The sequence below is a fragment of the Buchnera aphidicola (Eriosoma lanigerum) genome (assembly GCF_964059125.1).
Classification (GTDB): Bacteria; Pseudomonadota; Gammaproteobacteria; order Enterobacterales; family Enterobacteriaceae; genus Buchnera_D; species Buchnera_D aphidicola_C.
Genome location: NZ_OZ060395.1, coordinates 175,080 through 232,750, shown reverse-complemented (window position 1 = coordinate 232,750; position 57,671 = coordinate 175,080). Strand labels below are relative to the sequence as shown.

Genomic DNA, 57,671 nt, shown 5'->3' with positions numbered 1-57,671 from the left:
AGGAGCTGTACAAGGAATCGCTGAACTTATAACTCGTCCTGGATTAATGAACGTAGATTTTGCTGATGTTCGAACTGTTATGTCTGAAATGGGATATGCTATGATGGGATCAGGTATTTCATCAGGAGATAACCGAGCTGAAGAAGCATCTGCTATAGCTATTTCTAGCCCATTGCTAGAAGACATTGATTTATCAGGAGCAAGAGGTGTATTAGTTAATATTACAGCAGGATTTGATTTAAGACTAGATGAATTTGAATCGGTTGGTAATACCATTAGATCATTTTCTTCTGATGATGCAACTGTAGTTATAGGAACATCATTAGATCCTGAAATGAATGAAGATCTTCGTGTTACTGTAGTAGCTACAGGAATATCTATACAACATAATGAAGATATTAATCTTGTAAATAATAAAAATAACAAAGATATATTTACAAATTATCGATTTAATACTATTCATAATAAAGAAAAAAGAAATAATGAACAAAAAAATACTCATAATAAATCATCTGATTATTTAGACATTCCAACTTTTCTTCGAAAAAAGAAACTAAATAAATAGTAACTATAAAATTTAATATTTACTATTTATAATATAATGATAAATAATCAATATTTAACAATTTATATATTAATAATATATAAAATATATAATAAATTATATGATATCTATATATACATTTTAAAAATAGTATCAGAATATTGATAATTGATTTAAAATAAATAATATATATATTATATTCTTTAACATAATTTATTATATACATAAAATATAATCTCTTATATATTTAAAATATATTCAATATAAAAACTAATAAAATCAATATTTTAATTTTATTCATTAAAATTAATACATTACTAACATGTAATTACTAATATAACCCATATAAAGTGAAAATATAATGGAAAAATTAAATATACCAATTAATATTAGTCCAGCTGCAGCAAAAAGAACTAAATATTTAATCTTAAACCAATCAAAAAAAGATATGCATTTAAGAATATATATTACAGGAGGAGGATGTGCTGGTTTTCAATATCAATTTATGTTTGATGATAAAATAAAAGAAGATGATCTTATAATAAAACAATTAGGAATTAAAATAATTATCGATTCTATTACATTACAATATCTGATTGGAGGAAAAATAGACTACGAAGAAAATTTAGAAGGTTCTAAATTTATTATAACCAATCCTAACGCTAAAAATACGTGTAGTTGCGGTTTGTCATTTAATATATAAGATATTATTTATAATTAATATATTAATACGTTATTATTTTAAATATTTATTTATATTTAATATTTATATAAATATATTCTTAATTATAATCCATGATTAATTAAAAAAAAAAAAAAAAAAAAATGAAAATAGCTGTAATAGGTGCTATAGACGAAGAAATTCAATTCTTCAAAAATTCAATGGATAAAAAAACTATAGAACATCATAATACATATCAATTTTATATTGGATCTTTATTTCAATTTCAAATTATTCTATTAAAATCTGGAATTGGAAAAGTTTTAGCTAGTATTGCCACAACTTTATTAATTAAAGTATATAATCCAGATATAATTATTAATATAGGTTCAGCTGGTAGTATTCATAATTTATTACAACCAGGTAATATTGTTATACCTAATTTAATTAGTTATCATGACGTCAATTTAACTAAATTCGGATATAAAATAGGACAAATTCCAGGATTTCCTCAATCTTTCTCCGTAAATAAAAAATTGTTAAAAATATATCGAAAAGTTGTTTTAGAACATAATATTAAATATATGGAAGGTAATATAGTAACAGGAGATAATTTCATTTTTCAAAAAAAAAATACTATTTATATTAAAAAACATTTTATTAATGCAATTGCCGTAGATATGGAAAGTGCTGCTATAGCTCATGTTTGTTATAAATTTAATATTGCATTTTTAGTCATTCGTTCTATTTCAGATTATGCCAATAAAAATGGAGACATTGATTTTAAAAAATTTATTACTTTATCTAGTATAAATAATTTAAATATATTTCAATCTATATTAAAACACTTAAAATAAAAAAAAAATTATATAAATTATTTACTCTTACTGCCTAATATTTTAAATTAATAATATATAAGAAAATTAAAAAAAACTTAATTAAGAACAAATAATCTTTGTTATAAATAAAAATATAAATATTAATTAATAAAAAAATGTATTATATAAAATTTATTATAATAAAAAATATGTTATTTTAATTAAACTTATTCATGTTATCATATTTACTTGCTATGAAAATTACGTAATTAATATTAAAAAGTAATAAAAATTAAAATAATTAAATATTAATAAAAAACAAAACTAAAAATAAAAATATTAAATTTTTTATTATAATAAATGCATATAAATATTTTGAAATTATCAAAAAATCTTCTAAAATTATTAATAAATAAAAATTAAAACTAATTTTAAATAAAAATAAATAATTAAAAAACAGAATTAATAAATTTAAAAATTTAAATAAATGTATTAATTTGAATATCTACTACATTTATCATATAAATAAAAATACTAAATATAATCACTATATTCATAATATTTATACAATATAATATTGTATTATCTACAATATTTTAAAAAACTTATACTTTTATTTAATTGAAAAAATAAATATTATTCTATAATAATTATTAATTGTAAAAGTTATAGTAACAATTTTAGTATATGCAAATAAATTTATACATCGTAATAATTACAATAAAATTATGAAACAATATAATTTTATATTGAATTTATCTGGAACTTATTTCAATAAAATTAATATTTTTATACTTATGTATATAACAATATAAATGAAAACAAATACATACAATCTATACTAATTTTATAATTTATATCTATGATATTATTTATTCTTGAAATATTCTGAATGATTTTATTAATTCAAATTACATATTATAACATGCAAAAATCATATACAAAGTATACAATAAAATTATATAAAGAAAAATTTTATTAAGTATAATATTAATACTATTTATATATTTCATGTACAAAAAATAAATTAATATAATATATTTATTATTATGTATTCATCTTATTTACATTAAGATTATGCAGTACCCAACCTGCACAATCTTATACCAATAATATAACTGAATATCACTATCTAATAATAATTAAATAAACCATAGAAATAATTAATTGTGAGTTAAAATATCAGTTATAGTACCTTGAAATATTTTTGCAGATAAACCAATTGATTCATATAAAGTAGGATGTGCATGAATGGTTAATGCTAAATCTTCTGCATCACAACCCATCTCAATAGCTAATCCTATTTCCCCCAATAGTTCTCCAGAATGTTTACCGACTAAAGAACCTCCTATAATTCTATTAGTTTTTTTATCAAAAATTAATTTAGTCATTCCATTTCCAGAATTAGACACTAATGCTTTTCCTGAAGCTTTCCAAGGAAAAACAGCACTAACATAATCTATACCAAATTTTATTGCTTCTTCTTCTGACACACCTACCCAAGACAATTCAGGATAAGTATATGCTATTGCAGGTATAACTTTAGGTTCAAAATAATGATTTTTACCAGAAATTACTTCTGCAGCAATATTAGCTTGATAAATACCTTTATGTGCTAACATTGGATGACCTAATACATCTCCAATAGCATAAATATTTTTAATATTCGTCTTAAGTTGTTTATCTACAATAATAAAACCATTATTATCTAATTGTACTCCCAATTGTTCTAATCCTAAATTATTACAACTAGCTCTTCTACCTATTGCTACTAAAACAGCATCATAACAAGATTCAAATTCTTTTTTATTATTATCTTTCATCTTGATATAAACTTCATGCCTTCTACTTTCTACTACTTCAATTTTAGCATTTAATATTAAATTAAATTGTTTTTTAATACCTTTTTTAAATATTGCAATAATATCACGATCAAGAAAAGGTAACAATTGACTAGAAGAATCAATAACATCAATATTAGATCCTAAAGCACTATAAAAAGTAGCCATTTCTAAACCAATAATTCCAGCTCCAACAATTAAAAATCGTTTTGGTATCATAGATACATTTAAAGCATCTGTAGAATCCCAAATACGAGTATTATCCCTAGGAAATAGTTTCGATTTTATAGATTTAGAACCAGTAGCAATAATAGCATGGGAAAAATGTACACAAATATTAGTATGATTATTATCAACTATAATACTATTTCTAGTATTAAAAGAAGCACTACCATGTAATACTACTATATTTCTATGCTTTGCAAGAGTGTTTAAACCATTAGTTAATTGATCTAATATTTTATTTTTCCAAAAACGTATTTTAGACAAATCAATATTTGGAACACCAAAGTCTATACCTTTAGACGATAATCCTTTTACATCATTAATGACTTCTGAAATATATAATAAATATTTAGAAGGAATACAACCAACATTTAAACATACACCACCTAAAGTACTATATTTTTCTATTAATACAGTTTTTAAACCCAAATCAGCACAACGAAATGCAGCTGTATATCCAGCTGGTCCTGATCCTAACACTACTACTTGTGTTTCTATTTCTTTGTTCATTATAAAATTCTCAATTGATTTTTAATATAAAAAATAAACTATATATAAATGATTTTAATATAATTATAAATAATTAATACAACCATATTAAAATATATATATTAATATAATACATATACTATATGCTAAATATCATACATACTGTTATGATTTACATCATAAACAACCGAATATCAGATAAATGAGTAATAAGAAAATTTATAAAACGTGCAGCCTCAACACCATTAATAACACGATGATCATAAGAAAGCGATAAAGGTAACATTAATTTTGGTTGAAATATTTTTCCATTCCATACAGGTTTAGTTATACATTTTGAAATTCCTAAAATAGCCACCTCTGAAGCATTAATAATTGGAGTAAAATTAATTCCTCCTACACTACCTAAATTAGATATAGTAAACGTTCCATCTTGTAAATCAGATAAAATTAACTTTTTTTCTCTAGCTTTATTAGAAATATTTATTAATATTTTAGAAATTTCTGCTATACTTTTATTATGTATCTCTTTTAAAACAGGAACTAATAATCCATCTGGAGTATCTACAGCAATTCCAATATTAATATGTTCTTTAAATAAGATGTATTCTTTATCAATAGAAAGAGCACTATTAAACTTAGGAAACATTTTTAATGCTTTAATTACTAATTTAATTATAAATGATAGCATAGTTATTTTATTTATTTGATCATTAATATTTAAATTATATTTTTTACGAAAAGAATCTAAATCAGTTACATCAGCTTCATCAAAATGAGTAACATGTGGAATATTATTCCAATTATTTGACAGATGACAACCAGTAGAAATTTGTATTTTAGTTAATTTCACCGGTTTAATGACATTAATATGATCAACTTGCAAATTTTTATTTTTATTCAATTCATTTAAATTATTACATGATAAAGAATCATTTTTATTAGTCAAATTATTAGCATGATATTGATCAAGATCTGATTTTAAAATTCTATTTTTAGGGCCTGTCCCTTTAATACATGATAGATCAATATTTTTTTCCCTAGCTATTTTTCTAATTAATGGACTAGCATGAAATAATTGCAAATTGTTATTATTTATATCTAAAGAATGTTTAATGTCATTTTTTATATTATTTGTACTATCACAAGAATTTGATGTTTCTTCTACAAAATTTTTTTTTTGTATTGCATGTATTTCTGGTGTGTCAATTAGCATAATGATAGAATCAGTTTTAACTTTATCTCCTACTTTTACGTTTATCATACTAACAATACCAGAACATGGTGCAGGTATTTCCATAGAAGTTTTATCACCTTCCACTAAAATCAAACCTTGATCTAAATGAATAAAATCACCTATTTTAACTACAACTTCAATTACTTCTACTATATCTGATCCTATATCAGGTATTTTTATTTTCATTTCCATATTTCTCTATACCTCTTATAATAAACATGGATTTATCTTATTAGTATCTATATTAAATCGACTAATTGCGTTTATAACTAACTCTTGATCTATATTTCCAAATTTAACTAATGCATTTAATGCACTAATTACAATATAATCAACATTAATTTCAAAATGAGATCGTAATTTTTCTCTACTGTCTGATCTACCGAATCCATCAGTTCCTAACACATAATAAGAAACAGAAGGTATATATGCTCTAATTTGTTCAGCAAACAATTTCATGTAATCTGTTACTGCAATTGTTGGATAGTTATTCATCACCTGTTCTAAATAAGACATTCTATTTTTTTTATTTGGATGTAAGAGATTCCATCTAACACAATCTTGTCCATCTCTTGCTAATTCCGTAAAAGAAGTTACACTGTACACATCTGAACCTATAGAATAATCCATCATAAGAATCTGTGCAGCTTGTCTAACTATTGGTAAAATAGAACCAGAACCTAATAACTGTACTGTTCCTTTTATCCCTGATAAAGTTTCTAATTTATATATTCCTTTACAAATACCATAATTGATATTTTCTAACAAACCAGGCATTTCATAATTTTCATTACAAGTAGTAATATAGTAATATACATTTTCTTGTTTTAAACCATACATTCTTTGTAATCCATCATGTAAAATGACAGCTAGTTCATATGAATAAGCTGGATTATAAGATCTACAATTAGGAATTGTTAAAGACTGAATATGACTATGTCCATCTTCATGCTGTAAACCTTCTCCATTTAAAGTTGTCCTTCCTGAAGTAGCACCAATTAAAAAACCTCTCGCTTGTTGATCAGCAGCTGCCCAAAGCAAATCTCCTATTCTTTGAAACCCAAATATAGAATAATATATATAAAATGGAATCATAGGTAAATCATTAGTACTATATGAAGTTCCAGCAGCTAACCAAGAAGCACCTGCTCCTAATTCATTTATTCCTTCTTGTAAAATTTGCCCTTTCTCATCTTCTTTATAAAAAGCAAGCAATTCTTTATCTTGTGGTATATACTGTTGACCTTTAGAATTATAAATTCCAATCTTACGAAATAATCCTTCCATTCCAAAAGTTCTTGCTTCATCTGCAATAATTGGAACAATATGTTCTTTAATATAAATATTATTTAATAAAATATTTAAAAATCGAACAAAAGCAATTGTAGTAGAAATCTTTTTCTTTTGTTGATCTAATAATACTTGAAAATCTACCAAATTCGGTATGACCATTTTTTTAGTAAAATTAGGTGATCTTGATGGTAAATAACCTCCTAATAACTTTCTTTGATTATGAAGATATTGATATTCTATAGATGTTGGTGAAAAACGTATATAAGATAATTCTTCTACTTCTCTTTGACTTAACTGGATATTAAAACGATTTTTTATATAATTTAAAGTAGTAATATCTATTTTTTTAATCTGATGTGCAATATTCTTTCCTTCAGCTACTTTTCCTATTCCATAACCTTTAATAGTATGTGCTAAAATAACTACTGGTTTTTTTTTTATTTTTAATGCTAATTTTAATGCAGCATAAATTTTTTTTGGATCATGTCCACCACGATTTAATTTCCATATTTCATCATTAGACATATTTTTAACTAATTCTAAAGTTTCGTTATATTTACCAAAAAAATTTTTTCTAATATATTCACCATCTTTAGATCTAAAAGTCTGATAATCTCCATCAAGAGTTTCGTTCATCAATTGAATCAATTTTCCATTTTTATCTCGATGTAATAAACAATCCCAATTTCCTCCCCATATAACTTTAATTACTGCCCATCCACAACCATGAAATATATTTTCTAATTCATCAATTATTTTTCCATTTCCAATTACTGGCCCATCTAATCTTTGCAAATTACAATTAACAATGAAAATTAAATTATCTAATTCTTCTCTAACAGCTACTGATAATGCTCCTTTAGATTCTGGTTCATCCATTTCCCCATCTCCTAAAAAAGCATACACTGTTTGATTAGTAGTATCTTTTAAACCACGGAACATTAAATATTTTAAAAATTTTGCTTGATATATAGCACAAATTGGTCCTAAACCCATGGAAACAGTAGGAAATTGCCAAAAGTTTGGCATTAATTTTGGATGAGGATAGGAAGATAAACCATTTCCATCTACTTCTTGTCTAAAATTATCTAATTGAGACTGTGTTAAACGTCCTTCTAAAAAAGCTCTAGCATAAATACCAGGTGAAATGTGTCCTTGAAAATAAACAAGGTCTCCACCATATTTATGATTATTTCCACGAAAAAAATGATTAAAACATACTTCATAAATTGTAGCAGATGATTGAAAAGAAGAAATATGTCCTCCTAAATCCAAATTTTTTTTTGAAGCTCGAAGTACAATCATGATAGCATTCCATCGAATAGCAGATCGGATTTTTCTCTCAATATCTAAGTTTCCTGGATAAACTGGTTCATAATTAATATCAATTGTATTAATATAATTACTATTTTTTATTTTAAAATATTGACCTCCATTATTATTAACTTTAAATATTAATTTATCTATCAAAAATTCAGCTCTATCAATTCCTTCTTCACTAATCACTGATGTTATTGCTTCTATCCAATCTTGAGTTTCAATTGGATCTAAATCATGATATATATATTTAGTCATGTTTAATTTCCTATTAATACTAATTATTTATAACATATAAGATATTGATTATTTAATAATAAAAATAAATTTTCATCTTATAATGATATAAATAAAATATAATTATAAAAAACTATATAAATATAATAATAAAATAAATAATATTAATTAAAATATAAAAATATTATTATTAAATAATAAAATTTTTACTATTAAAATTAAAATTGAAATTATATTATTTTTATTACTTATCATATTTCATATATTAAATTAATTTACAAAATAATTATTTTTAGCATTTTGAATAAAATTCATATAAATAATTTTGTATCATATATTATATATATAAATTATTTAATAATAACAAATTTAGCATTTAATTTAATAAAAATGATAAATTTTATCTTTTATTTTTTCATGTAAAATATTTGTATTTATATTATTTAATTACAATTTAACATATTAAAAAAATAGCATTTTACTACAAAAAATTGTATAATTATTAAAAACAAAAGAAAAAGTTTATATAAAAATAATTTATTAATAATATTAATTGTAAAACAAAATAAAATAATGAATGTATTCATATATTAATTACATTAATATTAAATAAATTTTTATTAATTTAAATTAATAAAAATATAAAAATTTTATTCATCACTTATAATTATAAAAAAAAAATTAATAAAAATATTAAATATATTATTAATATAAATGTAATTCAATAAGTTATTATTGATATGTAAAATTTTTTTTAATAAAAATATCAACTATTAATATTTATCAATATAAATTAATTAATACATTTATTACTGATATATATAAAATAATACACATATTTTATATTTATGTAATAAAATCATTATGATTAAAAATACAATTTTCTTGTTCTGAAACAAGAACAAAAGTAGTACGTTTAGTTAATTCTTTTAAATGTTCTGCTCCAACATAAGTACACGCTGAACGTAGTCCTCCTAATATATCATTAATAGTAATACTTACCTCCCCTCTGAAAGGCAATTTAACAATTTTCCCTTCAGTAGTTCTGTACTTTGCAATATTTCCAATATATTTATTCATAGCTAATTTAGAACTCATACCATAAAAAATTATAAATTTTTTTCCATGCTCTTCAATTATTTCACCTTCACTTTCTTTATGACCAGCTAACATACCACCTAACATTACAAAATCAGCACCTCCTCCAAATGATTTAGATAAATCTCCAGGAACTATGCAACCTCCATCACTAATTATTCTACCTCCTAAACCATGAGCAGCATCAGAACATTCTATGACAGCTGATAATTGAGGATATCCAATACCTGTTTTTTTCCTTGTAGTACAAACTGACCCTGGACCAATTCCTACTTTAATAATATCAGCACCAGATAAAATTAATTCTTCTACCATTTCTCCAGTTACAACATTACCAGCACAAATTGTAATGTTTGGAAAGGAATCTCTAGACTTTTTTACAAATGAAACAAAATGTTCTGAATAACCATTAGCTACGTCGATACAAATATATTTTAGTTCATTTGATAATTCTAAAATATTCTTTATTTTTTTTAAATCAGAATCCGATGTACCAGTAGATACCATAACATAATGAAGTAAATGAGAAGGAACGGAGTCCACAAAATTTTTCCATTGAGTAATAGTATAATATTTATGTATTGCAGTTAATATTTTATATTTAGCTAATACTTTAGCCATACTAAAAGTTCCTACAGTATCCATATTCGCAGCTATAATTGGTATACCTGACCAAATCATACGAGAATGCTTAAAAATAAATTGACGAACTAATTCTACTTGCGATCTACTTCTTAAAATAGATCTTTTTGGACGTATTAATACATCTTTAAAACTTAATTTTTTATCTTCTTCAATACGCATAGTTATATGTTCCAAAAATTATAATGTAAAAATATATTAATTGAATAAACATAAACGTATAAAAATATACATAGAATTATTAAATAATACATTAATCTCAATTGTTTCATTTATATAAAATAAGTTAATTTAATATGACTAATTCAATAATAATTATAAGCTATATTGTAACACTTACTGTAGGTATTGGTAGTGGTAAAATTATCATTATTAATTTATTTAAAAATTTAGGAATTCATGTAATTTACTATGATGAAATATCTAAAAAAAATGCAATTTAATTAATGCAATATTAAATAAAATTATAAAAAAATTATTGCTTAAATAATAAAACTAACTAGTGAAATCAATGATATATTTTATATATACAATATTTAAACTTTAATAGTTATAAAATATAGTTAAAATAACTGTTCTATCTTAAAAATACCATATAAATTAAAAAAAAATAAATTTAACTAATTCAATTTAATATTTACAAATAACAATTTTATTTCTAGAAAAAGAAATTATATAAAATATTAAATCATATATTAATTATTAATGTTTCTATTAACACTTAGATTAAAAAAAATATAAAATAAAATCAAATTAATTCTGAATAAATAAAATATACAATATCAAATAAAAAAAAAAATATATATTTCTCACAATATTATTATCCATAACATTAATAAAAATCAAATACATATATATAAATATTACAAATAGATGATAATAAATTTGATAAAAACAATATTTCATAAATTATAATAGACAAATATATATACTTATAACTTAATGTTAATTAAGTTATATATAAACATATATATGTTATTTAATAAAAAAATTGAAAGTTATATTAAATTATAATTTAATAATATATAATCATTATACAATTGTTAAAATTGTACAAAATCTAATTTAAACATATTTATATAATTAATAAAAATTGCATTATTAATGATAAAATATTATTTTATTTTATTCATTAAAAAGAGAAAATAATTTAAAATTACATAAAATAACTAAAAGATCCTATAATAAAACTAAATATTAAATTCTCATTGAAATATATATTATTCAAAAAAAATTAATATATATATATTTAAACATATTTAAACATAAATTTATAAATCAAAAATAATATTAAATTTAATAATTATATCATCATTATAATTTACTGCAAAATTAATATATTTTATGTATATTTTGTTTAAAAACTGTTTGAGAACTACTTATTGATTCTATAGATATAGAAAATAAAACAGATAATACTTCATACTTAAAATTATAAATCATAGCATTAAACAACATAAAAGATTCACGTATATATTCTTGTTTAGGATCTTGTTGAGCATAACTTCTTAAATGTATTCCTTGTTTTAAATAATCCATATCTGATAAATGTTCTTTCCAAAAATTATCTACAGTAGTTAACAATAATAATTTTTCAAATTTTCTGAAATCCTTAACATCAACTATACTTCTTTTATTATAGTAAATTAATTTAATTTCATCCGTTATATTTTTTATAATAATAGATTTATCTTTTTTTATAAATTTATTCAATAATTTTAAAATATGTAAATATAAGTTGAAATCTTTTTCTAAACAATTTTTCAAAACATGAATATTCCATGTCCTGTTTACATGATCATAAGATAAAAAATTATTAATTACTTGACTAAATACATCATCTATAAAATTTAATATAATTGAACTATGATCATGATCATCAATAAATGTATTTCTATGATAATAAATTACACGACGATGCTGATTAATAACGTTATCATATTCTAATATTTGTTTTCTAATATTAAAATTTCTATTTTCTAATTTTTTTTGAGCATTAGAAATAGCCTTAGTAACCCAACTATGTTCAATAGATACTCCAGATTTCATACCTAATTTTTTCATCATATTAATCGTTTTTTCAGAAAGAAATATTTTCATTAAAGAATCTTGCATAGATAAATAAAAACGTGAAGAACCACAATCTCCTTGACGACCAGATCGACCTCTTAATTGATTATCAATACGTCTAGACTCATGTCTTTCAGTACCGATAACATGCAAACCTCCTACATCTAACACTAATTTATGTAATTTTATCCAATTTTTCTTCAAATTTAATATTTTACATAAATTTAATTGATTTTTTTGATTAAAATTATCGTAATCAATATTACCTCCTAATACAATATCTGTACCTCTTCCAGCCATATTAGTAGCAATTGTTACTGATCCAAGTTTTCCTGCTTGAGCAATAATTTCCGCTTCTTTCATATGATATTTTGCATTCAATACATTGTGTTTTATATTTAATTGCCGTAATTTATTAGAAATAATTTCAGATTTTTCAATAGAAATAGTACCAACTAAAACTGGTTGTTTTTTCTTTATACATGATTTTATATCATTTATAATTGCATTAAATTTATCTTCTTCTGTCATATATACTAAATCTGGTAAATCATTACGAATCATTGGAGAATTAGTAGGAATAACAATAGTATCTAAATTATAAATTGTATATAATTCTAAAGATTCTGTATAGGCAGTACCTGTCATACCAGATAATTTCTTATATAAACGAAAATAATTTTGTAAAGTAATAGTAGCAAGTGTTTGATTTTCTTGTTGTATGAACACTTTCTCTTTAGCTTCTATGGCTTGATGTAAACCATCTGACCAACGTCTGCCAGGCATTATACGACCAGTATGTTCATCTACAATAATAACTTTATTATTTTTTATAATATAATCAATATTTTTAAAAAATAACTTATGTGCTCGTAAAGCTGTTGTAATATAATACATTAATGCAATATGTTGAGATGAGTATAATAATTTCTTTTCTGTAATAATTTCTTGATCAACTAATAGTTGTTCAATTTTAATTAAACCTCGTTCTGTTAAATAAACTTGACGAGACTTTTTATCAATAGTAAAATCGCCTTTCCCCTGGAAATTCTCCGAATCATCTTGTTTTTGCTGAATTAGTACATGAATAATTTTATTTATTTTAACGTATATATCAATATTTTCTTGTATAGGTCCAGAAATAATTAATGGTGTACGAGCTTCATCTATTAATATTGAATCAACTTCATCAACTACAGCATAATATAATTTTCTTTGCACACGTTCACAACTAGATAAAACCATATTATCTCTAAGATAATCAAATCCATATTCATTGTTTGTTCCATATGTAACATCTGATAAATAAGCCAAACGTTTATCTTTCAAACTCATTCCTGGCAAATTCAATCCTACTGATAAACCTAAAAATTCAAATAATGGTGTATTTTTATTTGCATCTCTCTTAGCTAAATAATCATTCATAGTAACAACATGTACTCCATAACCCATTAAAGAATTTAAATAAATAGGTAAAATTGAAGTTAATGTTTTACCTTCACCAGTTTTCATTTCAGCTATACAAGACTGATGTAATACGATACCTCCCATTAATTGTACATCAAAATGACGCATTCCAAAAATTCGTTTACTAACCTCTCGAACTGTTGCAAAAGCTTCAGGTAACAAATCATCTAATTCTGTACCATTATAAATAGCATTTTTAAATACTTTTGTTTGATTTTGTAACTCTAAATCAGAAAATTGTTTAAATTTATATTCTAAACTATTAATAATATCAACTTTTTTTTGTAATCGAAGAATAATTCGACTGTTCCGATTGCCAAACATTTTAATTAATAATTTACCTAACATATCGTTCTCATTAAAATTAAATATTTAATTTTTTATAATTTTATTAATATATTAAATATATATCAATATAAAATAAATATGATTTAAATATAAAATATTAAATTCATAATAAATATGAATAATTATATTATGAAAATATCAATATATATACATTCTATATGTATAATTCAATTATAAATAATAATATGCATTAAAATAAATATAATTAATTAATATTAATTATAATTAACATACTATATTTAATTAAATTATTTTTTATAAAAAAAAAATAATGTTTATAATATATTATTAATACTAATATTAATTTAAAATATATATAAAATAATTTATATATAAAAGATAAAAATTACTAAAAAATAATTTTAATTATATATATTTAATTAATTTATAAACATATTTAAATAAAATTTTTATAATTTATATATAAATATAAAAATAATAAAATTAACAATAAAAATATAGAAAAATTAATTTTATAAAAATCCATTATATATATAAAACAAATTAATTATTTATTCCATAAAGAAAGAATAAATATTTATAAAATAACGTATACATTATTATTACAATAATTTATAGATAGTTTCATAAAATGAAAAACTATCTATAAAAAAAAAATTAATTAAATTTATCTTAAATTTAATTCATATAAAATCATTAATACATTATTTTTTTAATATTTTTAATTTATTTATTACTTGATTAGAACACCATATAGAATTAAATATACTAATAAAAGCATTAGCAGACGCAATCAATAAATCTCTAGAAGTACCCTGTCCTTGAAAAAAACGACCATTATAATCTACTATAATATCAACTTGAGAAATAAGAGCTTTACCTAATCCTGTCGAAGATAAATAAAATTTTTTTACTGAAAAAGTATATTGCACAATTTTTTGTAATGCTTGATATACTGCATCTATAGGATCATAACACGAATTTGCAGATTTTTTTATTTCTTTACTATCACATAGTACAATAATTATAGCCGTATAACTACCGTTTATATCAGATTGAATATGCAAACTTTTAAGAAAAAAAATATCTAAATTTTTATATTGATCATCACAAAAAGCTAATTTTTCTAATTCATAATCAAATATTTTTCCTTGTTTATCAGCTAAATGTAAAAATGCATCATATAATTTGTTAATATCGTATTCATGTTCTTTGTAACCCATTTCATTCATTCTATGTTTCACAGCAGCTCTTCCAGATCGAGAAGTTAAATTAAAAGGTACTTTTTTTAAACCTATACTTTCTGGAGAAATAATTTCATAATTTTTTCTATTTTTTAATATACCATCTTGATGAATTCCAGAAGAATGAGCAAAAGCATTATTACCAACAATAGCTTTGTTTGAAGCAATATCCATACGACAAATTTTACTAACTATTCTACTAGTAGAATAAATTTCTTTTAAATTAACGTTTGTAAATACTTTCAACAAATCTTTTCTTGTTTCTATAGTCATAACAACTTCTTCTAAAGCAGTATTACCTGCTCTTTCTCCTATACCATTTATTGTACCTTCAATCTGTCTAGCTCCTGACTGAATAGCACTAATAGAATTTCCTACAGCCATTCCTAAATCATTATGACAATGTACAGAAATTACTGCTAAATCAATATTAGGAACTTTATTAAATAACAAATGAATAATATTTCCAAATTCTTGAGGAACAGTATAACCAACGGTATCTGGTATATTTATAGTAGTAGCTCCTGCTTTTATCACTTGTTCTACAATCAAACAAAGATGATCCATAGAAGTACGACCAGCATCCTCGCAAGAAAATTCAATATCATCTGTATATTGAGTAGCTCTCTTAATAGATTTCACAGCCATATTCATAATTTCTTTAAAATTTTTTCTTAACTTTGATTCCACATGCAATTTAGAAGTACCTAAAAAAAGATGAATTCTAAACTTTTCAGCTGTAGACATAGCTTCAGCAGCAATATCAATATCTTGATCTAGACAACGAGATAAACTACATACACGACTAGATTTAATAACACTAGAAATTGATTTTACAGATTCATAGTCACCAGGTGATGAAATTGGAAAACCAGCTTCTATCACATCAACACCCATCTTTTCTAATGATAATGCTATTTTTAATTTTTCTTTAACAGTTAAACTTGATTGTAATGCTTGTTCACCGTCTCTTAACGTTGTATCAAAAATTATAATTCTTTCTTTCATATATATACCTACTTTAATTTTATAAATTTATGAAATACAACATTAATATATAATTTTTATAAAATAAAAATTAAATTACTCAATCACGAATATTTATATTCATATAAAAAGATATTATGAAAGGATACAGAGATTCAGATAATAAAAACTGAATCTCTATTCAAATATTTAAATAATTAATTAATTGAAAATATAATTATATTTATATAAATAAATTTAATATTAAATATATATTTAATATCAAAATACAGTTATAGTATATAACTATATAAATTTTATAAAATAGTTATATCATTTTATATAACTATTCATTTTTAATATTTAATTCAATTATACTGAATAAAATTATTTTATAATTAAATAAATATAATAAAATTTCAATAATATATATATTACTTTTTAAATAATTATTTTATTATTAACGAATAAAAAAATTAGGTATATTTTTTTCATAATTTTTTATTAAATCTTGATTATTCATAGTTAAATCAATACTATCTAATCCATTTAATAAACAAAAACGATGAAAACAAGGAATAGAAAAAAAATATTCTTTATTATTAATTATAACTTTGTTATATTTTAAACTGACATAACATGTTATTCCTAAATTTTCATGTACTACTGAAAATATATTATCAATTTCTTGTTCTGTTAACGTTATTAATAACAAATGATTATTAAAACTATTATTATAAAATATATCTGCAAAACTCACTGCTATAATAACTTTAAATCCATAATCCATCAGTGCCCAAACTGCATGTTCTCTAGAAGATCCACATCCAAAATTATTTCTTGCTAATAAAATACTAGAATTCCTATAATATTCTTTATTTAATATAAAATCATAATTTTCTTTCTTTCTTTGAGAATCTAAAAATCTCCAATCATGAAATAAATATTGACCAAATCCTTCCCTTGTAACATGCTGTAAAAATTGTTTAGGAATAATGGAATCTGTATCAATATTAGAAATATTTAAAGGTGCAATAATACCAGAATGTTGTTTAAATTTATTCATAACATTAATTATTATCTCTTTACATTAATTGTCTAACATCAACAAACTTTCCAAAAATAGCAGCAGCTGCTGCCATAGATGGACTTACTAAATGAGTCAAACCACCTCTACCTTGACGACCTTCAAAATTCCTATTACTTGTTGAAGCACATCGTTGACCTACTTCTAATCTATCATTGTTCATTCCTAAACACATTGAGCATCCAGGTAATCTCCATTCAAAACCAGAATTAATAAAGATTTTATCCAATCCTTCATTCTCAGCTTGTTTTTTTACTTGTTTTGATCCAGGAACTACAAGAGCAGTAACACCAGGTGCAACTTTATGATTCTTTATTATTGAAGCAGCTAAACGTAAGTCTTCTATTCTAGAATTAGTACAAGATCCTATAAATACTTTATCAATAGTAATATCAGTTAATTTAGTACCAACTTTGAGTTTCATATAAGACATAGCATATTTTGCTGATTCTCTTTCAACACAATTTTTAAAAGTATGTAACATAGGTACTCTTTGAGTAATAGAACAAACTTGTCCTGGATTCGTCCCCCAAGTAACTTGAGGTTCTACATCAGTGATATCTATTAGAAACGATTTATCAAAAGATGCATCAGAATCCGATTTTAAAGTATTCCAAAAGTCAACTGCTTGATCCCAATTTTTATTCTTAGGAGAAAAATTTTTATTCTGTAAATAATCATATGTAATTTGATCTGGTGAAATAATTGCCGATTTAGCACCCATTTCAATTGCCATATTACATAAAGTCATTCTTTCTTCCATAGTAAAATTATTAACTACGCTTCCTGTAAATTCTATTACATACCCTGTTCCTATAGAAATTCCAAGTTTCCCTATAATACTTAATACTATATCTTTAGACGTGATTCCTTTACCAACAATTCCTTCTAATTGTATTTTCATATTCTTAGAACGATTTTGTTTTAACGTTTGCGTTGCTAATACATGTTCTACTTCAGAGGTACCTATTCCAAAAGCTAATGCACCAAATGCACCATGAGTAGAAGTATGAGAATCCCCACAAACAATTGTCATACCTGGTAATGTTAAACCTTGTTCTGGTCCAATAACATGTACTATTCCTTGACGAGAACTATATAAATCATATAATGTTATATTAAAATCAATACAATTTTTAATTAAAGTTTCCATTTGATGTTGTGCTTTAACACCAGAAGCCTGAATTTCTCCACTAATAGTAGAAACATTATGATCCATAGTAGCAAAAGTTTTTTTCGATTGTCTAACAATTCTATTATTCTTTCGTAATGAAGAAAAAGCTTGAGGAGATGTAACTTCATGAATTAAATGTAGGTCAATATATAATACAGGTGATTCATTTTCTGATTGATATACAATATGTTGATCATATAACTTTTGGTATAAAGTTCTACCCATAACTACTCCTTGTTTTGTAAATAAAAAGCAATCTTATTACCCATTTCTTGAGTACTAATATAGTTATTTTGATTAGTAATATCAAAAGTTCTATAACCATTTTTTAATACTTCATTAACAGACCATTCTATATCTTCAGCAATATTATATAGTTGTAAACTATATTTAAATAACATAGATAACGATAAAATTAAAGCAATTGGATTAGCAATATTTTTCCCAGCTATATCAGGAGCAGAACCTCCGGCTGGTTCGTATAAACCAAATTGCATATTATTTAAACTAGCTGAAGGTAACATACCTATTGATCCAGTTAACATTGCACATTCATCAGATAAAATATCTCCAAATAAATTAGAAGATAAAATTATATCAAAATCCTGTGGGTTTTTTATAATTTGCATACATGCATTATCTATATATAAATGTTTTACATTAACATCAGAATATTCTTTCGAAACTTTATTAACAACTTCTCTCCACAAAATGGATGTTTCTAAAACATTGGCTTTATCAATAGAAACAATGCTCTTTTTTCTAGTTCTCGCTAATTTGAAAGCTATTCTTGCAATTCGTTCTATCTCATAATTATAGTAAACTGCTGTATCAAACGCAAATTCTTGTCCATTTTTTTTTGTTCTTCCTTTTGGTCTTCCATAATAAACACCTGATGTTAATTCTCGAATACAAAGAATATCGAAACCTTTTGATGCAATTTCAGAACGAAGAGGTGATAAATGAACAAGATCTTTATGTAATTTAGCTGGACGTAAATTAGAAAATAAATTAAAAAATTTTCGTAATGGTAATAAAGCAGCTCTTTCTGGTTGTTCTTCAGTAGGAAGGTCATGCCATTTTGGTCCACCTACTGCTCCAAAAAGAATTGCATGAGAATTTTTACATCCAATTAAAGTTTCCTCTGGTAACGCAATTCCATATTTATCAATAGCTTTTCCCCCAACATCATATTCCTTTAAAATTAAATTTAAAGAATATTTTTTTTTAACTACCTCTAAAATTTTATATCCTTCACGAATAATTTCAGGACCAATACCATCTCCTGATAAAACTGCAATTTTATAATTATTCATTATCATACCTTACTATATGCCATTAAGTTAATTTTTAAAAATATTATATTAATTACGAATATAACTATCATAATAAAATAAACAAAAGAAATTATAATATTTAATATCTAAATATCATTTTAAACAAGTAATTTTTCAATCATAAAAAAATATATTTTCAGTAATTATTATTACTATAAATATTAACGAGATCTATAAAAATAAATAATTTTTTTAAATAAAAATAAATCATTTTTTTAATTAAGATTAAAATAAGATGGATATTGAACATATATTAAATACAATCCTTTTGCTGAAGCAGTATGTCCACATAATTTTCTATCTTTACTTTCTAAAACAGTTTTCATCCAAGCTACACTTTTTTTTTTAATCCAATTTCAATTAATGTACCAACAATATTACGAACCATATGATATAAAAAAGAATTAGCTTCAATATCTATAATAATTATAGAATTTTTTTTAATAATATTTATTTTTTTTATATTACGAAACGAAGTATTTGACTGACATCCTTTAGCTCGAAAAGCACTAAAATCATGTTCTCCCAATAAGTATTGTCCTCCTAAATACATATTTTTTACATCTAAATTATGAACAATATGACAAATAGAATGCATAAATATTGCCGATCTACAAGAATAATTATAAATTATATATCTATATACACGAGATAAAGCGCTATATCGAGCATGAAAAAATAAAGGAACTTGTTTAATCCAACGAACAACAATATCAACTGGTAAATATGAATTTACTCCTAATAACCAAGAAATATCTTTTCTTATAGAAACTGTCTCAAAATGAACTATTTGACCTATACTATGTACTCCAGAATCAGTTCTTCCTGCACAAACTACAATAATCTGATGATTAGCAACTAAAGATATCGCTTTTTCTAATTCTTCTTGTATACTAATTTTATTTTTTTGTTTTTGCCACCCATGATAGCTATTACCATTATATTCCACACATAACGCAAATTTTATTATTTTATTATTTACAATCATCAACGTATCCATAAAAACAAACAACGTAATTACTATATTTAATTAAATTAGTTGTAAAAAAAATTAAACTTTATATTCATATACAAATAAAATATCAAAAAAAAAATCTTATTATTTCTATCCTCATAATATTTAATAATTATTTATTATTATATACAATATTTTTATTCCTAATATTATTCAAAATAATTTAAATTATACAATATATAATGAATGTTATGATTTATATCATACATAAAAAACCCTATTTATGTATTTTATCAAAATAAAAAATAACTATGAAAATAAAATAAGCTATATTTTAATTAACTTATTATTTAGTATAATGTATGTTATTGCTCAATATATTAATATTAATTAAAAAAATTAATAAATTTTTATATATAAAAAAAAATAAATTTATTAATTATAATAAATACTTTTCATATTAATAAAACATAATTACTCGGAACTAATCATGAAAAAAATGGAAAATTATAAACATTCATCGTTAAGTATGTTGACTATAGCTGGAGTAAAACCTTACCAAGAAAAAAAAAATGAAACTTATATGAATCCAGCACAAATTAATCACTTTAAAAAAATATTAACAGCATGGAAAAACCAATTAAAAAATGAAGTATACCGAACTATATCCTATATGCAAGATGAAGCTACTAATTTTCCAGATCCAATGGATCGAGCTACACAAGAAGAGGAATTTAGTTTAGAATTAAGAAATAGAGATCGTGAAAGAAAATTAATAAAAAAAATTGACGTTACTTTAAAAAAAATCAACGAAAATAATTTTGGATATTGCGAATCTTGTAATATTGAAATAGGAATAAAAAGACTAGAAGCAAGACCAACCGCAAATTTATGTATAGATTGTAAAACGTTAGATGAAATTAGAGAAAAACAAATGTCTGGTTAAAAATTTAATATATATTATTGATCAATAATAATTCATGTCATTATTGATCAATAATAATATATTAATATTAATTCTTTCATTTATTCTAATATAAATTTTATGATTATTATAATCAATATTTACATATATTGATTATAATAATCATTATACAACATAAAAATAATAAAAAATGAATATTTATAAAATTTCATATATCAATATAAATATAAAATTATATTTTAAATTCATTTAAATTATCACTTAAAATATATTTTATTAATAATAGATATTAAAAAAAAAAGAACTATCAATATGTTATACTAATTTTTTAAAATATCAATTTAAATACAACATCTAATTCATTAGAAATATTATTGAATTTAAAATTAAAAATTAATTATATGAACATTATTACAAAAAAAAAATATCATATTACAAAAAAAAAAATTAGTACAAATGCTATTAAAGTATTACATAGATTAAAACAAACCGGTTATCAAGCTTATTTAGTAGGAGGTAGTGTAAGAGATTTAATATTAGGGAAGAAACCAACAGATTTTGATATTACTACTAATGCTACACCAGAACAATTGAGAAAAATTTTTCGCAATTGTAGACTGGTAGGTAAAAGATTTAGAATCGCTCATGTTATGTTTCGTACTGAATTTATAGAAGTATCTACTTTTAGAAGCAACAAAATACATATTTTACCACATCAAAATCATAAAAAACATAAAAAAAATATTAATGGTATGTTACTCAATGATAATATTTTTGGAAAAATAGAAGAAGATGCTCAAAGAAGAGATATAACAATTAATGCGTTATATTATGATATTAACACTAATTGTATCAAAGACTACGTCAAAGGCATGATAGATCTACAAAAAAAAACTATTCGATTAATAGGAGACCCAGAAACAAGATATAGAGAAGATCCAATAAGAATATTAAGAGTAATTCGATTTTCCGTACAATTAAATATGAAAATTGCAGAAAAAACAGCTGAACCAATTTCTAGATTATCCATGTTATTAAAAAACATTCCTTCAGCTAGATTATTCAATGAAATAGTAAAATTATTAAAAACTGGAGTAATATATAAAATTTATCAAAAAATACAACAATTTAATATATTACAATCACTATCACTATTTTCTAAAGTTAAATTAAATAATCACACTAAAAAATTAATTCAATTAATCAGTGTCAAAGCTTTAAAAAAAATTGACAAACAAATAAAACAAAAAATTAATAATACTTTAATACCAGAATTTTTGTTCTCCACTATATTATGGTATTTACAAAAAGAAGTTGCTTATACTGTTCAAAAAGAAAAAAAGATAGACAAAAATGAAGCTTTTTTACTCTCTATTAATAAAGTTTTATCAGAATTTTCTTCTTTATTAGCACTTCCCAAACAAGTGGTATTAACAATTAAAGAAATATGGAAAATTCAATTATACATAGATACATCACTTCATGATATTACTATTACTAAATTACCTAACAATAAAATATTTGATCAAGCATATCAACTACTATTGTTACGTGCAGAAACAGAAAAAGATATTAAATTATATACAACAGCTCAATTTTTAATTAATCAATATAAATAAATTATGGATAATAACATTTATATATAATTAATAATATATAACATGCAAAAATTAAATTATATTTTTATTAAAATTTATAAATGTTATAATAAATATTCAATTTAAATAAAAATCATAATAATTAATAATACATAAAAAAAATTAAAATAACTATTTATAAATCATTTTAAAAAACAAATAATATTCAATAATTATGTAAAATATAAATAAAATATTCATTTTGTAATGATCAAATATAGAAGTTAATCTATTTATGTTAAACAATCAATTAACAAAAAATTATATATTAATCCAAATAATATATTTTATTTAGAAAAAATAACTTTTCCAATATAAGGTAAATGACGATATCGTTGTGCATAATCAATTCCATAACCAACCATAAAACCATCAGGAATAGAAAATCCTACATAATCAGCACAAATGGTTACTTCACGACACTGTGGTTTATCTAATAAAGTACATACTGATAGTGATTTAGGTTCACGAACTTGTAAAATATTTAATACTTTTTTTAAAGTTAAACCTGAGTCTATAATATCTTCTACTATTAAAACATGTTTATTATAAATACTTTCGTCTAAATCTTTTAAAATTTTTATATCTTTAGAAGATACAATATCAATTCCATAACTAGATATAGTCATGAAATCTACTTCATGTGTAATTTTTATTGCTCTGCATAAATCTGCTAAAAAAATAAATGATCCACGTAGTAATCCTACCAATACAACTTTACTATGACTATTTTTATAATGAGTAGTAATTTGCTTTCCAAGTTCACTAATTCTAGCATGTAATTGTACTTCAGGAATAACAACTTTAATTTTATGTTTCATGAAAACTAAATAGTAAATAGTATAAAAACATTTTATTATTTTACTTGATTTTCATTCTTCAGACAAAGTTAATCTAGAAAAATATATATATATTGTATATATATAATTATTTAAAATTATATCAATATAATTAAAGTAATTTTATATCGCATAATATATAAAATTAATATTTTAATATAATCAATTACTTTATAAAATTAAATATATTCCATTAAATAACAAAATTTATGTATATCTTTGATTTGCACTTTATAGAAAATAAAATTAATATTGTACTGTTTATATCAATCTAATAATATCAAAAATTCCATAGAACAAATTAATCTATAAAATTATAACTATAATATATACATTTCATTTTTTTATAAATAATTTAATAAATAAACACAGTGAAAATTAGGTAAAATAAATAAATATATGGTAAAATTTTTCGTTTATAAAAAATATTTTAATATAATCAAATCTAACTAAAGTAAATAAAAAATCATTTTAATATCATTTTAAAAATCTATTTTTAAAATTCTATAATACAAATAATCTATTTTTAGATCAAAAAATCAAAATAATTATTTCTATAGTTATTATTAAAACTATAATGTAATTAATTACCACAACAATATTATAAAATTATACTATAACTAACATTAAATGAAATTATTTTGTATATTAAGAGAATATATATTATGAAAATATTAAAATTTGGTGGAACATCATTAAAAAATGCAAATAAATTTTTACAAGTTTCTAGTATTATCGAAAAAAATACAAAAAAATATCAAGTAGCAATTGTTCTTTCAGCACCAGCTACAATTACAAATTACTTAATAAATATTATCCAACATGTGATAGAAAAAAATGAAATTCCTAAATATATTGATGATATACAAAATATTTTTTTTAAAATAATAGATGATATTTTTTATCAACAACCAAATTTTTCATATAAAAATATACATAATTTAATAAAAGATCAATTTGTTCAGTTAAAAAAAATATTACATAGCATTCAAATTCTACAAATATGTCCAAAAAATATTTATGCTTTTATTATATCCAGAGGAGAAATATTATCTATTGCTATTATGCAAGCTATTCTACAATCTAAAAAATATAATACAACTATTATTAATCCAGTAGATAATTTGCTATCTAATGGAGAAATATTAGATTCTGTAGTTGATATTTCTAAATCATCATTAAATATTCAATCATTACAAATTCCATTAAAAAATATTATTCTAATGCCTGGATTTATAGCGGGTAATCATAAAAAAGAACTAGTCGTATTAGGAAGAAATGGATCTGATTACTCTGCATCTGTTTTAGCAGTGTGTTTAAATGCAAAAAAATTAGAAATTTGGACTGATGTAGATGGAATATATACTTGTGATCCTAGAATTATATCAAATCCATTTTTATTACAAAAAATATCCTATGAAGAAGCTATGGAATTGTCTTATTTTGGAGCAACAGTATTACATCCAAAAACTATTTTTCCAATCATGAAATATAAAATACCATGTAAAATTAAAAATACTAATAATATTAAAGAGCCAGGAACATTAATTAGTACTGTAGATGATAATATACATATAAATCTTTCTCAACAAAGAAATATAAAAGGTATAACATATTTAGATTATGCAGTTATGTTGATAATATCTAGCACAACAATGGATAATACTGAACTATTAACAAAAAAAGTACTATCTATACTTGCCAGAAATAAAATATGGATAATATTATTAACACAATCTTCTTCTCAATCAAATTTTAATTTTTGTATTTTAGAAAAACAATTATCAAAAACTATATATATTTTAAAAAATGAATTAAAATTAGAATTAAATAATCATGAAATTAATCCTATTAAATTTAAAAAAAAATTATCTATTATTTCTATAATTGGAAAAGATATTCATTTTCAATCTAATATTTTTTCTAAAATTTTTTCTGCATTATCTAAAAATAATATAAATATACATGCATTAACTAAAGGATCATCTAACAATTCTATTTCTGTTGTTGTCAATCAAAATCAAAAAGAATATTGTATACAAGCTATGCATACTACAATATTTTATGATACAAAGATAATTGAAATTTTTCTTATAGGAACGGGAGGAGTAGGAAAGGTTCTCTTAGCTCAATTAAAAGATCAAATTAACCTATTAACTAAAAAAAATATTCAATTTAAAATATGTATGATAGCAAATTCAAAAAAAATGTTACAAAATTTTAATGGAATAAATTTAAATCATTGGGAAGAAAATTTAAATACATCTAAGTTTACTTTCAATTTTCAAGAACTCATTACACAATTAAAACATACCTATTTACATAATCCTGTAATTGTTGATTGTACTTCTAGTAAATTAATATCAGATCAATATATTACATTTCTTTCTTCTGGATTTAATATCGTAACTTCTAACAAAAAAGCCAATACTAATAATTATCACTATTATCAACAAATTAGAAATACAGCATTAATTTATGGAAAAAAATTTTTGTATGAAACTAATGTAGGGGCAGGATTGCCTGTTATTGAAAATTTAAAAAATTTATTAAACACTGGAGATAAATTATTACATTTTAGAGGTATATTGTCAGGTTCTTTATCATTTATTTTTGGAGAATTAAATGAAAATATTAATTTTTCTAATGCTACATATAAAGCTAGAAAACTTGGTTTTACTGAACCAGATCCTAGAGATGATCTTTCTGGACTTGACGTAGCTAGAAAATTACTTATTTTAGCCAGAGAAGCTGGTTATCAATTAGAGCTTAATGAAATTGAAATTGAATCTATTTTACCATCATATTTTAATTCTATACCAGATATTCAAACAACTATGCTTGAATTAAAAAAATTAGATAATATATTTTCTAAAAAATTTCAGCAAGCTAAAAAATTAAATAAAGTACTAAGATATGTAGGAACTATACATTCATCTGGTAAATGTCAAGTAAAAATTGAAGAAATTGATAAAAATGATCCTTTATATGAAATTAAAAATGGGGAAAACGCATTAGCTTTTTATAGTAAATACTATCAACCTATTCCTTTAGTATTAAGAGGATATGGGGCTGGAAATAATGTAACAGCTGCTGGAGTTTTTTCTGACATACTTCGTACATTATCATAAAAATTAGGAATAATTATAATGATTAAAATTTATGCTCCTGCCTCCATTGGAAATGTTGGTGTTGGATTTGATGTTTTAGGAGCAGCTATACAACCTATTAATGGAAATTTATTAGGAGATATTGTAACTATCACCTCAGCAAAAAAATTTAATTTAATTAATACAGGAAAATTTAAACATCAATTACCAAAATCTACAAAAAAAAATATTATTTGGCATTGTTGGATAAATTTTTGTAAACAAATCAAAAAAACTATTCCTGTATCGATCACATTAGAAAAAAACATGCCTATTGGATCCGGATTAGGTTCCAGTGCTTGTTCTATTGTAGCAACATTAGTAGCTTTAAACTATTTTTGTTCTGAACCATTATCAAAAATAAAATTACTTAAAATGATGGGAGAACTAGAAGGAAAGATATCAGGTGGTATACATTATGACAATGTTTCTCCTTGCTACTTAGGAGGCTTACAATTAATTATCCAAGAAAAAAATGTTATTAGTCAAAAAATACCACATTTTAAAGATTGGTTTTGGATTATTGCATGGCCAGGAATAAATATATCCACAGCTGAATCTAGATCTATATTACCTATACAATATTCAAGAGAAATCTGTATTCAACATAGTAGAAATTTAGCAATATTTATACATTCTCTTTATACTAATCAAAAAAAATTAGCTGCTCAACATATTCAAGATATTATTGCTGAACCTTATCGAATACAATTATTACCAAATTTTATGTCAATAAAAAAAATAATACTAGAACTAGGAGCTCTAGGTTGTGGTATTTCTGGATCAGGACCTAGTTTTTTTTCTATTAGTGATAATTTAAAAACTGCAGAAATTATAGCTAACACTTTAACTAAACATTATTTACAAAATGAATATGGTTTTGTACATATTTGCAAATTAGATAAAACAGGTACTAAAAAAATAGGATAATACATGAAATTATATAATTTAAAAGAAAAAAGTGAACAAGTAAATTTTTCACAAGCTATAAAATTAGGATTAGGGAAAAAACAAGGACTTTTTTTTCCAACAAAACTGCCTATAATTAATGATACATTACTCAGTGAAATGTTATCTATGAATTTTATTACCAGAAGTAGTAAAATACTATCACTATTTATTGGAGATGAAATTCCAGAACAACAAATACAGCAATCTGTTCAAAATGCTTTTCATTGTTCTATTCCAAAAATTCAATATGTACAAAATAATATAGCTTGTTTTGAATTATTTCATGGACCAACATTAGCTTTTAAAGATTTTGGAGCTCGTTTTATGGCTCAAATTTTATCATATTTAAATCATAAAAATGAAGTAATAACTATATTAACTGCTACATCTGGAGATACTGGTGCTGCCGTAGCTCATGCTTTTTATAACATGCAAAATGTACGAGTTATAATTTTATATCCAAAAGGGAAAATTAGTGAATATCAAGAAAAATTATTTTGTACTTTAGGTAAAAATATAACAACAATTGCTATTGAAGGTAGTTTTGATGACTGTCAAACATTGGTTAAACAAGCTTTTAATGATACTGAATTAAAAAAAGAAAGAGGATTAAATTCAGCAAATTCTATTAATATTAGTAGACTTTTAGCACAAATTTGTTATTATTTTGAAGCGTTTTCATTAATTTCAAAACAACAAAGAAAAAATCTAATAATTTCTATTCCATGTGGAAATTTTGGTAATTTAACAGCTGGTTTATTAGCTAAATCTATAGGTTTACCTATAAAATCTTTTATTGCAGCTACTAACGCTAATGATACTGTACCAAAATTTTTAGAAACAGGAATTTGGAAACCTAATAAAACAATTTCTACTTTATCAAATGCAATGGATATTAGTCAACCAAACAACTGGCCAAGAGTAGAAGAAATATTTCGAATTAATAATTGGGATTTAAAAAGTTTAGGATTTGGTAGTGTATCAGACAATATAACAATTCAAACATTACAAAATCTAGATAATTTAGGATATATATCAGAACCACATGCTGCAATAGCATATAAATTATTATCAGAAAAAATAAAAGATAATGAATTCGGATTATTTTTAGGTACAGCTCATCCTGCAAAATTTAAACAATCAGTTGAAAATATTTTAAAAAAAACTATTACACTTCCTCAATCGTTATCTAAAAGAATAAATCTCCCGCTATTATCACATAATATGAAACCAAACTTTCATAAATTACGTCAATTTTTGTTAAAAAAATAATATTTTATAAAAATAGAGAGGAAAAAAACATTTAATCATCCTCTCTATTTTACATTTATAAAAAACATTATAAATATAGTAAACCTTGAATTATACTTGAAATAAAAAATTTAATATATCTCCATCCTGAACAATATATTTTTTACCTTCAGAACACATTTTTCCAGCTAATTTTACTCCTAGTTCACCTTTATAAAGAATAAAATCTTTATATTTTATTACTTTAACTCTTATAAAACCACGGTTAAAATCACTATGAATTACTCCTCCAGCTTCCTTAGCAGTACTACCTTTTAATATAGTCCAAGCACGAACTTCCTTAATTCCTACAGTAAAAAATGTTTGTAAATTTAATAATTTATATCCAGCAAACACTATATCTGATAATGTAGAACTACAATCTACATCAATGGGTTGAAAATTCGTATTAATATTAGAATGATATAGTTTTTTAGCTTCTCTTTGAGCGCAAACTGAAATAACTATTGATTTTTCTATTTCAGCTAATTTTAAAACTTGTTCCAATAAATAATTATCCTCTTTTTTTGTACCAATATTTGCTACATACATCATTGGTTTAAAAGTTAGTAACTGTAACTTGTCAATTCGTTGTTTTTCTTCTAAAGTAATGTTAAGAGAACGTAACATTTGAAATTTTTTTAAATGATCTAAACAACGATATAAAATATTTAATTCAATTTTTAGTTCTTTATAATTAATTTTAGTTTTTTTTTCTATTCTAAATATAGTTTTTTCACAAATACTAATATCTGATAAAATTAATTCAAGATTAATAATTTCAATATCTTTAATTGGATCTACTACACCATACATATGAGTAACATTAATATCATTAAAACAACGAACAACATGTATTATAGCATCCGTATTTTTAATATTTTCTAAAAATTTATTACCTAATCCTTCTCCTTTAGATGCACCTTTGACTAATCCAGCAATATCAACTAATTCTATAAAATTAGTAATAATTTTTTTTGGATTAACAATTCTTGCAATACTATTTAAACGTGGATCTAATACAGGAATATGACTAATATTTGGTTTAATAGTACAAAAAGGGTAATTAGCAGTTAAAATTTTTGTAGAAGCTAATGCATTAAATAATGTAGATTTCCCTACATTTGGCAAACCTACAATTCCACATTTAAAACTCATATTGTCTCTAAACCTAGATTAAAAATAAATAAAAAAATTGAATATTAATATTATTATTTATACTTAATATACATTTATTTAAATAAATAATTCAATTTAATTAATTAACAATTTATTTATTAATTTTACATTAATTTTTGTTGTAAATATATTAGTATTAATAATCATCCGATAAATAACTCTATTAATTAAATTTAATTCATGTTGATTTGGATATGATAATACATAATTAGAAATTTGTTCTAACTTAATAGGTCTACCAATTCCAATTCGAATGCGAAAAAAACTAATTGACTGTTTAAAATAGGACATAACATTTTTTAATCCTTTATGACCTCCAGATCCAAATCCATACTTTATTTTTATTACACCAGGTGATAAATCTAATTCATCATGTACAATTAAAATTTTTGTTAATGGAATATGATAAAATGATGACATTAAAAAAACAGATTCTCCATTAATATTCATAAATACATTTGGTACTAATAATCGTATTATTTTATGATTCACACAAATATTTGCAGTATATCCTAAAAATTTTTTTTCTTCTTGTAATCGTTGATTATAATATTGAGCTAATAAAGATACATAATGTGAACCAATATTATGACGTGTATTTTTATATAAATTATCGGGATTCGATAATCCTACTATTATTTTTATGATACCATCACCACCTTAAAATATAATATATATTACATAACATATAATTCATTATTAACATATACAATTATTATACCTTTTTAATGCTTCTTCCCAATTTACTACATTCCAAAATGATTTTACATAATCTAAACGTCTATTTTGATATTTTAAATAATATGCATGCTCCCACACATCTAAACCAACAATAGGATACCCAGATACTTTTACTACATCATAACCCATTAATGGATTATCTTGATTAGCTGTAGAAATAATTTTTAAATCATGATTATCATAAACTAACCAGACCCATCCTGATCCAAATCTAGATAATGCTATATTTTCAAAATTTGATTTAAAATTTTCAATAGTAGTAAATTTATTTTTTAAAGCTTGATATAATGAACCTTGTAATATTGTTCCAACTTTTAATCCATTCCAAAATAAACAATGATTAACGTGCCCACCTAAATTATTACGTAAATTTAATTGATTAATTAATGGTATCTCATTTAATTTAGTAATTAATATTTCAGCTTGAATATTTGGATAATTCATAGAATTTAATATAGTATTAGCATTAGTAATATAAGTTTGATGATGTTTTTGATGATGAATACGCATAGTCATAGAATCAAAATATGGTTCTAAAGAATCATAATCATATTTTAAATCAGGTAAAATATAACTCATAATTTTATCCTATTTATTAATTATTAAAATATATTAATATAATTAAATTAAATATGTATTAATAAAATATATAATCAATAATGAAATAAATAATTAACATTAATTAAAATACATTTTTTTTATATATAAAATATAACATACAAAAATAAAATAATTATTCTAATATTAACAGAAAGACATAATATAATGTATATTATTATAAATATTAAATCTTATTATTAAGAAAATTAATAAAAATAAAATTATTTTTCTACATTAAAAATACAATATTTGTATTTTATATGTTGTTATTTAATTTACATTATGTTAATTTTCAAAAATAAAACACAAATAAATTTAATTATAACTAATAAAATTAGTTATCAAAAAATTAATAAAAATACTTTATCATTAACTTTATCAAATATTATGTTTAATTGATATAATTTAATTATACATATTTATTAAATAAAAAAATATGATTATATATCATAATTAATAATAAAATTATATTTTTAAATCTATAATAATATATTTAAATTACAAAACAAAAGAGACAATAATGTCAAACTATCAAGAAAAACAAACATTAAATAATCGTTTTCGAAATTTTTATCCAGTGGTTATTGATGTAGAAACTGCTGGATTTAATGCTCAAACCGATGCACTACTAGAAATTGCTGTAGTTACACTAACCATGGATGAACAAGGATGGATTAAAAAAGAATCTTTATTACATTTTCATATTATACCATTTAAAGGCTCATCTATACATCCTTCCTCGTTAGCTTTTAACAAAATTGATCCATTTAATCCATTAAGATCTGCTATTAGCGAAACCGAAGCTATGAATCAAATATGTAAATTTGTAAAAAAAGGAATAGAAGAAACAAAATGCAAAAAAGCAATTATCGTTGCACATAATGCAATGTTTGATTATAATTTTATTATGGCAGCCATGCATAGATCAGGATTACAAAATCATCCATTTCATCCATTTGTAACATTTGATACTGCTTCACTTAGTGGATTAGTAGTTGGACAAACAGTTCTAGCTAAAGCTTGTAAAGCAGTTGGATTAGTATTTGATATTAATCAAGCTCATTCCGCACTTTATGACACTTTACAAACTGCTAATTTATTTTGCGAACTAGTAAATAAATGGAAAACATTAGGAGGTTGGCCACCAAAAAACACAAATTTTTATAAAACTAATAATGTTATTCAACCATAAAAAAATTATTTTAAAATAATATTATTAAAATAAAACAAAAATTGTCATAATAATAATTATAATTTAATAAAAAGATAATTAAAATAAAATAATTAAATAGTAATTAAATCATAATTAAATAATAATAAATAATTATTGCTCTTCTACTTTATCTATTAATTTCTGTAATTCACCATTATGTAATAATTCTAATATAATATTACACCCTCCAATTAATTCTCCAGAAATCCATAATTGAGGAAAAGTTGGCCAATTAGCATATTCTGGTAATGCTTTTCTAATATCAGGATTTTCTAATACATCAATATAAGCAAAACGCTTTCCACAAGAAGATAAAGCCTGTACTGCTTGAGCAGAAAAACCGCAACTAGGTTCTTTAGGAGAACCTTTCATATATAATAAAATCGGATTAATTTCTATTTGTCGTTTAATTTTTTTATGAATATTCATTTCATTTATTTTTATAACTAATTAAATATTCTATTATTATAAAATATTTTTAAATAGTTTCCAATAAAAAATTAGATTAATTGCAACATAAATATATATATATTTACATTTTAATTATATAAATTATAAAAATTTTACAACCAATTATTTTATTATATTCTTTTATAAATTTTTAGTAGTATAAAACATATTAAAATGCTAAAATAATATTATTAATTTAAAATATTTAAATAAAATATATTAGGGGCTGATTTTGGATTTGACAAAATATCTGAAAACCTAAGTGCATGCCGAGGATCGGTTTGCCTCGTTAAAAAACCGATAAAAAATAGTTGCAAAACAAAAACAATACGCTTTAGCAGCTTAATATACTGCAACAGCCCTTCTTTTTTATATTTGCTCTGTATATAAAAAAATAGAAGGTCACAACAGAAGAGATCGTGTATTTAGTTATACTTAAAAAAACTAATACATTAAATTTATTTTTAAGTTATATTTTTTTATTGTGTCTGTACAAAAAAAAAAAGAAATTTTCCATACAGAATAAGCATGTAGTACTGAAGTTGTAAGAGTTTTGGACGCGGGTTCAAATCCCGCCAGCTCCACCACAAAATATATAATTTAATAATCGAAAAATTAATTACAATATGTATTTATGATAAATATCAAAACATAAAAAACTTAAAATAATATAATTTATTTTTATAATCCATATATATTAATATAAAATAGTCGATTAAAAAAAAAATTAAATTTAATACAATACTAAAAAAAATATTATTTACTATTAATACTTTTATGATACCAATTTAGTTTTTTACTTAACATATCAAAATAATTATATTGAACAGGATGAATAAATTTAATAAAATCCACACTTTTACGAATTAATACCATATCTTCCACTTCAACAGAAAAAATAATCTGACTATCACAACTTACTTTTAATTTATGATGAATATTTAAAAATTTTAAAAGAATAGTACTATTATTACTAATTACTAAAGGACGTGCTGATAAAGTATGAGGAAACATAGGTACTAATACAATAGCTTCTAATGATGTAGAAAGAATAGGGCCTCCAGCAGAAAGAGAATATCCTGTTGATCCTGTAGGAGTAGAAATAATTAATCCATCAGAACGTTGCGAAAAAGCTAATTTTTTATCAATGTACACTTCAAATTCTATCATATGAGCTACTTTTTCTGAATGTAATACTACTTCATTTACAGCTTTACCATTTTTACAATGAACAAATTTACTTAATATAGTCATATCTAATGTAAATCTATTTTCTAAAATATATTCTCCAGATAAAATATTAGATAATTCTTGAAAAATAGTGTCAAAATTTAAATCAGTTAAGAAACCTAATTGACCTTTATTAATACCAATGATTTTAGTTGAATAACAGGATAATACACGAGATGCTCCTAACATATTACCATCTCCCCCTATTACTATAGCTAAATCACATAACGATCCAATTTCTGATAATGTAGCTATATTAATACTTTTTAATTTTAGCTCCTTAGCTATTTGATCATCAACAATTACTTGATATCCTTGACTGACTAACCAAATATATAATATTTCATGCGTTATAAAATCTCTAGAATCACGTGGACGTCCTACTATACCTATACAATGAAATTTTTTTTTCATATTGTTCACATAATCTAATTAATTTAAAATATATAATAATAAAAAATTCTTGAAAATATTTTTTCAAACCCCATAATTAAAAAAAAACATCGATACATAAGTGATAATATGAATAAAAAAATAGAAAAAGATAATAAAAAAAATATATTGAATGATAAAAATCAAATATTAGAAAAAAATATCTTAAATCCAGAAGTTCAAAAAGAAAGTAAATATACTTTTACAGAAGAAATAAATATACTTAGAAACAATATTAAAGATATGCAATTACGAACACAAGCACAAATTGAAAACATGAAAAAAAATTCTGTAATTGAAATAAATCAAATCAAGTCTCATTCCATTAAACAATTTGTTAAAAAATTACTACCTATTATTGATAAAATAGAACATGCAGTTAATTTAAATAAAATACATACTACTAATCAAAATGATATAGAAGAGAAGGGATTATCTCTAATACTCAAATGTATACTAGATACAATGTCTAAATATGGTCTACGAATTGAAGGTTTTGTTCAACAAATTTTTAATCCTAAATTTCATGAAACACAGTCTATTATTCCAAATAACACACAGTACACATATTATATTCAATCCATTAAAACTACTGGTTATATTTTTAATAATGAAATTCTAAGAAAAGCAATAGTAACTATTACAAAAAATAAAGATAATTAATTTAAGTGTTACAATTAATATAATTTATAAAAAAACTATTAACAAGAAGATTATTACAACTTTATATATAATTCATAAATACATTATATATCAATAAAAATAGCTCAATTTATTGACCAATCAATTGGATCTTTATTACTTTGTATTAATATTTTATTAGATTTTGAAAAATGTCTGCATCCAAAAAATCCTCTATGAGCTGAAAATGGTGATGGATGCGAGGCAGTTAAAATATGATGTTTCTTACTATCTATAATATTTCTGAAATTTATGGATTCTTTCCCCCATAATAAAAAAATTATTCCTATATGATGATAATTAATATAACTAATTACCCTACTAGTAAAATTTTTCCAACCTATATTAACATGTGATTTCGGTTTACCATGTTCTACAGTTAAAATAGTATTTAATAAAAAAACACCTTGTTTAGCCCAATTATCTAAACATCCATGTGTAGTAATATTAATATTTGGAATATCATATTTTAATTCTTTATATATATTATTTAATGAAGGGGGTATCTTAATTCCTTTTCTAACAGAAAAAGCTAAACCATTTGCTTGATTAAATTGATGATAAGGATCTTGTCCTAATATTACAACTTTAATCATATGAAATGGAGTCAAAGAAAAAGAACGAAATATATCTTTTCTAGTAGGATAAATGACATGATTTATACGTCTATACTCAATAAAATTTAATAATTTAATCCAACATCTATGTTGTAAAAAAAAAATCTTTCCAAGTTAAAAACTTAATGTATTTCATTAATATATCCCTATCAATAAAAGTAATAGTATTATTACTATATATAATTAGTATTATACACTTATATATAATCAAAATATGAAATGTTATTTAACTAAAATATACCTACTATAATTTATTTTTAAATTAATACCTTATTTGATATCATATCTAAAATTAAAAATTATTTTTTTTTAAACATATATGATAAACAATAACATAAATTATAATACCGAATAATTCTAATCATAATAAAATTATAATTAACAATATACTCAATATACAAAATATAACATATAAATACAATATTATGCATTACATTAGGAAATCATATATACATAAAAAATATTTTTTAATAGTAGATATCAAGATTTTAAAAATAAATCAAACATGTTACAATATTACTAATAATTAATTTTCTTTTAAATCAGTATTTAATACATTTTAAAAAAAAATATATATCATTTAAAATATAATTAAAAAAATGATTTAATCATCAAATAGGAAAAAAAATAATTATGATTCTAGTCGGTCGTACAGCACCTAATTTTATTTCATCTGCAATTTTAAAAAATGGTAAAATTATCCATGATTTTAACCTAAAAGAACAAATATCTTCTAACAAGGGATGTATTTTATTTTTTTGGCCATTAGACTTTACATTTGTATGTCCTACTGAATTATTAGCATTTAATTCAACATACAGTGAATTTCAAAAAAGAAATATAGCATTAATTGGAGTATCTATAGATTCAGTATTCGCTCATGAACATTGGAGAAATACATCTATTGATAACGGAGGAATCGGTCCAATGCAATTTACTATGGTTTCTGATATAAAAAGGGAAATTCAACAATTATATAACATTGAACATCCTGAATTAGGAATAGCTCTAAGAGCTACATTTTTTATTGATCAACATAACATTATACGTCATCAATCAATTAACGATTTACCAATAGGAAGAAATATACAAGAAATATTAAGAATTATTGATGCTGTTACATTCCATGAAAAGAATGGAGAAGTATGTCCAGCTAATTGGAACAATGGAAAACCTGGGATTACAGCTAGTCAAGAAGGAATTAAACAATACTTAAAGAACAAATATATATACAAATAATACTACGATTATTAAAATTTTATATCATTTTATATCAAAACTATTTAATTATTCATTATCAATTACACCAATATACATATAATTTATGGTGTAATTGATAAATAAATAAAATATACAATACTATAATAGTAGTTAAACTATATATTTTAAAAATTATACAAAGTTATCATCACTATCATCATTATAATTACTATAATCATCAATATCAATATCGTTATCTTCATATATTGAATCTATAGATTCATCATATGTAACTATATTCGGATCATGATCAATAATATTATCATCAGTAGTATATGTATCACTATTTACCTGGTCTGTATCTTCATAACTTGTATAAGAAGTATTTGCGTCCATATTATTAGCTGACTTTAATATTTCTTCTTCTGGTTGTTGATGTTTAAATAAGTTTAATAACATATTACCTACTACCATACCACCAGCCACCCCTACTGCAGTTTGTAATGCATTACCTAAAAAACTATTAGCTGTTCCACCCATAGATGAAGAAAAAGTAGGACTAGAAAAACTTTCTCCTCCTACATTTCCTTTAGGAATAGAATTATAATTATTAGATTTTTCAGAAATATTGTCAGACTGAGTATGATTATTATTTTTATTTATTGAATGACTGCTATTTTTAAATATATTTGATAAAAAACTAGTTTTATTCAATTTCCTATTATGTTCTTGATCCCGTAATTGTTTTTCTAATTCCATAATACGTTTATTTAACTTTTCTAATACAGTTTCTTGAACTAAAATAGTTTGTATCATGTAATACGGTGCATTACCTTGTTTTTTAATACATTCATTAATTAATTTTTCTGCAGATTCATTTCTTAATTCTGATTCTTTTTCAACTTTACTCAACTTATAAAACAAATTTTCTATTAATTGTTTTTCTTCAATTTTCATAATATTTCCTTAACTTAAGGAGAGAAAACGTACAATCATTTAAAAAAAATTGAAAATAAAATTATATATAATTTATAAATAATTAATATTATTAAAATTATTTTCGTTAAAATCATATTTTTATTTTTTACTATAATTAATTATTATCATATAATTTAATATTATCAAAATTATATTTATAAAAAAAATGCTAATAATTTTAAAATTATATCAATAATATAATATATATATAAATTAATATAAAACTATAACAAACAATATAAATTAATTATAAAAATACAATGTAATATTGATTACAATATACAATACTTTATCGATATTTTATATCTGTATTCAATAAATGATCCTATAATATTAATTATAATCAAATTTAAAACATTACTTTTCTATCTTATCTTGAAAATTTTTATATCTATGTGATAAAATTAATATTAACAAGTTAATTAAAATTATTTAAATCTAAGTGTCACTAATAAAAATATAGTTTACAATACACATTGTATCATATGAAATATGTTAATTTTATTAATTTACTTATTTTAAATTTAAAATTATATAAAAAGAGATTTCAACTCTATGAAAGACCTACCAAGAAAAATTTTTCAGGTCGATATCGAAGAAGAGTTAAAAAGCTCTTATTTAGATTATGCTATGTCAGTTATAATTGGTCGAGCTCTACCCGATGTACGAGATGGTCTAAAACCAGTCCATCGTCGTATACTATTTGCTATGCATATACTTAATAATGTATGGAACAAACCTTATAAAAAATCCGCTAGAATTGTTGGTGATGTTATTGGAAAATATCATCCACATGGAGACTCAGCAGTATATGATGCTATTGTTAGAATGGCTCAATCATTTTCTTTAAGATATATGTTAATAGATGGACAGGGTAACTTTGGATCAATCGACGGAGATACTGCTGCAGCTATGCGATATACTGAAATCCGTATGTCAAAAATTTCATGTGAATTATTAAATGATTTAGATAAAGATACAGTAAATTTCATTCCAAATTATGATGAAACAGAGTATATTCCTAAAGTACTACCAACGAAAATTCCTAATTTACTTATTAATGGTTCTTCAGGAATAGCAGTAGGAATGGCAACTAATATTCCACCACATAACTTAAATGAAGTAATTAATGGTTGTATTGCTTATATTGAAAATAAAAATATAACTACAAAGCAACTCTTACAATACATTCCTGGACCAGATTTTCCTACAGCCGGTATTATTAATGGAAGATTAGGAATTGAACAAGCATATCACACTGGAAAAGGAAAAATTTACATTCGAGCAAGACACAAAATCGAAATTAACAAAAAAACAAAAAAAGTATCTATCATAATATATGAAATTCCTTATCAAGTAAATAAAGCACATTTAATTGAAAAAATATCAGAATTAGTAAAAGATAAAAAAATTGAAGGAATCCATGCTCTTAGAGACGAATCAGATAAAGATGGAATGAGAATTGTAGTTGAAATAAAAAAAGAATCAATTATTGAACTCATTTTAAATCAATTATATTCAATGAGTCAAATGCAGATTACATTTGGAATTAATATGGTCGCTCTGTATCGTGGACAACCTAAAACTTTATCTTTAATTAATATTATTAAGTATTTTATTAATCATCGTCAAGAAGTAATTACTAGAAGAAGTTTGTTTGATTTAAAAAAACATCAATCTAAATTACATATTTTAACAGGATTAATTATAGCATTAAATAATATTGATAAAATTATTACATTAATTAAATCTTCCAAAAATATAAAAGAAGCTAAACAAAAACTTTTGTCACAATCTTGGAATGTAAATCATTATCAGTATGATAAAATCAATCATCAATTATTAACTATAAAAAAAACACCTAATAACATAAATATACATAATACAGAATTTTTTTTTACTGAAGAACAAATACAAGCAATTCTTGAACTTCGTTTACATAAACTAACTAATTTAGAAAGTAATAAAATCTTTGAAGAACAAAACATTTTAATAAAAAAAATTGATAATCTAGAAAAAATTCTTAAAAACAATTATTATATGATGGAAATAATTAAAGAAGAATTAATTACTATCAAAAACAACTTTGGAGATTTAAGAAAAACAGAAATAAAAACTAACACTACTGATATCAATATTGAAGACATAATTACTCAAGAAGACGTAGTTATAACTTTATCTCATACAGGATATGTCAAATACCAACCATTATCAGATTATGAAGCACAAAGAAGAGGTGGAAAGGGGAAAACAGCTGCTAAAACTAAAGAAAAAGATTTTATTAAAATTCTATTAGTTACTAACACACATGATACTATTTTATGTTTTTCAAGTAAAGGTATTCTATATCAACTTAAAGTGTACCAATTACCTGAATTTAGCAGACATGCAAGAGGTAGACCAATTATAAATTTATTACCTTTACGTCCCAATGAACGTATCACAGCTATTTTACCAATAAATAAATATAAAAATAATAAAATAAATATTTTAATGGCTACTGCTTTTGGAATAGTTAAAAAAACTTCTTTAACAGAATTTAAAAAACCTAGAAGCAAAGGAATCATTGCAATTCATTTAAAATCTAATGATGAATTAATTGGTATTGCTTTAACCAATGGTAATAATAATATTATGTTATTTACAGCTTCTGGAAAAGCAGTACAATTCCACGAAAAATCAGTCAGAACAATGGGTAGAACAGCTTCAGGTGTAAAAGGAATTAAAATCAAACAAGAAGATAAAGTAGTTTCATTAATTGTACCTAAAAAAAATAAAGATATTCTTATAGTTACAGATAAAGGATATGGAAAAAGAACTAATATTTTAGAATTTTCTATTAAATCTCGATCTACTAAAGGAATTATAGCCATTAAAGTGACTCCTAAAAATGGCACCGTAATTGCAGCTATCCAAGTGATTGAACAAGATCAAATAATAATGATTACTAATGCTGGAAAATTAGTTCGAACTAGAGTATCTGAAATTAGAATACTAGGAAGAAACACTCAAGGTGTTATTTTAATACGTACATCAATAACAGAAACAGTTGTAGCTTTACAACGAATTAAAGAAAATTTCTTTATAAAATAACTTATAATAAAAAATAATAAATAACAATATCATTCTAATTTATATTATTTATATTTGACTAAATTATAATTAAATTAATTACTATAATTAAAAAAACTACAATTATAAATAATATAAATAATTATACTTTAATTAATTATTTACAATTTATAAAGTATTTAACTTAAATCACATATTATTAAATGATTATTAATATCTATATTATTTGTAAGCTCTACAATAAAACAATTATTCTAAATAATACATATTGTTTCTTTTCTATTTAATACAATAAACATGTGTATTTCTTTTTAATACACTTACATCCTAATATAAATAGGAATACACTACATGAAACAAACTATATTTGTTACCAAAAGAAACAATCAACAAGAATTAATTAATTTAGAAAAAATTCATAAAGTATTAAATTGGGCAGCAGAAGGACTACAAGATGTATCAGTGTCTCAAGTAGAACTAAAATCACGTATACAATTCTATAACGGTATTACTACAATTAATATTCATGAAACTATTATTAAAGCAGCAGCTGATCTTATATCTCAACATTCTCCTGATTATCAATATATGGCCGCTAGACTAGCTATATTTCATTTAAGAAAAAAAGCATTCAATCAATTTGAACCGCCAACATTATACGAACATGTAAAAAAAATGGTAAAATTAGGTAAATATGATCAACAACTACTGATAAATTATAATAAAGATGAATATCATCTTATGAATTCGTTTATAGATCACTGGAGAGATATGAATTTTTCTTATGCTGCTGTTAAACAATTAGAAGGAAAATACTTAGTACAAAATCGTGTTACTGGAAAAATTTATGAAAGTGCTCAATTTCTTTATATTTTAATTTCTGCTTGTTTGTTTTCTAAATATCCTATTACAACAAGAATGCAGTATATTAAAAATTTTTATAATGCTATTTCTACATTTAAAATTTCTTTACCTACTCCTATTATGTCAGGAGTAAGAACACCAACTAGGCAATTTAGTTCCTGCGTTTTAATTGAATGTTCAGATAGTTTAAATTCTATTAATGCTACAACTAGTAGTATTATTAAATACGTTTCACAGAGAGCTGGGATAGGTATCAACGCTGGACAAATTCGTGCTTTAGGTAGTCCTATTCGTTCTGGAGAAGCTTTTCACACTGGTTGTATTCCATTTTATAAACTATTTCAAAGTGCAGTAAAATCATGTTCACAAGGTGGGGTAAGAGGAGGTGCAGCTACTATTTTTTATCCTATTTGGCATCTTGAAATAGAAAGCTTGTTAATACTAAAAAATAATAGAGGAGTAGAAGAAAATAGAGTACGACATTTAGATTACACTGTTCAAATTAATAAATTAATGTATCAAAGAATGATCTTAGGAGAATATATTACTTTATTTAGTCCATCAGACGTATTAGATTTATACGATTCATTTTTTTCTAATCAAGAAAAATTTGAAAAATTATATCATCAATACGAAAATAACAAAAAATTAAAAAAGAAAAAAATTAAAGCTATCGATTTATTTTCTTTAATATTACAAGAAAGAACTTCTACTGGAAGAATATATATACAAAATGTTGATCATTGTAACATACATAGTCCATTTAATCCAATGTTTGCTCCTATTAGACAGTCAAATTTATGCCTAGAAATTACGTTACCTACTAAACCTCTTAACGATATTAATGACAAAAATGGAGAAATTGCGTTATGTACGTTATCAGCTATTAACTTAGGTAGCATCAATGACCTAAAAGATATCAAAGAACTATCTAATCTTATAGTACGTGCTCTTGATTCAATACTAGATTATCAAAATTATCCAATAATTGCTGCAGAACAATCTGCAATAAAAAGAAGATCTTTAGGTATTGGAGTCATAAACTTTGCTTACTATTTAGCAAAAAACAATGTCAAATATTCTGATAGTAGCGCTAATAAATTAACTCATAAAACTTTTGAAGCTCTACAATACTATTTATTACTTGCATCATGTCAATTAGCCAAGGAAAAAGGATCTTGCTCGTTATTTTATCAGACTAATTATTATAAAGGTATTTTACCAATAGATACATATAAAAAAGAAATTGATAATATATGTAACGAACCATTACACTTTAATTGGGAACTGTTAAGGGAAAAAATTAAAAAATATGGATTAAGAAACTCTACATTATCTGCAGTAATGCCTTCTGAAACATCTTCTCAAATATCGAATGCTACTAATGGAATTGAACCTCCAAGAGGATATATTAGTATTAAATTTTCTAAAGATGGTATACTAAAACAAGTAGTTCCAGAATTTAACAAATTGAAATCAAAATATGAATTGTTATGGGATTTACCAAATAATACTGGATATTTACAATTAGTAGGAATTATGCAAAAATTTATTGATCAATCTATATCTGCCAATACTAATTATGATCCAAAAAAATTTTTACATAATAAAATACCAATGAAGAATCTTATACAAGATTTACTTACCGCATATAAATTAGGATTAAAAACACTTTATTATCAAAATACAAGAGATGGAGTTAATGATGAATTCCACTCAGATAACACTTATTCTATCAATAAAAATGAACATTGTACTAGCGGATCATGTTATATATAATTAATCTCATATACATCTTATCTATATATTAGACAAAAATAACTGATTCATTTTTATATATTCTTATATTAATTAGGATTATTTAATGAAATACAGTACTTTCTCACAAAAAAAAAATAATCAATTGAATGAACCAATGTTTTTTGGACAATCAGTTAACATAGCTAGATATGATCAACAAAAATATTTAATTTTTGAACAATTAATTGAAAAACAGCTTTCTTTTTTTTGGAGACCAGAAGAAATTGATTTATCTCAAGATAGAATTGATTTTCAAAAATTACCTGTACATGAAAAACATATTTTTCTTAGTAACTTAAAATATCAAACCTTACTAGATTCTATTCAAGGAAGAAGCCCAAATGTATCTCTGTTACCAATAGTATCTATTCCTGAATTAGAAACTTGGATTGAAACATGGTCATTTTCAGAAACTATACATTCTAGATCATATACACATATCATTAGAAACATTGTTAATCAACCTTCATTAATATTCGATGATATTATTGAAAATACATTTATAAATACTAGAGCTAGAGATATTTCTAATTATTATGATGATTTAATTCATATGATTTATTACTGGAACTTAATAGGAGAGGGTGTTCATTATATTAATAACAAAATGATTACTATTAATTTAGAAACTCTTAAAAAAAAATTATATTTATGTTTAATAAGTGTAAATGCACTGGAAGCTATTCGATTTTATGTTAGCTTTGCTTGTTCTTTTGCATTTGCTGAAAGAGAGATTATGGAAGGTAATGCAAAAATTATTCGATTAATAGCTAGAGATGAAGCCTTACATCTAACAGGAACTCAACATATTATTAACATATTACAAAATCATAATAATAATGAAGGGATGGCTCATATTTCTAATGAATTACAAATAGAATCATCAAGAATATTCATTAAAGTAGCAAATCAAGAAAAAAAATGGGCAGAATATTTATTTAATAACGGATCTATGTTAGGACTAAATAAAGATATTTTATGTCAATATATTGAATATATTACTAATATCAGAATGCAATCTATAGGATTAAAACCAATTTTTTCCAATTTATCTAATCCTATTCCATGGATTAATTCTTGGTTAAATTCAGACAGTGTACAAGTAGCTCCACAGGAAACTGAAATCAGTTCCTATTTAGTTGGACAAATTGATTCTTCAATTAATGATCATGATTTTAAAAAATTTAAATTATAATATGAAAAATTATTGCATAAAAATTATAGGTAATACTAATAAAATTATTTTTTATAATACAAAAAGTGTACTATTATCTATTTTAGAAAAAAATAAAATTAAAATTAATTATCAATGTAGATATGGATACTGTGGATTATGTAGAGTAATTTTAAAAAAAGGAATTGTGAGATATATATTTATAAAACCTATAGCATATGCTCATCCTGGAGAAATTTTTCCATGTTGTTGTATAGCTATGAATAATATTACTATTACACTATATTAATAATAAAAATAAAAAATATATTATGCATATCAAATGCTTTCTCATATATATATTTAAATAAATAACATTACATTGATTTTATTAAATATTAGAAATAATAGTATTATTAGATTGAATTACAGTTAACGCAATAGTATAAATTATATCTTCTACTGATGCTCCTCGAGATAAATCATTAATTGGTTTTCTCATTCCTTGTAACATAGGTCCAATGCACATAATATTAGCTGAACGTTGTACAGCTTTGTATGTTGTATTGCCTGTGTTTAAATCAGGAAAAATTATCACTGTAGCATTTCCAGCTACTATAGAATCAGGTGCTTTAATATTAGCCACATCTAATGCCATAGCTGCATCATACTGAATAGGTCCATCTATTATAAAATTAGGTCTCTTTTCTTTAACGAGTAATGTAGCTTGTCTAACAAGCTCTACTTTTTTACCTATTCCTGAAGTACCAGTAGAATATGAAATCATGGCTATTTTTGGTTTTATTCCAAATAGTACTGCTGATTCTGCAGATTGAATTGCTATTTCAGATAATTGCTTATAATCTGGATCAGCATTAATAGCACAATCAGCATAAATACATGTTCTATCAGGTAATAACATAAAAAAAGCAGAAGAAATTAAAGAGTAACTCGAAGCCATTTTTATTAATTGTAAACCTGGTCGGATACTATCAGCAGTTGTATGTACAGCCCCTACTACTAATCCATCTACATCACCTAATTCTAGCATTAATGTACCTAATACAATATCATTTTTTATATGCTCTAAAGCCATAAATTCATTCATACCTTTATGTTTTCTTAATTGAATTAAACGATTAACATAATTTTTTGAAATATGTGTAGGATTGATAATACTAATATTATTTCCTAATTGAATATTATTTTTTAAAGCAATATTAAAAATTATTTTTTTGTCTCCTAATAAAATACAATCTGCAATACTATTATTACTACAAAAAACAGCAGCTTTAATTATTCTAGGTTCGTATCCTTCTGGTAATAAAATTCTTTTATGTAATGATTTTTTTGCTAAATTTCGAATGTGATATCGAAATTCTATTGGAAAAAAATAATTTTTAATCTTACATGAATTTTTAAATGATTGTATCCATTTTTGATTGACATAATTTAAAATAAAATTTTGCGCATAAATTAAATGTTTAATACTACTCGTTACAGTATATAAATTAAAGTATTTTAAATAAGATAAAAAAAATAAAGTATGATTACTTGTAAAAATTACAGAAAGATTAGTTGTTTTTACTTGTGTAATAAAATTTTTTATATAATCATAGTCCAAATTAAAATTAGTAATGACTAATAAACTAATTTTATTACGTAATTTTGAATATTGTAATAAATTACATAAAAATTTTTTATTTACAGCAGAAACAATAACTAATGCATTATAATTAATATTATTGAAACTATAATCATAATCATGTTGTTTTTCTATTAATGAAATTGATTGTATAATATTTTTATGAATATTTTTTTTATTAATATAATCTAATTGTAAAAAATTACATAAATCAATTACTGGAATATAAATTAATGAAAAATTTAAAGGAATAGAAAATAACAATTTTATTCCGGTATATTTTATAAATAACTGTATATTGTTTATCTCTTTGGTTGGTATACCAAAATTATTAAAAAAAAGTAAAGAATCAAATTCCTTATATATTATATCATGCTCAATTACTTTATTGAAAATAATACCTGAAATATTAATTTTTCTACTTACACCATATATATTTTTAATAATACTAATTTTTTCTTGTAAATCAAATATATTATTATTTATAACCGAAACAAAAATTATTTCTATATTTAAATTAATTGCAATATCATAATTAATTTTATTGATTAATATACTGTTATTTTTTGATTTTATTCTATTTACTATAATTAAATCTGTATGTAATATTTTTTGATTATAATCTTCAAATATTTGATCCATTAGTAAAGAATATTTATGTGTATGATGAATATCATCATAATAAATATCATGTATTGAATAAACAACATTAATATTGTTATTTTTTTGCACAACATGAATAAAATCATTTACATCACTATCAAAAACAATGTTCTTTAAAATTGGTTGAAAAATAGTAAGTTTTAAATGTTGTTGTTCAATAGCCTTAATAATTCCTAAAGTAGTTACTGTTAAACCAACATTGTTTCCTAATGGAATTAACATAATAGAACGTGTCACAATAGCTCTCTTAATTAAATTATCTTAAATGAATATACTAAAAAATATATTATATATATAAATTTTTTTTAATACTACGAATATATACATTGTATAGTTTCTTTAGCTATAGCTAGTTCTTCATTGGTAGCAATAACTAATATTGGAATACTATGTTCTGAATTTATAAAAAAATTTGTTTTTTTCATAATTAAATTATTTTTCGATATATCAATAGATAATTCCCCTGATAATGATAAATTATCTATAGCCAATTTTCTAACTAAAGAAGAATTTTCTCCAATTCCACCTGTAAATATAACTGCATCTAATCTACCATTCATTAAAGAAAAATATGAAGAAATATATTTTCTTAAACGATAACAAAATATATCAATTGTATTCTTCGCTTGTTTATTTATTTCATACTGACTTTCGATATTTCTAAAATCACTACTAATATCGCTTAATCCTAATAAACCAGATTTAAACATTAAAATATTATTAATCTCATTTATAGAAATATTTAATTCCTTATGCATAAAAAAAATGATAGAAGGATCAATATCACCACTTCTGGTCCCCATTACTAATCCTTCTAATGGTGTTAAACCCATCGAAGTATCGATACAAATTCCATTTTTAATAGCAGATACAGAAGCTCCATTTCCTAAATGACAACTAATAATATTTAATGTATTTAACTCTTTATTTAAAATTGTAGCTGTTCTAAACATAACATACTGATGACTAATGCCATGAGCACCATATCTTCGAATTCCATGTTTAGAATATAGAAAATAAGGAATTGCATATAAATATGCTTTCTTAGGAATTGATTTATAAAAAGAAGTATCAAATACCGCTACATTTTTTTTAGATAAATGAGGAAATAATTGTAAAGTTAATTGAATACCTATTAAATTAGCTGGATTGTGTATAGGAGAAAATATAATTGCTTTTTTAATGTCATCAATGACTTGTTGATTAATTATTGTTGAATCATTTAATTTTATTCCTCCATGCACAACTCTATGTCCTATTGCTACAATATTAGAAAAAATATATGATTCTTTTTCCAAAATTTCTGTAATTACAAACTTTAATATATCTTTATTAGATATTGTATCCTTAAATGTCTTTTGATACTGAACATCATTACAAATCCATTTTATCTTCACATTAGATAAATATAAACATTCTACTATTCCAGACAAATAATTCTTGTTATCATAAGGATTTATTACAGCAAACTTAAAAGAAGAACTACCGAAATTTAAAACAAATACTAAATGTTTTACTTTCATGTTATTATTTAAAACTAGTATGTATTTTGAAAATAAATTAAATTTATATCAAAATAAAAAAATATATAATTAATTTTATATTATTTATTTTTAAAAATCTATATTAAACGAAATATAAATAGAAAAATAATTCTAACAATGAAACAATATTATTATTGTTTTATTATATAAATTAAAATAAAAATTTTAAAATAATAAAATAAATAGTTTTACTATTTAATTAAAAATAATAATATTATCTATTAATTATTATGAATTTAATAAAATTCATTTTATTTTTTTTAATATAATTTTTTAATATAATTATATATATAGTAAAACTACATAGTAGTTATACAAATAAGAACTATTATAGATATATAATCTAAAATAATATTTATATATATAATATATTAATTAACAACATAATATATACAAGATGATAATTAAAATCATTGTGAAAATATAAAATAATAAAATAAATACATTAAATTTATACATCAAAAATTAAATAAAAAAATGTTATTAAATAATATAAAAAATGAATACTAGTACAAAATACTACATAAAAAAAAAATTGATATATTCAAATTAACTATTTAAAAAAAACATATTGTATATATTATTAATAATAAAAAATTATTTCAAAAAGTATAAAAAATATTAAAATAGTTGTATTAAATCAAATTTATTACAATAAAAAAATAAATAAAAAAAGAAAAACTATATTACAATAATTTAATATTTTATTTATTGTATGTATATTTAAATAATACAATTCATTTATTTGCAATGGTTATCAATTTAATTTATTTTAAAATACATGCTCTTAAAATAACTTATTATTTAGTATAATTATTCTAAAAAATATTAATTTTACCAAAAAAGATTGAAAACAAAATAAATTTGTAAAATGAAAAATATTAATAATTACATAATTATAAATTATTTATTGAAAATATTGATAATTATTAATTATTAATTTATATTAAAAAAAAAATTATTAATATATATATAGATATCAATCAAACTATTATTTTTACATGAAAATAAGTTAAATATAATTAAAACATATTATATGCAACACAATTATAAATGTTTACTTTTCACATAAATTATTAATACAATTTAAAAAAATTCATTATATATATTCATATTATAAATATACTATTTAATACTAATCAAAAGTAAACATATCATTTCTCTAATGCAAAATAAGTTTTTTTTGTTCAATAGAATGAATTTGAACTTTTATAATTTCACTAATAGGATCTTCTGGACAATGTTCTACGAAATAAATTAAATCAGCTAGTGCAATATGATCACAATCTAATTGAGCATAAATTAAACCTCGATCACGAATTTCATATGGATCATTAGGATTAATTTTTAATAAAACATGAGAAACATTTAATGCTAATTCCATTTCTTTTTCTTCCATTAATGCAGATTTTAAAGTATTTAACATTTTTTTTATAACATGAGACAATGTTGCTGTTTTTAAGTCATTGGAATATAATTCTGCAGTAGGGCTAATATTTCCTTTTAACCATACTTCTAAAATATGTTTATCTAATATTTCACCATTGAATGGATTAATTAAAACAGTTTTTCCATCTGATCCGTCACATCTCAAAATTAATTGAGTAGGGAAAATTACTGGTTCTAAAGGAATATGTAATTCTTGAGCAATATGTAATAATATTACACCTAAAGATACTGCTGTTCCTTTACGAGTACGTAATACACTATCAATCCACAATACTTCAGATAATTTATAAATCCCATTAGCTGGTCCAAACTTCCAATAAACATAAAAAATTTCTAACAATTTATTTAATTTTTCATCTACTTTAATACAATTAGAAATATATAACTCCATTTCTTTAGTTTTAGATTGTAATTCTATCTTTACGTAATCTACAGGAAAATCTTCTCGAATAGAACTAAAAGTTGTAATAATTGATTCTAATAATGTTTCTTTTACAACATTTGTAATAGGTGTAAATGTCATATTCTTTCCTTTATCATAAATTAATATATTTCATTAAATATAATGTAAATGTAAATTATTATTTTTTTTGTCCAATAGTTACACGATCATGACCACTATAATCTTGATATGTTTTTATATTAATAAAGTCGTTATATTTAAATAAATTTTGTACCCTATATTTTTGATTCCAACCATGTTCAATTAATAACCATCCATGTGAATATAAATAATTTTTAGCATTTTGAATAATATACATTATATCACCTAATCCACAACTATGAGATACTAAAGATTTAATTGGTTCATATTTTAAATTATTACGAATAATAGAATATTCATTAATACTAATATATGGTGGATTACTTACAATAACATGAAACAATTTTGAATTTATAGAAGAAAACCAATCACTACAAATGAAATGCACATTTGAAATCTGCAATATTTTAGCATTGTATTTAGAAATAGTAATTGCTGATTGCATACAATCAATACCAGTAATGTGACATTCTTTTTTTATACTAGCAATAGATAACGCAATAACTCCAGAACCAGTTCCTAAATCAAGTATGTTAGCTACATTAATAGTTTGTAATTTATATAAACATAATTCAACTAATATTTCAGTTTCTGGACGAGGAATTAATACTTCTTTAGAAACTTTAAATGGTAAAGACCAAAATTCTTGTTCTCCCAATAAATATGCAATTGGTTCACCTAAAGAACGTCTAATTATTAATTTTTCTAATTGAACTACTTCGTTTTCAGATAATTGATAATCATTAAATCCAATAATCCAACTTTTACTTTTCTTAATAACAAAACTCAATAAAATTTCTAAATCATATCTAGAATTATTAATATGAGATAATCTTTTACTTACTAATTTAAACCAATTTAAAATATTCATATAATTATATATTCGATAACAAAGAAAGCTGATCAGTATGATATTCTTGTAATATTGGATCAATTAAAATATCTAAATTACCTTCTAAAATTTCATTTAAAGAATACAAAGTTAAATTAATTCTATGGTCAGTTACTCTATTTTGTGGAAAATTATATGTTCGATTTCTATCTGATCTATCACCTGTACCTAATAAATTTTTTCTAATTAAAGATGTTTGCTTATTTCTTGCAGTTACTTCAGCAGAATAAAGTCTTGCTGATAGTACTGATAATGCTTTGGCTTTATTTTTATGTTGAGATCTTTCATCTTGACATTCTACTACATAACCAGTTGGAATATGAGTAATTCGAATAGCTGAATCAGTAGTGTTTACATGTTGTCCTCCTGCACCAGAAGAACGAAAAGTATCGATTTTTAAATCATTAGTATTAATTATAATTTTTTCTGCTTCTGGAAAAACAGGCATAATAGCTACAGTACAAGTAGAAGTATGAACTCTACCTTGTGATTCTGTTTGAGGAATTCTCTGAACTCGATGACCACCAGATTCAAATTTTAATCTCCCACATACATTAACACCATTAATTTTAGCAATTATTTCTTTATACCCACCTTTTTCACTAACACTACTATGTATTGTTTCTATATTCCAATTACGAAATTCAGCATACCGAATATACATTCTAAATAAATCACCTGCAAAAATAGCAGCTTCATCCCCTCCAGTAGCAGCACGTATCTCTATAAAACAACTTAAATGATCATTAGGATCTTTAGGTAACAAAAGTTTTTTTAATTTCATTTCTATTTCTTTTTTAGTGTTTTTAGCTAAATCTAATTCTTTCTTAGCTAAAGTAGAAATATCATTCTCTTGCACTAATAATTCATACGTTTGTATATCGTCTTTTATTTTTTTCCAAGATAAAAAACAATGTACAATATCCATTAACTGTAAATGTTCACGAGATAATAATTGAAACTGATTCTGGTTCTTTATAACATGAATATCAGACAACATGACTTCTAATTCTAAATATCTATGAAGTAAAGTTTCTAACTTAATAATAATTGAATTCTTCATATTTATGTATAACCCATTATATTATAATGTTTAAAATATATTTAAATTATAACTAATTTATCTTAACATAAAATATATTATAAATTAAATATATATACTGATTTATATATTATGTATGTATTTTGATTGAATTTAAAGTAAAACCATAATATCTATTTAATAGATATATCAAAAAATATGAAGTATTCTATAATTAATAATATATGTATATTAAATAAATAACTAAAAATATTCATCTTCCAACAAAAATTTTTAATATAAGTGAAATTTATATATAATATTTATATTAAATAATTATAAATAATAAAAATTAAGTAAAATTAATTTAAAAATCAATTTCTATAATATTTAATTGATATATTCATAATTAATAAACAACATATAAATATATATTATGATTACTTTTATTAAAATTATGTTTAATAATACATAAAAAAGATAAATTTAATTTATATATAATTACTATAAAACCAAAAGTATTATATAAATTTATACTAATCTTAAATATATTTAAAACATTTTATAACAACAAAAAAAATAAAATAAAAAATAAAATATTCTATTCAATAATTAATCTCAAATCTTAAATAAGATTATATTCTTAAAATTTTATTATGATAATACATTAATAACAAAATATTAATCATAATTACAATTAAATTATGATTAATATTTAAGAATTAATCAGTTGTAATTATAGTAAATAAATCTTATACACATTTAATTAATCTTAATTATTTATTAATTTAATAACAAAAATATTATAAATAATCTCTATATATTATATATATACTAAAATATAATATTATTAAGAATAAAACTAAAATATTCATTAAATTCAAAAAATAATTAAAATACAACTTTTTTTTTACCATAAGAATAAATTCTATTTTTTATTTTTTTTATATTATATATTGAATTATTTATATAATAAATAATTTATAAATATTAAAAATAAAAAAAATATTTATTAAAAATATAATTTAAAATAAAAATCATTAATTATCTATGAAAAAAGTGATACTATCTATTCAAAATAAAATTATTTTAAAAAAAGAAGAATGCACATGACAGATATGAAATTATTTTCTGGAAATGCTACACTAAAATTAGCTCAATCTATAGCAGATAAGTTATGTACTACTTTAGGAAATGCATTAGTAGGAAGATTTAGTGATGGTGAAATTAGTGTCCAAATTAATGAAAACGTTAGAGGTGGAGATATTTTTATTATTCAATCCACTTGTGCTCCAACAAACGATAATTTAATGGAATTAATAGTTATTATTGATGCTTTACGTCGAGCCTCAGCAGGAAGAATTACAGCTGTAATTCCTTATTTTGGATATTCTAGACAAGACCGAAGAGTCCGATCCTCAAGAGTGCCTATTACAGCTAAAGTTGTAGCTGATTTTTTATCTAACGTAGGTGTAGATAGAATCTTAACAGTAGACTTACATGCTGAACAAATTCAAGGATTTTTTGATGTACCTGTAGATAACGTTTTTGGAAGTTTAATTTTTTTAGAAGACATGTTAAAAATTAATTTAAATAATCCTATTGTGGTATCTCCAGATATAGGGGGTGTTATTCGAGCAAGAGCTATTGCTAAATTATTATACGATACAGATATGGCTATTATTGATAAAAGAAGACCTAATTCCAATGTATCTGAAGTCATGCATGTTATAGGAGATGTAGCAGAAAGAGATTGTATTTTAGTAGACGATATAATTGACACTGGTGGAACTCTTTGTCGTGCTGCTGAAGCATTAAAACAAAGAGGAGCAAAAAGAGTATTCGCATATGCTACACACCCTATTTTTTCTGGTAATGCACTAATTAATTTAAAACAATCACATATTGATGAAGTAGTTGTATCTGATACTATTCCTTTATTGAAAACTATTCAAAATTTAAAAAATGTAAGAACATTAACATTATCAGGAATGTTAGCTGAAGCTATTAGAAGAATTAATAATGAAGAATCTATTTCTGCTATGTTTGAACATTAAATATTTATACAAATAAATATGTGTATATATATAAAAATTATTTTCACTAAATTAATAATATATTTATACATATATAAAAGAGCTATAAATATATATTAATTATATTATCATATAAGTCTTGGGATACAATCCATTAATCTTAAGACTTAATAAAAACATATAATTCATATAAACAATTTTTTTTTATATTAAAATATTTAGAAATATACATTATAAATACAACCTATGATATAGTTAAATAACATTATATTTATCGATTAATACTATTAAAATGTATCGATAAGAGAAAAATTATTTTTACATATTATTTAAATGATATTTTTAGAGAACATAGATAATACTTCAGATACTGTTAAAAAAGATCCAAAAACTATAATAATATCACTCAATTGAGCATTATTTAAAGCTGATAAAAATGCATTTGAAATTTTGTTAAATACACGACTATTCGTAATAGGTAAATATTTTATTAAATCGCACCCTAACATACTTCTTTCACTATTAACAGAAGAGCAATACCAAAATTTAATTAAAGAAAGAAAAGGAGATATAGTACCTAAAATATCTTTATTATTTAACATTCCTACCACTGCATGTATAATTTTATCTTTTTTTATTTGTGATAACTGATGTGATAAATATTTTGCAGCATGTGGATTATGACAAACATCAAGAATAACTAGTGGTTGATTTAAAATAATATGAAATCTTCCAGGAATATGTGTACGTTTAACAACATTCGTAATAATCTTTTTCGATATATTAAAATTAGAAAAAGATAAAGCTGCAATTGATGTAGCTACATTTTCTAAAGATAATGAAGGAATAGGCAAATTATCAAAACATTTCTTTTTATAAAAAAAATCCCATGTATTATCATATATTTTCCAATTCCAATCATAACCTATTTTTTTTAATAAAATCTTTTTTTCTTTTACAATTTTATAAATACTATTTGGTATACATTGTTCAGCAATAATTGCTATTTTTCCAGTCCTAAATATACCAGATTTTTCATATCCAATACTATCTAAATCACTTCCTAAAACATCCATATGATCCATAGCAATATTAGTAATTACAGCTATATCTGCATCTAAAATATTTGTTGCATCTAATCTACCACCTATTCCAACTTCTAATATTAATACATCTAGATTTTCTTGTTTAAATATAAATAAAGAAGATAATGTTATGAATTCAAAATAAGTTAATTCAACTTTTTTACTTACTTTTTCTATTTCAGAAAAAGCTAATATATGTTTATAAGCATCAACTACATGTCCATTAATACGAATTCTTTCATTATAATGAATTAAATGCGGAGATGTATACAATCCTACACGATAACCGGATTCTAATAGTAATTGTTCTAACACTATACAACTAGTACCCTTTCCATTTGTACCAGTAACAATAAAAACAAAAGCATTAGTTTGTAATAAATTTAAATTATTAGCTACACACTTAACGTTAGATAAACTTTTAGTACTAATATTTTTACATTTTTTTTCTAAATACTGTAACCATACAGATAACTTAATATTATAACTCTCATCATTGTTGTTAATTATTTTTGTTTTCATAAAATCTGCTATATTTAATTAATATAAATTATAAATTTACTGTTTTACACATTAACATATATACTCAAATTACTATAAATATTATTATTTACAATTAATATTGAATTAATAATAAATGAAAATATAAAATATACAAAACAAAAAAAAATATTAAAATTTAAATATAAATAAAAACTATACATTAATATTTTTAATATTATCTTTCTATAAAAATAAAATATCAATTAAAATAAATGATTTTTTACTGCAAAAAAAAAA

40 protein-coding genes, 1 other RNA gene and 1 pseudogene (1 of these 42 only partly in view) are annotated in these 57,671 nt (G+C 22.4%); 18 read left to right on the top strand and 24 right to left on the bottom strand.

Going from position 1 to position 57,671, the window contains the following annotated elements:
* The 3 genes from ftsZ to AB4W75_RS00975 all read left to right on the top strand — a co-directional run.
* Positions 1-565: the final stretch of a cell division protein FtsZ gene (ftsZ, locus tag AB4W75_RS00985; RefSeq protein ID WP_367679598.1), read on the top strand. It extends 569 nt beyond the left edge of the window; only the last 565 of its 1,134 coding nucleotides appear in the window; the start codon falls outside the window, past its left edge; it ends in the stop codon at positions 563-565.
* 337 nt (positions 566-902) lie between these two features.
* The gene (gene erpA, locus AB4W75_RS00980) at positions 903-1,247 is read left to right on the top strand and encodes an iron-sulfur cluster insertion protein ErpA (protein WP_367679668.1); all 345 of its coding nucleotides are present in this window, start codon (positions 903-905) and stop codon (positions 1,245-1,247) included.
* A gap of 122 nt (positions 1,248-1,369) precedes the next feature.
* Positions 1,370-2,062: a 5'-methylthioadenosine/adenosylhomocysteine nucleosidase gene (locus AB4W75_RS00975; RefSeq protein WP_367679597.1), complete on the top strand. Its 693-nt coding sequence runs from the start codon at positions 1,370-1,372 to the stop codon at positions 2,060-2,062.
* Positions 2,063-3,186: 1,124 nt separating this feature from the next.
* Here the strand turns inward: AB4W75_RS00975 and lpdA are convergent.
* The 4 genes from lpdA to AB4W75_RS00955 all read right to left on the bottom strand — a co-directional run bounded on the left by lpdA (position 3,187) and on the right by AB4W75_RS00955 (position 10,564).
* Complete coding sequence (lpdA, locus tag AB4W75_RS00970) at positions 3,187-4,599, bottom strand: dihydrolipoyl dehydrogenase (RefSeq protein ID WP_367679596.1); 1,413 nt, start codon at positions 4,597-4,599, stop codon at positions 3,187-3,189.
* A gap of 151 nt (positions 4,600-4,750) precedes the next feature.
* On the bottom strand, positions 4,751-6,001 hold the full coding sequence (locus tag AB4W75_RS00965) for a 2-oxo acid dehydrogenase subunit E2 (protein WP_367679595.1): 1,251 nt from the start codon (positions 5,999-6,001) through the stop codon (positions 4,751-4,753).
* 21 nt (positions 6,002-6,022) lie between these two features.
* A complete protein-coding gene (gene aceE, locus AB4W75_RS00960; protein ID WP_367679594.1) occupies positions 6,023-8,683 on the bottom strand; it encodes a pyruvate dehydrogenase (acetyl-transferring), homodimeric type in 2,661 nt (886 codons plus the stop codon).
* An 825-nt stretch (positions 8,684-9,508) separates the two neighbouring features.
* Positions 9,509-10,564 carry a GMP reductase gene (locus AB4W75_RS00955; protein ID WP_367679593.1) on the bottom strand — a complete coding sequence of 352 codons (1,056 nt, stop codon included), beginning with the start codon at positions 10,562-10,564 and terminating at the stop codon, positions 9,509-9,511.
* Positions 10,565-10,698: 134 nt separating this feature from the next.
* On the opposite strand from AB4W75_RS00955, the gene AB4W75_RS00950 reads away from it, so the two are divergent.
* On the top strand, positions 10,699-10,845 hold the full coding sequence (locus AB4W75_RS00950; protein WP_367679592.1) for a hypothetical protein: 147 nt from the start codon (positions 10,699-10,701) through the stop codon (positions 10,843-10,845).
* Positions 10,846-11,734: 889 nt separating this feature from the next.
* Here the strand turns inward: AB4W75_RS00950 and secA are convergent.
* The 6 genes and pseudogenes from secA to truA all read right to left on the bottom strand — a co-directional run bounded on the left by secA (position 11,735) and on the right by truA (position 21,044).
* Positions 11,735-14,287 carry a preprotein translocase subunit SecA gene (gene secA / locus AB4W75_RS00945; RefSeq protein ID WP_367679591.1) on the bottom strand — a complete coding sequence of 851 codons (2,553 nt, stop codon included), beginning with the start codon at positions 14,285-14,287 and terminating at the stop codon, positions 11,735-11,737.
* A 665-nt stretch (positions 14,288-14,952) separates the two neighbouring features.
* Entirely contained in the window at positions 14,953-16,500 is a 1,548-nt protein-coding gene (gene leuA / locus AB4W75_RS00940) for a 2-isopropylmalate synthase (protein ID WP_367679590.1), read from the bottom strand.
* A 418-nt stretch (positions 16,501-16,918) separates the two neighbouring features.
* Positions 16,919-17,524 (bottom strand): 3-isopropylmalate dehydratase small subunit, encoded by a 606-nt coding sequence (leuD, locus tag AB4W75_RS00935; RefSeq protein WP_367679589.1) that lies wholly within the window; start codon positions 17,522-17,524, stop codon positions 16,919-16,921.
* A gap of 19 nt (positions 17,525-17,543) precedes the next feature.
* Positions 17,544-18,944 (bottom strand): 3-isopropylmalate dehydratase large subunit, encoded by a 1,401-nt coding sequence (gene leuC / locus AB4W75_RS00930; protein ID WP_367679588.1) that lies wholly within the window; start codon positions 18,942-18,944, stop codon positions 17,544-17,546.
* A 2-nt stretch (positions 18,945-18,946) separates the two neighbouring features.
* Complete coding sequence (gene leuB, locus AB4W75_RS00925; RefSeq protein ID WP_367679667.1) at positions 18,947-20,038, bottom strand: 3-isopropylmalate dehydrogenase; 1,092 nt, start codon at positions 20,036-20,038, stop codon at positions 18,947-18,949.
* 233 nt (positions 20,039-20,271) lie between these two features.
* A pseudogene (truA, locus tag AB4W75_RS00920) lies at positions 20,272-21,044 on the bottom strand (tRNA pseudouridine(38-40) synthase TruA).
* 457 nt (positions 21,045-21,501) lie between these two features.
* Here truA and dksA point away from each other — a divergent pair.
* Together dksA and pcnB are read left to right on the top strand one after the other, a co-directional pair.
* On the top strand, positions 21,502-21,957 hold the full coding sequence (gene dksA / locus AB4W75_RS00915) for an RNA polymerase-binding protein DksA (protein WP_367679587.1): 456 nt from the start codon (positions 21,502-21,504) through the stop codon (positions 21,955-21,957).
* 380 nt (positions 21,958-22,337) lie between these two features.
* The gene (pcnB, locus tag AB4W75_RS00910) at positions 22,338-23,555 is read left to right on the top strand and encodes a polynucleotide adenylyltransferase PcnB (protein WP_367679586.1); all 1,218 of its coding nucleotides are present in this window, start codon (positions 22,338-22,340) and stop codon (positions 23,553-23,555) included.
* A 305-nt stretch (positions 23,556-23,860) separates the two neighbouring features.
* Here pcnB and hpt read toward each other — a convergent pair whose 3' ends face one another.
* The gene (gene hpt, locus AB4W75_RS00905) at positions 23,861-24,394 is read right to left on the bottom strand and encodes a hypoxanthine phosphoribosyltransferase (protein WP_367679585.1); all 534 of its coding nucleotides are present in this window, start codon (positions 24,392-24,394) and stop codon (positions 23,861-23,863) included.
* Between the two features lie 683 nt (positions 24,395-25,077).
* Here hpt and thrA point away from each other — a divergent pair.
* The 3 genes from thrA to thrC are packed head-to-tail and all read left to right on the top strand — an operon-like array spanning position 25,078 to position 29,784.
* Positions 25,078-27,543, top strand: a complete 2,466-nt coding sequence (gene thrA, locus AB4W75_RS00900; protein WP_367679584.1) for a bifunctional aspartate kinase/homoserine dehydrogenase I — start codon at positions 25,078-25,080, stop codon at positions 27,541-27,543.
* 18 nt (positions 27,544-27,561) lie between these two features.
* Complete coding sequence (gene thrB / locus AB4W75_RS00895) at positions 27,562-28,491, top strand: homoserine kinase (protein WP_367679583.1); 930 nt, start codon at positions 27,562-27,564, stop codon at positions 28,489-28,491.
* A gap of 3 nt (positions 28,492-28,494) precedes the next feature.
* The gene (gene thrC / locus AB4W75_RS00890; protein ID WP_367679582.1) at positions 28,495-29,784 is read left to right on the top strand and encodes a threonine synthase; all 1,290 of its coding nucleotides are present in this window, start codon (positions 28,495-28,497) and stop codon (positions 29,782-29,784) included.
* A 90-nt stretch (positions 29,785-29,874) separates the two neighbouring features.
* On the opposite strand, the gene ychF is transcribed toward thrC, so the two are convergent.
* The 3 genes from ychF to AB4W75_RS00875 form a co-directional block, all read right to left on the bottom strand.
* Complete coding sequence (ychF, locus tag AB4W75_RS00885) at positions 29,875-30,960, bottom strand: redox-regulated ATPase YchF (RefSeq protein WP_367679581.1); 1,086 nt, start codon at positions 30,958-30,960, stop codon at positions 29,875-29,877.
* 96 nt (positions 30,961-31,056) lie between these two features.
* Positions 31,057-31,617 (bottom strand): aminoacyl-tRNA hydrolase, encoded by a 561-nt coding sequence (gene pth / locus AB4W75_RS00880; protein WP_367679666.1) that lies wholly within the window; start codon positions 31,615-31,617, stop codon positions 31,057-31,059.
* A gap of 63 nt (positions 31,618-31,680) precedes the next feature.
* Positions 31,681-32,301: a Fe-Mn family superoxide dismutase gene (locus tag AB4W75_RS00875; RefSeq protein ID WP_367679580.1), complete on the bottom strand. Its 621-nt coding sequence runs from the start codon at positions 32,299-32,301 to the stop codon at positions 31,681-31,683.
* Positions 32,302-32,842: 541 nt separating this feature from the next.
* On the opposite strand from AB4W75_RS00875, the gene rnt reads away from it, so the two are divergent.
* Positions 32,843-33,514 carry a ribonuclease T gene (gene rnt / locus AB4W75_RS00870; protein ID WP_367679579.1) on the top strand — a complete coding sequence of 224 codons (672 nt, stop codon included), beginning with the start codon at positions 32,843-32,845 and terminating at the stop codon, positions 33,512-33,514.
* A gap of 132 nt (positions 33,515-33,646) precedes the next feature.
* Here rnt and grxD read toward each other — a convergent pair whose 3' ends face one another.
* On the bottom strand, positions 33,647-33,964 hold the full coding sequence (gene grxD / locus AB4W75_RS00865) for a Grx4 family monothiol glutaredoxin (protein ID WP_367679578.1): 318 nt from the start codon (positions 33,962-33,964) through the stop codon (positions 33,647-33,649).
* Positions 33,965-34,207: 243 nt separating this feature from the next.
* Here grxD and ssrA point away from each other — a divergent pair.
* Positions 34,208-34,572: a transfer-messenger RNA gene (gene ssrA, locus AB4W75_RS00860) on the top strand.
* Positions 34,573-34,741: 169 nt separating this feature from the next.
* Here the strand turns inward: ssrA and nadK are convergent.
* Positions 34,742-35,629, bottom strand: coding sequence for an NAD(+) kinase (gene nadK / locus AB4W75_RS00855; protein WP_367679577.1), 888 nt, complete (start codon positions 35,627-35,629; stop codon positions 34,742-34,744).
* A gap of 108 nt (positions 35,630-35,737) precedes the next feature.
* Between nadK and grpE the strand changes: the two genes are divergently transcribed.
* Positions 35,738-36,310, top strand: a complete 573-nt coding sequence (grpE, locus tag AB4W75_RS00850) for a nucleotide exchange factor GrpE (protein WP_367679576.1) — start codon at positions 35,738-35,740, stop codon at positions 36,308-36,310.
* A gap of 104 nt (positions 36,311-36,414) precedes the next feature.
* Here grpE and ung read toward each other — a convergent pair whose 3' ends face one another.
* A complete protein-coding gene (gene ung, locus AB4W75_RS00845) occupies positions 36,415-37,050 on the bottom strand; it encodes a uracil-DNA glycosylase (RefSeq protein ID WP_367679665.1) in 636 nt (211 codons plus the stop codon).
* Between the two features lie 528 nt (positions 37,051-37,578).
* On the opposite strand from ung, the gene AB4W75_RS00840 reads away from it, so the two are divergent.
* Positions 37,579-38,184 carry a peroxiredoxin gene (locus tag AB4W75_RS00840; RefSeq protein ID WP_367679575.1) on the top strand — a complete coding sequence of 202 codons (606 nt, stop codon included), beginning with the start codon at positions 37,579-37,581 and terminating at the stop codon, positions 38,182-38,184.
* Positions 38,185-38,337: 153 nt separating this feature from the next.
* On the opposite strand, the gene AB4W75_RS00835 is transcribed toward AB4W75_RS00840, so the two are convergent.
* Entirely contained in the window at positions 38,338-39,102 is a 765-nt protein-coding gene (locus AB4W75_RS00835; protein WP_367679574.1) for a DUF2076 domain-containing protein, read from the bottom strand.
* A gap of 576 nt (positions 39,103-39,678) precedes the next feature.
* On the opposite strand from AB4W75_RS00835, the gene gyrA reads away from it, so the two are divergent.
* The 4 genes from gyrA to yfaE all read left to right on the top strand — a co-directional run bounded on the left by gyrA (position 39,679) and on the right by yfaE (position 46,322).
* Positions 39,679-42,216: a DNA topoisomerase (ATP-hydrolyzing) subunit A gene (gyrA, locus tag AB4W75_RS00830; protein WP_367679573.1), complete on the top strand. Its 2,538-nt coding sequence runs from the start codon at positions 39,679-39,681 to the stop codon at positions 42,214-42,216.
* A gap of 330 nt (positions 42,217-42,546) precedes the next feature.
* The gene (gene nrdA, locus AB4W75_RS00825; protein WP_367679572.1) at positions 42,547-44,838 is read left to right on the top strand and encodes a class 1a ribonucleoside-diphosphate reductase subunit alpha; all 2,292 of its coding nucleotides are present in this window, start codon (positions 42,547-42,549) and stop codon (positions 44,836-44,838) included.
* A gap of 85 nt (positions 44,839-44,923) precedes the next feature.
* Positions 44,924-46,054 (top strand): class Ia ribonucleoside-diphosphate reductase subunit beta, encoded by a 1,131-nt coding sequence (nrdB, locus tag AB4W75_RS00820; protein WP_367679571.1) that lies wholly within the window; start codon positions 44,924-44,926, stop codon positions 46,052-46,054.
* Positions 46,008-46,322 carry a class I ribonucleotide reductase maintenance protein YfaE gene (gene yfaE / locus AB4W75_RS00815; RefSeq protein WP_367679570.1) on the top strand — a complete coding sequence of 105 codons (315 nt, stop codon included), beginning with the start codon at positions 46,008-46,010 and terminating at the stop codon, positions 46,320-46,322. Before nrdB ends, yfaE begins: the two co-directional genes overlap by 47 nt.
* An 81-nt stretch (positions 46,323-46,403) precedes the next feature.
* On the opposite strand, the gene pta is transcribed toward yfaE, so the two are convergent.
* The 5 genes from pta to prfA form a co-directional block, all read right to left on the bottom strand.
* Positions 46,404-48,557, bottom strand: a complete 2,154-nt coding sequence (gene pta, locus AB4W75_RS00810; protein WP_367679569.1) for a phosphate acetyltransferase — start codon at positions 48,555-48,557, stop codon at positions 46,404-46,406.
* Between the two features lie 74 nt (positions 48,558-48,631).
* Complete coding sequence (locus AB4W75_RS00805; RefSeq protein WP_367679568.1) at positions 48,632-49,843, bottom strand: acetate kinase; 1,212 nt, start codon at positions 49,841-49,843, stop codon at positions 48,632-48,634.
* 1,183 nt (positions 49,844-51,026) lie between these two features.
* The gene (gene sirB1, locus AB4W75_RS00800; RefSeq protein WP_367679567.1) at positions 51,027-51,836 is read right to left on the bottom strand and encodes an invasion regulator SirB1; all 810 of its coding nucleotides are present in this window, start codon (positions 51,834-51,836) and stop codon (positions 51,027-51,029) included.
* A gap of 58 nt (positions 51,837-51,894) precedes the next feature.
* Positions 51,895-52,728: a peptide chain release factor N(5)-glutamine methyltransferase gene (prmC, locus tag AB4W75_RS00795; protein WP_367679566.1), complete on the bottom strand. Its 834-nt coding sequence runs from the start codon at positions 52,726-52,728 to the stop codon at positions 51,895-51,897.
* Positions 52,729-52,732: 4 nt separating this feature from the next.
* Entirely contained in the window at positions 52,733-53,812 is a 1,080-nt protein-coding gene (prfA, locus tag AB4W75_RS00790; RefSeq protein WP_367679565.1) for a peptide chain release factor 1, read from the bottom strand.
* Positions 53,813-54,879: 1,067 nt separating this feature from the next.
* On the opposite strand from prfA, the gene AB4W75_RS00785 reads away from it, so the two are divergent.
* Positions 54,880-55,827, top strand: a complete 948-nt coding sequence (locus AB4W75_RS00785; RefSeq protein ID WP_367679564.1) for a ribose-phosphate pyrophosphokinase — start codon at positions 54,880-54,882, stop codon at positions 55,825-55,827.
* A 308-nt stretch (positions 55,828-56,135) separates the two neighbouring features.
* On the opposite strand, the gene folC is transcribed toward AB4W75_RS00785, so the two are convergent.
* Positions 56,136-57,413: a bifunctional tetrahydrofolate synthase/dihydrofolate synthase gene (gene folC / locus AB4W75_RS00780; protein WP_367679563.1), complete on the bottom strand. Its 1,278-nt coding sequence runs from the start codon at positions 57,411-57,413 to the stop codon at positions 56,136-56,138.
* Positions 57,414-57,671 lie beyond the last annotated feature (258 nt).

Coding starts and splice junctions, on each gene's coding strand:
- AB4W75_RS00975 (WP_367679597.1), top strand. CDS start 1,370: ATGAAAATAGCTGTAATAGGTGCTATAGACGAAGAAATTCAATTCTTC.
- lpdA (WP_367679596.1), bottom strand. CDS start 4,599: ATGAACAAAGAAATAGAAACACAAGTAGTAGTGTTAGGATCAGGACCA.
- AB4W75_RS00965 (WP_367679595.1), bottom strand. CDS start 6,001: ATGAAAATAAAAATACCTGATATAGGATCAGATATAGTAGAAGTAATT.
- aceE (WP_367679594.1), bottom strand. CDS start 8,683: ATGACTAAATATATATATCATGATTTAGATCCAATTGAAACTCAAGAT.
- AB4W75_RS00955 (WP_367679593.1), bottom strand. CDS start 10,564: ATGCGTATTGAAGAAGATAAAAAATTAAGTTTTAAAGATGTATTAATA.
- AB4W75_RS00950 (WP_367679592.1), top strand. CDS start 10,699: ATGACTAATTCAATAATAATTATAAGCTATATTGTAACACTTACTGTA.
- secA (WP_367679591.1), bottom strand. CDS start 14,287: ATGTTAGGTAAATTATTAATTAAAATGTTTGGCAATCGGAACAGTCGA.
- leuA (WP_367679590.1), bottom strand. CDS start 16,500: ATGAAAGAAAGAATTATAATTTTTGATACAACGTTAAGAGACGGTGAA.
- leuD (WP_367679589.1), bottom strand. CDS start 17,524: ATGAATAAATTTAAACAACATTCTGGTATTATTGCACCTTTAAATATT.
- leuC (WP_367679588.1), bottom strand. CDS start 18,944: ATGGGTAGAACTTTATACCAAAAGTTATATGATCAACATATTGTATAT.
- dksA (WP_367679587.1), top strand. CDS start 21,502: ATGAAAAAAATGGAAAATTATAAACATTCATCGTTAAGTATGTTGACT.
- pcnB (WP_367679586.1), top strand. CDS start 22,338: ATGAACATTATTACAAAAAAAAAATATCATATTACAAAAAAAAAAATT.
- hpt (WP_367679585.1), bottom strand. CDS start 24,394: ATGAAACATAAAATTAAAGTTGTTATTCCTGAAGTACAATTACATGCT.
- thrA (WP_367679584.1), top strand. CDS start 25,078: ATGAAAATATTAAAATTTGGTGGAACATCATTAAAAAATGCAAATAAA.
- thrB (WP_367679583.1), top strand. CDS start 27,562: ATGATTAAAATTTATGCTCCTGCCTCCATTGGAAATGTTGGTGTTGGA.
- thrC (WP_367679582.1), top strand. CDS start 28,495: ATGAAATTATATAATTTAAAAGAAAAAAGTGAACAAGTAAATTTTTCA.
- ychF (WP_367679581.1), bottom strand. CDS start 30,960: ATGAGTTTTAAATGTGGAATTGTAGGTTTGCCAAATGTAGGGAAATCT.
- AB4W75_RS00875 (WP_367679580.1), bottom strand. CDS start 32,301: ATGAGTTATATTTTACCTGATTTAAAATATGATTATGATTCTTTAGAA.
- rnt (WP_367679579.1), top strand. CDS start 32,843: ATGTCAAACTATCAAGAAAAACAAACATTAAATAATCGTTTTCGAAAT.
- grxD (WP_367679578.1), bottom strand. CDS start 33,964: ATGAATATTCATAAAAAAATTAAACGACAAATAGAAATTAATCCGATT.
- nadK (WP_367679577.1), bottom strand. CDS start 35,629: ATGAAAAAAAAATTTCATTGTATAGGTATAGTAGGACGTCCACGTGAT.
- grpE (WP_367679576.1), top strand. CDS start 35,738: ATGAATAAAAAAATAGAAAAAGATAATAAAAAAAATATATTGAATGAT.
- AB4W75_RS00840 (WP_367679575.1), top strand. CDS start 37,579: ATGATTCTAGTCGGTCGTACAGCACCTAATTTTATTTCATCTGCAATT.
- AB4W75_RS00835 (WP_367679574.1), bottom strand. CDS start 39,102: ATGAAAATTGAAGAAAAACAATTAATAGAAAATTTGTTTTATAAGTTG.
- gyrA (WP_367679573.1), top strand. CDS start 39,679: ATGAAAGACCTACCAAGAAAAATTTTTCAGGTCGATATCGAAGAAGAG.
- nrdA (WP_367679572.1), top strand. CDS start 42,547: ATGAAACAAACTATATTTGTTACCAAAAGAAACAATCAACAAGAATTA.
- nrdB (WP_367679571.1), top strand. CDS start 44,924: ATGAAATACAGTACTTTCTCACAAAAAAAAAATAATCAATTGAATGAA.
- AB4W75_RS00805 (WP_367679568.1), bottom strand. CDS start 49,843: ATGAAAGTAAAACATTTAGTATTTGTTTTAAATTTCGGTAGTTCTTCT.
- sirB1 (WP_367679567.1), bottom strand. CDS start 51,836: ATGACATTTACACCTATTACAAATGTTGTAAAAGAAACATTATTAGAA.
- prmC (WP_367679566.1), bottom strand. CDS start 52,728: ATGAATATTTTAAATTGGTTTAAATTAGTAAGTAAAAGATTATCTCAT.
- prfA (WP_367679565.1), bottom strand. CDS start 53,812: ATGAAGAATTCAATTATTATTAAGTTAGAAACTTTACTTCATAGATAT.
- AB4W75_RS00785 (WP_367679564.1), top strand. CDS start 54,880: ATGACAGATATGAAATTATTTTCTGGAAATGCTACACTAAAATTAGCT.
- folC (WP_367679563.1), bottom strand. CDS start 57,413: ATGAAAACAAAAATAATTAACAACAATGATGAGAGTTATAATATTAAG.